50 protein-coding genes, 1 other RNA gene and 1 pseudogene (2 of these 52 cut by a window edge) are annotated in these 57,671 nt (G+C 49.0%); 17 read left to right on the top strand and 35 right to left on the bottom strand.

Going from position 1 to position 57,671, the window contains the following annotated elements:
• A protein-coding gene (gene rpoD, locus EKK48_22360; protein RTL38150.1) for an RNA polymerase sigma factor RpoD crosses the window boundary here: on the top strand, positions 1-1,185 show its 3' portion. It extends 24 nt beyond the left edge of the window; the window shows 1,185 of its 1,209 coding nt (coding positions 25-1,209); its start codon lies beyond the left edge, outside the window; its stop codon occupies positions 1,183-1,185.
• Between the two features lie 203 nt (positions 1,186-1,388).
• Here rpoD and EKK48_22355 read toward each other — a convergent pair whose 3' ends face one another.
• Genes EKK48_22355 through EKK48_22345 form a run of 3 tightly spaced genes read right to left on the bottom strand, consistent with a single transcriptional unit; the run spans position 1,389 to position 5,648 of the window.
• Entirely contained in the window at positions 1,389-3,263 is a 1,875-nt protein-coding gene (locus tag EKK48_22355; GenBank protein RTL38044.1) for a serine/threonine protein kinase, read from the bottom strand.
• On the bottom strand, positions 3,250-4,707 hold the full coding sequence (locus EKK48_22350) for a serine/threonine protein kinase (protein RTL38043.1): 1,458 nt from the start codon (positions 4,705-4,707) through the stop codon (positions 3,250-3,252). Before EKK48_22350 ends, EKK48_22355 begins: the two co-directional genes overlap by 14 nt.
• The gene (locus EKK48_22345) at positions 4,707-5,648 is read right to left on the bottom strand and encodes an alpha/beta fold hydrolase (protein RTL38042.1); all 942 of its coding nucleotides are present in this window, start codon (positions 5,646-5,648) and stop codon (positions 4,707-4,709) included. The genes EKK48_22350 and EKK48_22345 overlap by 1 nt, the downstream gene beginning before the upstream one ends.
• A gap of 424 nt (positions 5,649-6,072) precedes the next feature.
• Here EKK48_22345 and EKK48_22340 point away from each other — a divergent pair, with 424 nt between their 5' ends.
• Complete coding sequence (locus EKK48_22340) at positions 6,073-7,023, top strand: 50S ribosomal protein L11 methyltransferase (GenBank protein RTL38041.1); 951 nt, start codon at positions 6,073-6,075, stop codon at positions 7,021-7,023.
• A 115-nt stretch (positions 7,024-7,138) separates the two neighbouring features.
• Positions 7,139-7,530: a transfer-messenger RNA gene (gene ssrA / locus EKK48_22335) on the top strand.
• Positions 7,531-7,760: 230 nt separating this feature from the next.
• Here ssrA and EKK48_22330 read toward each other — a convergent pair.
• From EKK48_22330 to EKK48_22320, 3 genes are all read right to left on the bottom strand, one after another.
• Complete coding sequence (locus EKK48_22330) at positions 7,761-8,252, bottom strand: PIN domain-containing protein (GenBank protein RTL38040.1); 492 nt, start codon at positions 8,250-8,252, stop codon at positions 7,761-7,763.
• A 70-nt stretch (positions 8,253-8,322) separates the two neighbouring features.
• Complete coding sequence (locus EKK48_22325; protein ID RTL38039.1) at positions 8,323-8,754, bottom strand: DNA-binding protein; 432 nt, start codon at positions 8,752-8,754, stop codon at positions 8,323-8,325.
• 182 nt (positions 8,755-8,936) lie between these two features.
• Positions 8,937-9,791, bottom strand: coding sequence for a DUF4343 domain-containing protein (locus EKK48_22320; protein RTL38038.1), 855 nt, complete (start codon positions 9,789-9,791; stop codon positions 8,937-8,939).
• 668 nt (positions 9,792-10,459) lie between these two features.
• Between EKK48_22320 and EKK48_22315 the strand changes: the two genes are divergently transcribed.
• Positions 10,460-11,164, top strand: coding sequence for a phytanoyl-CoA dioxygenase (locus tag EKK48_22315; protein ID RTL38037.1), 705 nt, complete (start codon positions 10,460-10,462; stop codon positions 11,162-11,164).
• 88 nt (positions 11,165-11,252) lie between these two features.
• Here EKK48_22315 and EKK48_22310 read toward each other — a convergent pair whose 3' ends face one another.
• The 3 genes from EKK48_22310 to EKK48_22300 all read right to left on the bottom strand — a co-directional run bounded on the left by EKK48_22310 (position 11,253) and on the right by EKK48_22300 (position 14,089).
• Positions 11,253-12,902 (bottom strand): hypothetical protein, encoded by a 1,650-nt coding sequence (locus EKK48_22310; protein ID RTL38036.1) that lies wholly within the window; start codon positions 12,900-12,902, stop codon positions 11,253-11,255.
• Between the two features lie 30 nt (positions 12,903-12,932).
• Positions 12,933-13,514 (bottom strand): rhodanese-like domain-containing protein, encoded by a 582-nt coding sequence (locus EKK48_22305; GenBank protein RTL38035.1) that lies wholly within the window; start codon positions 13,512-13,514, stop codon positions 12,933-12,935.
• A gap of 137 nt (positions 13,515-13,651) precedes the next feature.
• Positions 13,652-14,089 (bottom strand): glyoxalase, encoded by a 438-nt coding sequence (locus EKK48_22300; protein RTL38034.1) that lies wholly within the window; start codon positions 14,087-14,089, stop codon positions 13,652-13,654.
• A gap of 185 nt (positions 14,090-14,274) precedes the next feature.
• Between EKK48_22300 and EKK48_22295 the strand changes: the two genes are divergently transcribed.
• Positions 14,275-14,946, top strand: coding sequence for a hypothetical protein (locus EKK48_22295; protein RTL38033.1), 672 nt, complete (start codon positions 14,275-14,277; stop codon positions 14,944-14,946).
• A gap of 208 nt (positions 14,947-15,154) precedes the next feature.
• Here EKK48_22295 and EKK48_22290 read toward each other — a convergent pair whose 3' ends face one another.
• Entirely contained in the window at positions 15,155-15,391 is a 237-nt protein-coding gene (locus EKK48_22290) for a hypothetical protein (GenBank protein RTL38032.1), read from the bottom strand.
• A 94-nt stretch (positions 15,392-15,485) separates the two neighbouring features.
• Here EKK48_22290 and EKK48_22285 point away from each other — a divergent pair, with 94 nt between their 5' ends.
• Positions 15,486-15,929, top strand: a complete 444-nt coding sequence (locus tag EKK48_22285) for a hypothetical protein (protein RTL38031.1) — start codon at positions 15,486-15,488, stop codon at positions 15,927-15,929.
• A gap of 57 nt (positions 15,930-15,986) precedes the next feature.
• On the opposite strand, the gene EKK48_22280 is transcribed toward EKK48_22285, so the two are convergent.
• Positions 15,987-17,744: a DUF4253 domain-containing protein gene (locus tag EKK48_22280; protein RTL38030.1), complete on the bottom strand. Its 1,758-nt coding sequence runs from the start codon at positions 17,742-17,744 to the stop codon at positions 15,987-15,989.
• Between the two features lie 66 nt (positions 17,745-17,810).
• Positions 17,811-18,308, bottom strand: coding sequence for a GNAT family N-acetyltransferase (locus EKK48_22275; GenBank protein RTL38029.1), 498 nt, complete (start codon positions 18,306-18,308; stop codon positions 17,811-17,813).
• A 109-nt stretch (positions 18,309-18,417) separates the two neighbouring features.
• Between EKK48_22275 and EKK48_22270 the strand changes: the two genes are divergently transcribed.
• Positions 18,418-19,074 carry a hypothetical protein gene (locus EKK48_22270; GenBank protein RTL38028.1) on the top strand — a complete coding sequence of 219 codons (657 nt, stop codon included), beginning with the start codon at positions 18,418-18,420 and terminating at the stop codon, positions 19,072-19,074.
• Between the two features lie 22 nt (positions 19,075-19,096).
• Here EKK48_22270 and EKK48_22265 read toward each other — a convergent pair whose 3' ends face one another.
• On the bottom strand, positions 19,097-19,648 hold the full coding sequence (locus EKK48_22265) for a hypothetical protein (protein RTL38027.1): 552 nt from the start codon (positions 19,646-19,648) through the stop codon (positions 19,097-19,099).
• Positions 19,649-19,736: 88 nt separating this feature from the next.
• On the opposite strand from EKK48_22265, the gene EKK48_22260 reads away from it, so the two are divergent.
• Positions 19,737-20,318, top strand: a complete 582-nt coding sequence (locus EKK48_22260; protein RTL38026.1) for a TlpA family protein disulfide reductase — start codon at positions 19,737-19,739, stop codon at positions 20,316-20,318.
• 78 nt (positions 20,319-20,396) lie between these two features.
• Here the strand turns inward: EKK48_22260 and EKK48_22255 are convergent, their stop codons facing one another.
• Positions 20,397-24,644, bottom strand: coding sequence for a CHAT domain-containing protein (locus EKK48_22255; protein RTL38025.1), 4,248 nt, complete (start codon positions 24,642-24,644; stop codon positions 20,397-20,399).
• 100 nt (positions 24,645-24,744) lie between these two features.
• Between EKK48_22255 and EKK48_22250 the strand changes: the two genes are divergently transcribed.
• Together EKK48_22250 and EKK48_22245 are read left to right on the top strand one after the other, a co-directional pair.
• A complete protein-coding gene (locus EKK48_22250; GenBank protein RTL38024.1) occupies positions 24,745-25,530 on the top strand; it encodes a DUF4343 domain-containing protein in 786 nt (261 codons plus the stop codon).
• A gap of 158 nt (positions 25,531-25,688) precedes the next feature.
• The gene (locus EKK48_22245; GenBank protein ID RTL38023.1) at positions 25,689-25,931 is read left to right on the top strand and encodes a hypothetical protein; all 243 of its coding nucleotides are present in this window, start codon (positions 25,689-25,691) and stop codon (positions 25,929-25,931) included.
• A gap of 74 nt (positions 25,932-26,005) precedes the next feature.
• Here EKK48_22245 and EKK48_22240 read toward each other — a convergent pair whose 3' ends face one another.
• The 6 genes from EKK48_22240 to EKK48_22215 all read right to left on the bottom strand — a co-directional run bounded on the left by EKK48_22240 (position 26,006) and on the right by EKK48_22215 (position 33,772).
• Entirely contained in the window at positions 26,006-27,724 is a 1,719-nt protein-coding gene (locus EKK48_22240; protein ID RTL38022.1) for a glutamine--tRNA ligase/YqeY domain fusion protein, read from the bottom strand.
• A 91-nt stretch (positions 27,725-27,815) separates the two neighbouring features.
• Positions 27,816-28,583: a hypothetical protein gene (locus EKK48_22235; protein ID RTL38021.1), complete on the bottom strand. Its 768-nt coding sequence runs from the start codon at positions 28,581-28,583 to the stop codon at positions 27,816-27,818.
• A gap of 4 nt (positions 28,584-28,587) precedes the next feature.
• Complete coding sequence (locus EKK48_22230) at positions 28,588-29,397, bottom strand: sulfurtransferase (protein RTL38020.1); 810 nt, start codon at positions 29,395-29,397, stop codon at positions 28,588-28,590.
• Positions 29,398-29,432: 35 nt separating this feature from the next.
• A complete protein-coding gene (locus EKK48_22225) occupies positions 29,433-30,584 on the bottom strand; it encodes a hypothetical protein (protein RTL38019.1) in 1,152 nt (383 codons plus the stop codon).
• 110 nt (positions 30,585-30,694) lie between these two features.
• The gene (locus EKK48_22220) at positions 30,695-32,293 is read right to left on the bottom strand and encodes a DHA2 family efflux MFS transporter permease subunit (GenBank protein RTL38018.1); all 1,599 of its coding nucleotides are present in this window, start codon (positions 32,291-32,293) and stop codon (positions 30,695-30,697) included.
• A 12-nt stretch (positions 32,294-32,305) separates the two neighbouring features.
• A complete protein-coding gene (locus EKK48_22215) occupies positions 32,306-33,772 on the bottom strand; it encodes an HlyD family secretion protein (protein ID RTL38017.1) in 1,467 nt (488 codons plus the stop codon).
• A 174-nt stretch (positions 33,773-33,946) separates the two neighbouring features.
• On the opposite strand from EKK48_22215, the gene EKK48_22210 reads away from it, so the two are divergent.
• Entirely contained in the window at positions 33,947-34,597 is a 651-nt protein-coding gene (locus EKK48_22210) for a TetR/AcrR family transcriptional regulator (GenBank protein RTL38016.1), read from the top strand.
• A 72-nt stretch (positions 34,598-34,669) separates the two neighbouring features.
• Here EKK48_22210 and EKK48_22205 read toward each other — a convergent pair whose 3' ends face one another.
• The 4 genes from EKK48_22205 to EKK48_22190 form a co-directional block, all read right to left on the bottom strand.
• Positions 34,670-35,203, bottom strand: a complete 534-nt coding sequence (locus tag EKK48_22205; GenBank protein RTL38015.1) for a thioredoxin — start codon at positions 35,201-35,203, stop codon at positions 34,670-34,672.
• A gap of 168 nt (positions 35,204-35,371) precedes the next feature.
• Positions 35,372-36,349, bottom strand: coding sequence for a phosphate acetyltransferase (gene pta, locus EKK48_22200; protein ID RTL38014.1), 978 nt, complete (start codon positions 36,347-36,349; stop codon positions 35,372-35,374).
• Positions 36,350-36,352: 3 nt separating this feature from the next.
• Entirely contained in the window at positions 36,353-37,069 is a 717-nt protein-coding gene (locus EKK48_22195; protein RTL38013.1) for a tetratricopeptide repeat protein, read from the bottom strand.
• A gap of 19 nt (positions 37,070-37,088) precedes the next feature.
• Entirely contained in the window at positions 37,089-37,730 is a 642-nt protein-coding gene (locus tag EKK48_22190) for a hypothetical protein (GenBank protein RTL38012.1), read from the bottom strand.
• Positions 37,731-37,841: 111 nt separating this feature from the next.
• Between EKK48_22190 and corA the strand changes: the two genes are divergently transcribed.
• Both corA and EKK48_22180 read left to right on the top strand, forming a co-directional pair.
• Complete coding sequence (gene corA / locus EKK48_22185) at positions 37,842-39,062, top strand: magnesium/cobalt transporter CorA (GenBank protein RTL38011.1); 1,221 nt, start codon at positions 37,842-37,844, stop codon at positions 39,060-39,062.
• Positions 39,063-39,073: 11 nt separating this feature from the next.
• Complete coding sequence (locus tag EKK48_22180; GenBank protein ID RTL38149.1) at positions 39,074-39,583, top strand: DUF1643 domain-containing protein; 510 nt, start codon at positions 39,074-39,076, stop codon at positions 39,581-39,583.
• Here the strand turns inward: EKK48_22180 and EKK48_22175 are convergent.
• Entirely contained in the window at positions 39,546-41,231 is a 1,686-nt protein-coding gene (locus EKK48_22175) for a CTP synthase (protein RTL38010.1), read from the bottom strand. The two genes, EKK48_22180 and EKK48_22175, sit on opposite strands and share 38 nt — an antisense overlap.
• Before the next feature lie 177 nt (positions 41,232-41,408).
• Positions 41,409-41,693, bottom strand: coding sequence for an Asp-tRNA(Asn)/Glu-tRNA(Gln) amidotransferase subunit GatC (gene gatC / locus EKK48_22170; GenBank protein RTL38009.1), 285 nt, complete (start codon positions 41,691-41,693; stop codon positions 41,409-41,411).
• 124 nt (positions 41,694-41,817) lie between these two features.
• Here gatC and EKK48_22165 point away from each other — a divergent pair, with 124 nt between their 5' ends.
• Entirely contained in the window at positions 41,818-42,867 is a 1,050-nt protein-coding gene (locus tag EKK48_22165) for a sodium:calcium antiporter (protein RTL38008.1), read from the top strand.
• Between the two features lie 38 nt (positions 42,868-42,905).
• On the opposite strand, the gene EKK48_22160 is transcribed toward EKK48_22165, so the two are convergent.
• On the bottom strand, positions 42,906-44,204 hold the full coding sequence (locus EKK48_22160) for an AI-2E family transporter (protein RTL38007.1): 1,299 nt from the start codon (positions 44,202-44,204) through the stop codon (positions 42,906-42,908).
• 463 nt (positions 44,205-44,667) lie between these two features.
• A pseudogene (locus EKK48_22155) lies at positions 44,668-45,513 on the bottom strand (3-hydroxyacyl-CoA dehydrogenase family protein).
• Between the two features lie 136 nt (positions 45,514-45,649).
• Between EKK48_22155 and EKK48_22150 the strand changes: the two are divergent.
• Entirely contained in the window at positions 45,650-47,059 is a 1,410-nt protein-coding gene (locus tag EKK48_22150; GenBank protein RTL38006.1) for an amino acid permease, read from the top strand.
• Between the two features lie 217 nt (positions 47,060-47,276).
• Here the strand turns inward: EKK48_22150 and EKK48_22145 are convergent, their stop codons facing one another.
• Positions 47,277-47,966: a response regulator transcription factor gene (locus EKK48_22145; protein ID RTL38005.1), complete on the bottom strand. Its 690-nt coding sequence runs from the start codon at positions 47,964-47,966 to the stop codon at positions 47,277-47,279.
• Positions 47,967-48,054: 88 nt separating this feature from the next.
• Entirely contained in the window at positions 48,055-50,352 is a 2,298-nt protein-coding gene (locus EKK48_22140; GenBank protein RTL38004.1) for a hypothetical protein, read from the bottom strand.
• A gap of 346 nt (positions 50,353-50,698) precedes the next feature.
• Here EKK48_22140 and EKK48_22135 point away from each other — a divergent pair, with 346 nt between their 5' ends.
• The gene (locus EKK48_22135) at positions 50,699-52,441 is read left to right on the top strand and encodes a CocE/NonD family hydrolase (protein ID RTL38003.1); all 1,743 of its coding nucleotides are present in this window, start codon (positions 50,699-50,701) and stop codon (positions 52,439-52,441) included.
• Between the two features lie 76 nt (positions 52,442-52,517).
• Here EKK48_22135 and EKK48_22130 read toward each other — a convergent pair whose 3' ends face one another.
• The 5 genes from EKK48_22130 to EKK48_22110 all read right to left on the bottom strand — a co-directional run bounded on the left by EKK48_22130 (position 52,518) and on the right by EKK48_22110 (position 56,813).
• Complete coding sequence (locus EKK48_22130) at positions 52,518-53,201, bottom strand: hypothetical protein (protein ID RTL38002.1); 684 nt, start codon at positions 53,199-53,201, stop codon at positions 52,518-52,520.
• 73 nt (positions 53,202-53,274) lie between these two features.
• Positions 53,275-53,862: a hypothetical protein gene (locus tag EKK48_22125; protein RTL38001.1), complete on the bottom strand. Its 588-nt coding sequence runs from the start codon at positions 53,860-53,862 to the stop codon at positions 53,275-53,277.
• Between the two features lie 115 nt (positions 53,863-53,977).
• Complete coding sequence (locus EKK48_22120) at positions 53,978-54,385, bottom strand: hypothetical protein (protein RTL38000.1); 408 nt, start codon at positions 54,383-54,385, stop codon at positions 53,978-53,980.
• A 119-nt stretch (positions 54,386-54,504) separates the two neighbouring features.
• The gene (locus EKK48_22115; protein RTL37999.1) at positions 54,505-56,364 is read right to left on the bottom strand and encodes a PAS domain S-box protein; all 1,860 of its coding nucleotides are present in this window, start codon (positions 56,362-56,364) and stop codon (positions 54,505-54,507) included.
• 110 nt (positions 56,365-56,474) lie between these two features.
• Complete coding sequence (locus EKK48_22110; protein ID RTL37998.1) at positions 56,475-56,813, bottom strand: hypothetical protein; 339 nt, start codon at positions 56,811-56,813, stop codon at positions 56,475-56,477.
• Positions 56,814-57,016: 203 nt separating this feature from the next.
• On the opposite strand from EKK48_22110, the gene EKK48_22105 reads away from it, so the two are divergent.
• On the top strand, positions 57,017-57,671 hold the beginning of the coding sequence (locus EKK48_22105; protein ID RTL37997.1) for an ATP-binding cassette domain-containing protein. The gene runs 953 nt beyond the window's last position; 655 of the gene's 1,608 nt are visible here — the first part of the coding sequence; the start codon lies at positions 57,017-57,019; the stop codon falls past the right edge of the window.

The raw sequence follows: 57,671 nt of genomic DNA, 5'->3' as shown, positions 1-57,671 counted from the left end.
CCTCAGCCTGAATCGACCTCAGCCGTTTGCCAACACCTGGATGAGTGCCCTAAGTGTCAGTCGACCTGGAGCAATGATCCAGAGTTTGGTCAGAGCGTTCAAAACTTAAAGGGTAAAGATGAAATCCCCGGAGCCGTAATTATCCGACTGAAACAGCTTCTCGCTAAAGTGGATGATAAAAAGGGCGGAAAGAAGGCGACTGCATCGCCCGCGGTGTCTAAAGAGTCCGTCAAAGAGAAAGATGAAGACGAAGACGAACCAGAAGCCGACGATATCTTTCGTGGCGCTATTGAAGACGATGAGGAAGTAGAACTTCCCACCAAACTTGAAGACGTCGTCAAGGGCGCAGGTGATGACGACCCGATTCGCCTGTACTTGCGCGAAATTGGCTCTATTCCGCTGCTCAAAGCCGACCAGGAAATTGAGCTGGCGCGCCGTATCGAGGCTGGGGGTTCAGAGGGTGCTATTGCAAAGCGTCAGTTGGTGCGGGCCAACTTGAGGTTGGTTGTTTCGATCGCCAAGAAATACGCGAATCGAGGTATGGCTTTCCTTGATTTGATTCAGGAAGGAAATTTGGGATTGATTCGAGCGGCTGAGAAGTTTGACCATCAACGTGGATACAAATTCAGTACGTACGCAACATGGTGGATTCGACAGGCAATCACCAGATCTATTGCTGACCAGGCGCGAACAATTCGCATTCCTGTGCACGTTGTTGAGACGATTAACAAGCTCAAGAAAGTGACACGGCAACTGCAGCAGACTTACGGTCGTAAGCCTACCGAAGAGGAAATTGCCAACGCAATGGAAATCACCGTTGCGAAACTGCGTGACATTATGAAGGTTGCGCAGGAGCCTGTATCGCTCGAAACGCCAGTGGGCAAAGAAGACGACAGCAGGTTGGGCGATTTTATCGAAGACCAGGATTCAGAAACGCCGGCGACTTCGATTACGCACCAGCTTTTGCGTGAGGACATCATTCAGGTAATGGCTGCGCTAGGGCACAGAGAGCGCGATGTGCTTCGACTGCGCTTCGGTCTGGATGACGGACGCCAGCGCACGCTGGAAGAAGTCGGACAGCTGTTCGGTGTGACCAGAGAGCGTATTCGTCAGATTGAAGCGAAGGCACTGCGTAAACTGCGTCACCCGCAGCGTTCACGCCGCCTGCGCGACTACATCGACTAACATGGACCGCACGCGTCCCGCGTGCTTGATTGTCCGCTGTCACATGGACCGCACGCGTCCCGCGTGCTCGATGTCTGCTGTCACATGGACCGCACGCGTCCCGCGTGCTCGATGTCTGCTGTCACATGGAACGCACGCGTCCCGCGTGCTTGATTGTCCGCTGTCACATGGATCGCACTCGTCCCGCGTGCTCTATTCCTGCTCTATTCCGATGTCTGCGCTGCGTTCTCTTGCCATTTCGTCAACTCTGTTTTGAGTTCGAACGCCGACTTGTATCTATCATCGCATTCTAACTCAGTTGCTTTCGCCACGATCGAATCGAGTGCACCGCTTATGGTGTCATTAATAAGTATGGGGTGCGATGTCGATAGCGGTTCTGGTTCTTGCCCAGTCAGCAGATAGAAAAGACAGCAGCCAAGCGCATAGATGTCGCTCTGCGTCGTTGCTTTGCCTCGGAATTGCTCAGGTGGAAGGTATGCATGTTTACCGACCACCGTACCGGTAGCGCTTTCTTCATTTTGCTGTGCAACCATAAAATCGATGATCTTTATGGAATCGCCGGATACGATCACATTGTCGGGCGTGAAGTCTCGATGCACTATGGGCGGTTTTTTTGCGTGCAGTTCGATAAGAGCATCGCAGAGCATAATTCCGTAGCGAACTGTTTCTGTTTCCGTAACTGGTCCCTTCTCTGCAACGTAATCGCGTAGGTTGACTCCACTAATGTGTTCTAGAACGAGATAACCCCGATGATCTTCGACAAAAAATCCAAGCAGTTTGACAATCAGCGGTGAATCCAATTGTTGAAGCATACGAGCTTCATTTTCGAAATTCTCCAGAGACTTTCTTTTGACTTTAGCATCCACATAAATCGGCAAAATGTATTCTTTCAGCACGACCATGACACCATCGTCTCTTTTCGCTAAGTAAGCTGCGCCCTGTCCACCAGCACCCAGCTTTTGTTCAAGAATGTATTTACCGCCCTGAAGAGACACTCCTGTTTCCAGCTGTAGTAACTTCTCTCGACGCGCTGGTGCCATCAGCGAATCCAGCCAAATCTGGGTATAGCTGGGATCCTTTTGATCTGGATTTACCTGATCGAAGAGGTTTGAATCTGCATTCTCAACTTGCAGACCAGACATGTGAAATATGCTGGCAAGCAGTTCGCGCCAGTTCTGAGCGGAGCCAATGTTCTCGAGTTTGATTTTGTATGAGCCGCCATTATTCTGGTTGAAGCACAGTTCTCGGTCTAGCAGTCGTTGTCCAGGTTTCTCAGGACCAAGCTGGATACTTCGTATGTCTTTCCAGCGCAACTTACGCTTCACCATTGTGTGTCCGCCAACTATGGCTTCGCAGCGCAGTTCTTCTGGATTACAGCGAATTTGCGAGACCGGCACCATGCGGGCGTAAACAGGTAGGAATAGTAATGGCAGGAACTTGACGAATTGCATGGCGCTGTAGTACAAACCGTTGCTGAAAACTTTTCCGGCTGGGCCCGCTTCGAGCAAAAATTCAATAATCCATGCGACTGCGAATAGTGTAATAACTACGCTCACAACTTTTTGCATTTTGCTCTGATCGCTGACCAGCTGACCGGATGACCAGAGCGGCACCACGACATCGCGGGCATCATTGTAACTTTGCTCAGAGAGATTGATCATCTTCGCTTCGCTGCAGTACTGAATGGTGCCGATCAAATCGAGCCAGCGATTTTTGTTTGCAACGTCAGAAAACGCAATCTTGTGAGTCGTGCCGCTTCGATCTGTGAGATCTATCGTTCGTCCTAGCAATCTAGTTCCGGGATGTGTCTGTGATGCTGAAGCCTGTACAACGTCTTTCCATGCCAGGTGCTTCATGCCTTCTGGTGTTTCGAACTGAATTGCTTCGTCATTCCATCGCAATCTGTAATCATGCGGCGCCACTACAGGTAGTGTGCAATCCCTCACCGCCTCGCTGGGTTGCGGACCCTGTAACGCCTTGCTGAGTTCCGAAAAGAGTTCTTTTGTTTCGTCCTGTTCCATATTGATTTTTACGGTCCGTGCTATTCTCGGAATCGGAGCAGCCTCACTGCTGCCCATCCATCTGTCTTTTCTCTGGCAGTTCGGTTCTCGTCGCGTCTGTGGTTCCAATTGCTGTTCTAGCGGGTTTTCCTTTTAAATCTTCAAGCAGTGTTTTAAGTTCTTTCGCACATCGAACGCGCTGCTTCGAATCTTGTTGCGTTAGTTGTGCAATCAGTTGATCGATTGGATCCGACACTTTGTTATTTAACGCCTGAGGGTGAGAGCATCGAAGTGCTTCGGGATCTTTACCCGTCAACAAGAACGCCGCAGTGCAGCCTAATGCATAGAGATCGCTAGTCGCGTCGTTCTTGCCGCGCACCTGTTCTGGTGGCATGTAGCATTGCTTGCCGATTAAAGTGCCCGTAGCTGTGCCGATATATTCATTTGCAGCACCAAAATCAATTACTACAAGTGAATGATTCGCTCGGATTACAATGTTGTCCGGAGTAAAGTCTCGGTGCAAAATTGGTGGTGTTTTCTCATGCAGATAGTTGAGTACATCTGCCATTTGAATCATCAGGTCAATAACCAGTTCTTCTTTCAGAGAACCACGTTTCCTTACATATTCGCGTAGATTCTCGCCTTGAATATATTCGAGAATAAGATAATTCCGTCCTGATTCAACGAAGTTGTCCAGGACTTTAGCGATCTGCGGGTGGTCCAGACCGCTCAGTAAAGAGGCTTCGCGCCGGAATAATTCCAGCGCTTTGTCGTGTGCAGCATCATTTGTGGTGGCTACAGATTCTTTGATTACGACCTGATTCCGGTTGTTATCTTCGGCCAGGTACACCGCAGAGAATCCGCCAAAAGCCAGTTGCTTATTTACGCTGAACGAATCCGATCGAAGCTTGTGACCTGGTTCTAGTGGTACAAACGTTGTTGAATTGAATCGTCTATTTAGCTCTTCTTCCCACATCTGTGTGTAGGAATGATCTTCTATACCAACTTTATCGTTTTGAATTTTGTCCCGCACTTCCAGCAACGAATTTGCGAGGACCGCTCTATGTCCCCATACCTCTAGAGCAAGCAGGAATTGCTCGGTTTGCTCAGTGTTTAGTTGGGATGTTTCAATCGTGACCTGGTCCAGTCCTTCAAATGTGAGGTATATTCTTCCGTTTGCGATCTCGGCTAGTTTGAGTTGATTCCAGTCTCGCAGTCTCGGATTGCCGAAGAGTGTGCCTGGCATTCCCAATCCGTCCCGATTTGCCGTGATTGTTCCACCCTGCATCGACGTGCTCACTAAGCGAAACGGAATGTAGGCGTAAATCGCGGCGGTGCTTACCGCGAACAGTAAATCGAGAAGGAATGCCGCGAAAGGCGAGAATGACGCTGTCAGAACATGGAGCGATGCAGCTAGAATTGTCGCCATGTAATAGCCTGCAATCCCCCAGATGATGCAGCAAAAAATAGCTGTTTTCTTCGACAGTGTTCTGTACGGAAACGTTAGTTCTAGTTTTGCCATCAGGTATGCGTTGATTGCACTGGTGGTTGCGCTGGATGCGTTTTTTCGTGAGTCGTTTCGTGCGTTATTCCGTGTGTCGTTCCATGCATCGTTCCATGCGTCGTGTGTTCTAAGTTTTCCAGAAAACTTGTTACTGAGCCCACGAACAATTCTCCATCTCTCTTATCGATTTCGTCATGCAAAGTGTGCGGCAAAATAATGAACTCTTTTGATGCGGAAGCTGCCGTGTGCAACTCGTGCGAATGTTGAATGTTTATATCCTCATCTAGAGCGCCATGCAGGATTAGAACCGGCTTCTTGAATCTGCTCAATGTCATCGAGTTGTTTCCGTGGATTGGAAACAGTGATTGCGGAAAATACTTCAACGCCGACATATTTTCGATGCTAATCTTGCGCAGGGATGAGAATGATGACTGCAATATCAAACCGCCGATGTCGGTTTGCTCCGCCAGATGGCATGCAACGATGCCGCCCAGAGATTCTCCATAAGCGACGATGTCTCTGGGTTCTATGCCTTTTTCGTTAACCAGCCACTGATAGGCATTGATGCCATCCTCGCAAATTACTTTCAGTGATGGCGAGCCTTCGCTGCGTCCGAAGCCGCGGTAGTCATAGATGAATACAGATGCGCCTGTATCCAGCAGCATGAACATCAACTGTTCGAGGTCGGTGATGTTTCCTGTTTTGCCGTGATTAACCAGCACCGTCTTATTCTTTGAGCCTTGGAAAAACCAGCCGTGCAATTTCTTGCCATCAATGGCGTCGAAGAAAACATCCTCAAATCGACCGCTGCTGCCCAGGTCTCCATGGTAGTTGCCGACCGGGTACTTCCAGGGGGCGAAGAGGGCGTGGTGATATGCGCGCTCGCCGAAACGTGGTGATGCCACCAAATACAGGGCTATCAACAGAGCAATCGCTGCCGCAACTTCTAAACCGACCATGGTCCTGTCATCCCTGGGAGTACAGTCATAATTATAAGCATATGACCCTTGACTTCGTGTTGAGCGATTGAGTCGCTGCGAGCTCTTGTTACCTTTACAATCTGGCGGCAGTGCCTCCTTAACCCTCGGATGAAACTTAGATGAGCCCAAGCCAACTGGATGTCGCGAATGTCGCAGGTGTCGCGGGTGTCGCGGGTGTCGGCTCTCCGAGGCTGCGAACGGCTGGGAGGGTTGTCAATGAGGACCGGGCCCCTCGGTGAAAAAATTACAGTGACGGAGCGGCGCGGTTGCGCTAACCTTGTCAGAGGCATCCGCTAGGGCATGTACGCCATCGGGCGACTGGTTAAACCGGTTTGACACTCTATATGGTGTCAAATCCAATTCGTAAGCGCTACTCGCAGTATTTAAGTAAAGGAATCCTCAAATGGATCATCGTGCAGAACCAGTTCAACAACTGAAAAGAAAATGGGCAACCGTCGAATTCGAGACTTCGCCTGAGCACGAAGATATGGCTTCCTGGTTAATGATTCAGTGCGGTTCGACCGGGTGCGAAATTATTGAAGTAGATCCTGATGCAGATATCGTTGTAAGAGCTACTTTCGATGAAATCGAATTGTCGGAAGAGTTGCTCGTAAAGATTCAAACCAGTCTCGAAGAGTATGGGCTCGGCGAATCTTTGAAGTCGTTGCGGCATAAATCGGTTGAAGAAGAAGATTGGCTGGTTCGTTGGAAGGAAGGGCTTAAGCCATTCGAGGTCGGCAATCAGTTTATGGTTTGCCCTCCATGGTTGCTCGATAAATTGACGCCTGAAGAAATTGGTGTTCGCAAGGTTCTGGTGTTGGAGCCGGGAATGGCTTTTGGTACTGGTTTGCACACAACTACTCAGTACTGCTTAACCGCTTTTGAAATGCAACCGCATCCGCAGCGCATTTTGGACGTTGGAACCGGAAGCGGCATTCTAGCCATCGCTAGTGCCTTGCAAACCGGCCCGAAGGCGGTGATCATCGGGGTCGACATTGATCCGGTAGCCATCGAAAATGCCGCCAAAAACCTTGAACTCAACAAGGTACAAAAACGTGTCGAGTTAATTACCGGTGGTATAGAAGCCGTCACCCGCAAAGATTTTGATGTCATATTTTCCAATTTGACTTGCGAAGACATAATTTCGCTTTTGCCTGATTATGAGCGGCTTTTGGCGCCAGGCGGTTTCGTTATCTGTGCAGGAATTCTTAAGGAAAAACTGCCTATGTTGGCGAAGGAATTGAAGAAGAGAAAGTGGGTCGTGCGCGACGAGAAGATCCAGGGAATGTGGGCCGGTATTGTGATTGCGCGAAGTGTTCCAGCCAGGAACTTGCTCTCATTTGCGCCGTCTTAACGGGTATATCTTTGGTATAATCAAAGTGTTGATACGAATCGAGCGCCGCACAGCGGCTGCTTTTGAACCCTGAAAATCGCATAAAGAGTGTTTTTTGAGCCTTTACCCCATACATGGGGGCGTTTAGATTCGACAGGGTTGTTGGGTCATGGGCTGCAGGTCGAGGTCGCTTAGTTCCTCGTAAAAAAGCAGAGCAAAATACAGATGCAAATAACATCGTAAAATTCCCAGCCCAGCGCGTTGCGCTGGCTGCCTAACTAATAACTTAGGTTTGCTGGACTCGATAAGAGCTTGACCACCCGCACTTATTGGGTCAACCACGGTGGTTGCCACCAGGCAAAATTAGCGATTGATAGCCTGGTCTAAGACATAATCACAATCCCGGATGGCTGTTTGGGCCTCTACCAGCGGATCGGAAACGGTGACTGGGAAAATATCAAACTAAACTTGTAGATGCTTATGTCACGGCTTCTTTGGACGCGAGTGCGATTCTCGCCGCCTCCACCATTTTATTTTCAAACAGTGCTCAAACTATTGTAGGTTCAGACTTTCGTGCATTCTCAATAAGGAGATTGTGCGTAGGTGCGGCCGCTTTTGTGGATCGTCACGATCATTTCTCAGCGGAAATCTCCAGTTCTCGCTGAGAATTTTGGGTGAGTACGCATGCTCTTTTGGGAACGCTCGTCTTCTTCTCCTGCATCATTATTCATTGCAGCAACGGCGTAGCGGGTCCCGTTTTACTTCAAGAGTTCGCTTATGTATGCTCCGCTGATTGGCAGTAGACCTGACTCTAAATGGTTGGCCACATCTTCTGGCGTCACAGGCGGTTTATGCCTTAGGGCCGCGTTGTCGCAAAAGACCTTAATAAATGCGGCTGGTGCAAGATCCAACACGTGGTGGATAAATTCATCAGGAGTTTGAATCTCGATGGCATGAGGTTCGACGGATGCTTGCGGGAAATCACCAATGTTATACGTAACGATTACATCAGCTTTGCCGACGACAGCGGCAGCCAAAACGTGTTTGTCTTTTTCGTCACAAGTCATGGACGAAATTAAGTGATGATATCCCGTTACCGTCGCGTCTGGGTGAAGTCGTTTCATCGTTGTAACCATGCGTTCCATGTTTTCTTTGGTTGCACGGCCATCCTTTATCAAATTGCGCACGCACTCGTCCAAGATGTCATCGCTCCAGAGCACGCGAAAGACTCTGGTCCGCGCCGCAACCATTAGCACGTCGCGAACTTCGAACGGATCGCATCGTAGAGGGCCGAGAACGGCATCCGTTATATCCGCGCTGCTACCTCGTCTCTCGTTGGTTTTCGTAGCCGCCAATTTCTTCCGTTAATGCGACAAGGTCGGCCATTGTGGCATCCCGTCGTTTGTCGTCTTCTTGAATAAACTGCAGAACATCTTCCAGTTTTATGCGGCGGTGAGTTCCGATTTTCCTTCCAGGCAAAGCTCCAGAATTCATCAATGAAACAACATGCTGTCTGGAGCAGCCAATGAGATCGGCTGCTTCTTGAGTCGTAACCAATTTCGACTGAACCGTGACAGTCACCCCATGTCCGCGCTTCCATGCATCGACGACGAAAGACAAGAGATCGAGTATCTCTGCTGGCAGCTCGGTTTCTCTACCGTCAGCGTCGACCAAAGTAGGTTTCCGGCGCTTTGTTGGCATGAGCGCTAATTTGTAGACTTCATGTTTTGGCGGTAATAGAGTTAGTGACATAGCAAGGCTCTTGCGGTACTTGTTGTCATGATAGCATGTAAACGCTAAAAACGCTATAAGCGCTAAAAACGCTCCAGGTGCTAAAAACGGTAAGCGGCATGGTTACTACCCCGGAATTCAGTCGAAATCTGGAGTTTGTTTGATGCCAGTAATCGTTGACGGATTCACGCAGGAATGACCAGTTAGTCAAGCTGCCGGAGTGCCTTGTAGAAATTCGTGGTATCCATGTTGTCTGGTAAGCCCGCAACTTGCCCATCGCCCAATTCAATAATCATCCATTCACCAGTTTCAAGCCGAGCAAAATCTACAGTAAAAAAGTTGCTAGGTACTGATGCCACCGAATTTAGTAGCGAGTTGAAACTTACTGCTTCAGCCGGATATTGCACTTCATCCCAGTATTTCATGACTGACATAAGACGTCCTTCCAACACAAAAGCACGGAACTCTTCAGTCAATGGCATTTTGCTTTTGGGATGGATTCCGAGCTTTTTGAAGTTCATGAATTTGCGAAATACTAGACCGCCTTCGAGGTCCGTTCCGCGCAGTTCAAGAAATCGCCGACATACTTTCATTGCGTGCTCTAGATCTGATGCATTTTGGATGAAGCATGCATCTTCCCAGTGGTGCTTTTCTGACTTCACGAAATCTTTGACGATAATTGGGTTGGAGCCAAAGCTGGCAAGACAATCTTTGAGCAGTTCAGAAGAAAGTTGCTCCGCCGAATCAAGCGCTAGCACTGACGATCGTGGTGTTTGGTCGCCAATCTCTGAAATCCACTCAGGTAAGTAATGGCAATGCTTGTACTGTTCGGGATTGTTTATAAGCGTTATGCCTTTCGCTGCGAGCCCATTGAACAGTTTCTCGTATTTGGAGGGTGACATCATCCAGCCGCGATAAACTCCGAAGAGTTTCACTGCCGAGTGAGGTATTAACCGCAAACATTTTTCGATGTTCTCTTCGTTGGCCAGCGCCTCAAAATCTATCAGCCGTCTTGCAAAACCAATTGATGCAGATGCCTCGGCTTCAGCTCGATACATTTCATCAGGCTGCTTTTTATCTAATGGAGATTGGCAATAAACGATAATCATTTGAAAGCAAGAGCGGCGTGTTCGCCAAGGATACTGGATTATAAGCCCGGTTTTGTGTCCTGTGAAGTGGATTCATGACGCAATCGACAGAAGCATCAGAATACCTTTTTCCAAGTACCGTCAAGAATCCACGGATAGGTCCATGAGAGACACTTGTGATTGCATCTCGGGCAAACATAGCCGTCGCAGTACGCTACCAACGCGTGGCCCAGGGCACAAATGAATGGCAGCGATTTGGCGGACCGCTGATATTCGTTTGCATGTGCAACGTCTGCGTCGGACCATGGTGCGAAGACCCGGTTTTCAATTTCAGATTCTAAGATAGGCATCCACTTTCCGGAACGTTCGCAATTCCAACAAACATACGCAGCCATACAAGGCAGAACTGGTTTCGCGCGTGCCACCCGGCGCCTACAGGAACTACATACGTATTTCTCAGAATCGCCTCCAGTACCAACGCGTGTGGGCGGACGGCGGGCGATACCACCTTGATCAGTTTCAGTTTGCGTTTCGGGATTTTTGTCAGACATAAACTTTTGGAAGCGCTCTCAGCTCTATTATCTCCTGCTCGCTTTCTTCGTGACTATTTCCGAGCGTACTGTGCGAAGTGATAGAATTTGACAGTTATGCAACAGGTCTTAGAAAAGCTTTCCGACTTTGAAAGAGACGGCTTTGCGGTCTTTAATGCTGTTGTGCCCTCTCCTCAAATTGAGCAGCTCATCGATATTGTAGAAGAGGCGCGCAAAGAAAAGTCCGTACCTGGTCTTCGAAATCTACTCAAGCGTTGTTCAGCACTCAGGACCTTCGCAAATTCGGGCGTTGTATTCAAAATTGCTCAGCAGATTCTTGGAGGTTCGCCACTGCCGGTGAGGGCTATTTTGTTCGACAAAACACCTGCGTCGAATTGGTACGTAACCTGGCATCAAGACTTGAGTATTCCAGTTCAGAATAAAGTTGATTTAGAAGGATATGGTCCCTGGTCGACAAAGGATGAAATATTACACGTTCAGCCGCCAGCCTCGATCCTGGAGAAAATGGTTTCTTTGCGGATACATCTTGATGCATGCTCAGAAGCTAACGGTGCTATCAAATTCATTGCCGGTTCACATCTCGGAGGAATTCTAGAGCCGGATCAAGTCGGAAGTTTTCGCGACAGCCATGCTGCATTCGTGTGTCCGGCGGATCCTGGTGACATCATCGCGATGCGTCCGCTGATTTTACATAGCTCTTCGATAGCGGAGGTGCCGGACCATCGACGAGTGTTGCATCTGGAGTATGCCGGCACTGCTCTCCCTTCAGGCATTGAATGGGCGGAGGCGTAGGAATGGGACTTGAGACAGTTGAGCTTGTGATCGCTATCGAGGAAGAGTTCGGTGTAGATATTCCGTATCGACTGACGCAGATCAAATATCACAATGCACGCAGTCTTGCGATTGTCCGTTCGATAATGGCTCTTGCCTCCGGAAGATGCCCTGTCTTTGCCAGTGGTGTGCATTCTTTGTTGAAGGAATCGATTAACGCCTGCACTTGACGCGGATCACATCCGCGCGCTACCGCATCAGCTGCCACCTTCTGCAGTGCCTTAAATTCAGCTTGCATCGATTCTTTCGTTTCCTCGGCAGCTTTCGAGCGGTGCCAGGTGGGCGGCAGGTTCGCGCCTGCCAGCCACTTTTTTACGACGGGCACTGCTGCCGATCCTCTAACGGCGAATGGTTCCCCTGATGGAATATTCCAGCCCAGGACGTTTACCAGCTTGGCTCCATGAGAAAACAATCCACCAAGGTATTCTTCGTATTGCTGCTGTGTCTGCGGTAACCCCGGCTGCCCAGTGGATATGTAGCTTTCAACGACAGCCCATGACCTGCCGTCTTCGGGAGCATGAGCATTTTTGAGTTGTGCTTCCAGTGCATCGAGGTCAACACCATCATGCACGACCGTGAAGCCGGGTCGGCTGTATGCATTTATCGCACTAGATATAGGAGGCGCCAGGTTGTTCGAACCTGGTCTACCTGCCGATGGCGGAGCGTTGGCGGACTCGTTCACGCTGTGATTTGCACTTGTGAAATGCGTGTAAATCAAACTCTTCGGCAGACCAGCTGCGTTGAGAGTTTGCGCCTGGAACTCGGCATAATCATGCGCCACTTTGTCGAACAGTTGCTTCACTGTTTGATCCAGGCTCTTGTTCTGCGCGCGAGCGAGTCGCTGCAGGGAGTCCCAGTTGTATCCCATTGCGTAAAGCGAGTGATAGCCGATGGGTACCATTTCGCCTGGCGACATGCGCACAACCGGAGGCGGGTTCTGTGCTTTATTAACACCAACCGCCTCTCCAACGCCTGTGTAGCCCGGATATCCGTGACTGAAGTCCGGAACCTGGGTCTCATTTCCGGCTACCACACCCGCCAGCAGATACTCCTTCCCTTGCTTTCTCCAAGCGCTAAGCCTTGGCACGGTGAGCGAAGCAACGATTTCAAGCCGCTTACTAAGCGCCTCTCGGAAGGCGCCGCAGGCGAAGCACGGTGGAGGCGCAGGGTAGACCGCTACTGGTGTGCCCCAATTAAGCCAGTAATTGGGGACAACAGGTCCGTGCGTCTGCCCTTTCTTCGGGAAATCGGACCATTCAACCATATCCGCACTTCGGCTAAGTTCGGGGCTTTGCCACCAAAAATGCTGATCGTCCAGATGGAAAAGTACAGGTATGTTGTTAAGCTCGGCGAGATCAAGAGCTAGCTTAACTTCCGTCTTGAGTTGCTCTGGACTCACGTTCAAGGTCGGTGTGAGATCAACTGAAAAACCGATATGTTGCTGATGACCAGGGCGCTGTTCCCCGAACTCTTGCCGCAGCTGCTCAACAAGACGGCGCTCCTCGGCGTCCCAGACATCCTCAGTGGGCTCACCGATGTTTTTACCCGGCGGGGCAAACCCACCTGATGTCTGAAAAGAAAAGATGACGTAATTAGGCTCTCTTGCCGCTGCCGAAATTGCACTGCCCAATAAGCTAACAGTGACAAGAGCGACAATCGTCTCGATTTTCAATTTGCTGATGTGGCTCGGTGCTGTCACTGTAGCTCTCTGAAAAGTGTGCTCTGTCCACTACTTCGCTTCCGCGATGGTACCTTCAAAAGCGACCCGCCGATCGTTGACCTTAACGAGTTCATTCAATTCGTACACATTGTGGTAGCCATAGCCGTATAGATTTATGTAAGTGGGAACATTTAGAGCCATCATTCTCGGTTTGTCTTGCGATGCGATCTGAGACGCAATTGCATTATTTGCTTTTGGGCGTGGTGCCGCCACTTTTGAAGCGAAGTCTGTTTGGTTGCCGTCGAAGTTGTTGTTGCAGTAAATAAGTATCTTCGTGTCGAAGGACGGAATTACTTTTGCCAGGTTGTTCTGCGTGAAGTCTGTAAAACTAAGGTGTTTAGCGCCTTTAAGGTGAATTCGATCAAATCGAAATGTTGAGCGGCTGTCCAAGATTATGACTCCCGGTTCCTGGCTCATTTTTAGAAACTGATCCAGATCGACCAGCCGACTTGCTCTGTGAGGTTCAACCTCTGTCACTAGAGCTTTGTAATCTTCGAAACTCACTTTCGCTTTCGGATATTTTTTGTTTTCTGCCATTCCCGGAACAGTCAGGGTTACTAAAAGTACTGCCACCGCAATTAGTGCTCTCATCTTGTTCCTCCTCGAATGGTTTTATATTGCTGTCCTAAAGAAAGCTGTGAAATTTTTCGCTAGTAAACTGCTGGTAGTGCATTCCTTATCTGATAAGCTTTTGCATCAGCTTCTGCTACCAGTAAGATCGGTGATTATTAATTCGGCGAAGGCGGGTAGTACACGATTTCGTACTTGATACCGTCCGGATCTTTGAAATAAACGGCGTAATAACCTGCAGGCGTATATTCAGGATAGTCTCGCGGAGGGCTTACTATTGTGGCACCAATCTTCGTCAGTTCATCGTAGAGCTCGTTTACTTCTTCCCTTGATGCGGCCTTAAAAGCAAGATGGTGCAATGCTCCTGGCTTTCTGCGATTGACAGTATCGTGTGCAAAAGCCTTTCTGGGCGACGTAATGGCAAAACATAATCGCGGATGCTTCCACTCCACGACATGAAATTCATGTTCGTCAATTACAGCACTGCCCTTGCTGTTGGCTTGGAATCCGAGCAGAGGCAGAAGTTTTTCATAGAATCCCTCGGCAGCGGTGATATCTTTGACGGTTATCTGGATGTGGTCGATGAGCGGTTCCACGAATCACCTCAACAAAGTTCAGAATGGAAGCTATTATTTTACCCGTTTTGAATATTTACCGCTGTTTGAGTCCTCCTTGGCAGAGTCTTTAGCGTTCAAACGTTCCGTCCTCAAGCTCGCAATGTTTTTTACTGTGGTACTTTTAACGTTAATGACGTCTTTTGAAACAGTTTTTTGATAACAGAATGAAGTATTTCAACAAACGAACACTTGCACCTCTTCTGACGCTCATGTGCCTTCTCCTTGGGGCGTGTGAGACTCTGGCAGAAAGTCAACAACGCGATTTGCTCATGTCCATGAACCAAGCACTTGCCAGCGGAAAGCCAATCTTTGATTGCGCCTGTCTGGATAGTCTAGATCGAAAGATTGTTCGCTCCTGGTATCCACCGAAAGACGGAAGTAATCGAATCCAAATAGCGTTTAAGACGACGCGAAACGGTGAGGCTTCCGTTGTGCGCATTGTGAAGAGCTCCGGTTTTAGCATGTGTGATAGTGCGGCCATCCGAGCAATAGATAAGAGGCCGCTTTTATACGTGCCCACCGGGGACGCTTATCTCGTTTTTGATTTTGACTTCAGTCAGGGACATCCGCGTGGCACTTCGATTGTTTTGGCGCCGGACAAGCAGGCACCGCCAGTTGTTTTCGTCAAAAGCGAAACCGAATTTAACAGCGGAACAAAACGTGCTTACTCTTTTCCACATACAGCACTCAATAACGACGGCGTGTTACACGTGCTCGACGGTAAGTTCGCTGCAGCGGAAAAATGCTTTGAAGATGCTAGCAAATTGGATCCCTCCTATGAGCCGGCAGCTCACAATCTCAAGTGGGTCCGGTCGCATAAGAAGATCGATCAGTAAACAAAGATTTGGAAAATTTCTGTGTTCGCTGTTGCCACTGTACTTGGTGCAAGACAGCGTTAACTCTCACCAGAAATGATTGCAACAGGTATGTTAGTTCTCTGACCCTTACTTGAATGTAGTTAAATACATGCGGGCCGAGTGCCAACTGGTGAGCGGTCATTGTCATGGAATTAATTACATTCAAGTAAGGGACCGTAAGGACATATCAGCCCGAGTTGAAGTAATAGTGAGTGTTTCCAGGTAAGGGATGTCTGATATTGCCAAAGCGGATCTCGTTGTGCCACAGAGCGCCTTGATTTTGCTGTTTTTCGTGCGGTTTTTTCGACTGAAAGCCGATTCGATTGAGTTCTACCGGGCATAACAATGTCATCCACGTTGAGTTGAGTTTGCGTATGCGAAGAATTACTTTTGCTATTTTTGCGGCATTTTTAAGCTGCTCCACGGCGTCTGCTCAAAATTGGCGACAGCCCAATCCAGATCAGCCAAATGGCTATCGTGCCAGCGAGGCTGCTAGCCACTACCATGGCGACTTGCACATGCCCGCGCAACCCCAAAATGGTTACCACGCGTCCGAGGCTCGCAGTCACTATGGTGGTAGCCGTATGGAGCCTTCAAGCGGCTGGGGCTCGTCTGAGTCAAGTGGCGGCGGCAGGTGGGGCGAATCGAGTTCATCAGGTAGATGGGGCGGCTCCGAACAGTCTTCATCCGGCTTGGGGAGTCGCTGGGGCGGTTCCGAGCAATCTTCTGGGTGGGGGCAAACCACGCCAGCTGAACAAACTTTCGCCCGAGGAGTTTTGCGCCGAACGATGATGGAGCGGTATGCCGCTTCTCAGGGTCAAGCAAACGTTGGGCAACCAGACCCCGGTATCCGTTATTCCGCTACGAATGGTTTGTTAGGCGGGCGAATGGCGAATGTAGAAAATTCCGCTAGTCAGATGATTCGCAATGGTGGCGGATTTAATACCATCTACGCGCCGTAAAGACGCCGTAAAAACGCCGTAAACAGCGGTGCACAGAATAGTTCGAAGGTTTGGTTGTCAACCCCACCACAAGTAAAATCTCTGGTTCTTTTCAAGCTCCTTTGCAATATCATCTTCATCGCACACGATTTCACCGTCTGCGAGATCAGGGCAGAATGAGTACAAAAAGCTGGCGAGTTGATGTGGCTCGGCGATGGCTTTCGTAAAGCGTCCACCAACCGCATTATGCATGCAGTCTGATAGGATGAATGGATGTTCTTCTTCCATTTCTGTTAGCAGCTGAATGATCTCCGCGTTGCCGTGACCATAATTGATTCCATCCGTACCGCAAGCCGCTATTACCTCATACTTATTCAAAGTCGGGAACAGCAGAAACATTGCGGAGCCTTCTTCATCTTTGTGTGAAATGAGTAGGAAACCTCTTGAGCGTACTTGCTCTTGCATTGCATCTGCAAGTTCTCTTTTGCGTTGGTCTTTCTCATCCTTTGGGGCGCCTTTGACATATTCTGCGCCCTTACCAAACGTCTGACCTATGTTGTCCCAGCCTTTTACGTTGACGTAGAACCGATGGACACCCTTCTTTTTTTTCCATGGATATGACTTGGTTTGACAGACATCAGCTAGGTATTCGATAGTGGACTGAAACGCAGGTGTTGCCTCAATCTCTTTGAACTTTTTAAATGCTTCTTTGAAGTCTTGTTTGGCATTGTTCATTCCAAGCTTTTCGCGAATCAGATTTCTGACTGATGTATCATCCGGTCCATGATTGGCTTTGGAAGCCCATTCAAGTATGGTTGCTTGACGTGAGTCTCGATGTGTCAGGTTCGCTCCAGCTTCAATTAAAAATTCGATGAGCTCTTCATTCTGCGAAACTATAGCCAGCATGAGTGGTGAAACACTTCCGATTTTTGTTGTTGCATTTACATCACAACCTGCTTTGATTAGCCGACGAACAACATCTGTTCTGCCTACTTCGCACGCTGCGAATATCGGTGCTTCTCCAAAAAGCAGTCGATTGGAATATATAGTTCGTTCTGCTTTCTTATCAAAATATTCTTTTGCAGTAATGTGACACAACTCGTCATCTTTGTAGGACAAGACCGTTAGTGGCTGTTGCTTACCGTTAGCGCCTATATTCAAGTCGGCGCCGGACTCGAGCAAAAGCTCCAGAATTTCAAGACTGCCGACTATGCTCGCGTAAAAAAGGGCTGAGTAACCATCAGAATGAAACTCATCGGGAGAGTGTCCAGCGGATAGTAATTTCTTGAGTTGAGCAGTGTCATTGTGGATCACTGCTTGAGCCACTGTCATGCGATCCTTTTGCTTATTGAGATGTGCTTCGATAGCTTGTTTAGCCTCGGTAGGATCTTTTAAATATTTGGTCAATTTAAGTGCCGTGTTGCCGACTATGTCTGATGCGAGGCAGTCTGCATTCTTTTCCAGCAGCAGATGCATAACTGAGATTTGTCCGTATTCGACGGCAATCATCAGCGGTGTTCGCATCGCATTTTGGGGCTCCTGAATGTTTATACTCGCACCCGCATCTAGCAAAATTTTGCAAATCTCTGTCTGCCCAAGACATGCAGCAGATGACAGTGCTGACAACCCTACACATCTATGTGACATTTTCTCTCGCCGCTTAAAGCTTGGATCTCCGGGCGCGAGCTTGTTCATCGCATCGCGCGTGTCTGGTGACAGCCCGGTGGCAAGGAAATTTTTCACTTCGTCCACTTTTCCAGCCTGCACTGCGGATATGAAATCGACTGCTTGGCGGGCATCCGCTACATTTAAGTTTAATTCTTTCGACTTTGGCATGAAGAGACGAGCACTAGTTGGGGGGTCTTCGACATTATTCCAAGAACTCTCAATTAGTATGTATGCTCAAGCTGTCTTTTGCGAATGTGAGTCGAGCAATTGTGCCATCGAATCTGCATTCATCCTGTATCGTGTCCAGTCGCTCATTGGTTCGGCACCCAGCGTCTCGTAGAAATTTATCGCCGGCTCGTTCCAGTTTAGTACTGACCATTCAAACCGATGACACTTTTCAGCCTCTGCATGGCGAGCTAGCCTGCGCATCAATTCTAGCCCGATCCCCCGACCTCGATAGTTTGGATTGACGTACAAGTCTTCCAGATAAAGCGTTCGCGTGCCCTCCCAGGTCGAATAACCATAAAAGTAGAGAGCAAATCCGCATTGCGCACCGTCTAATTCTGCAATTAAGCATCCGAATGGAGGGGACGCTTGTCTCAATTGATGTTCCAGATCCGCTACTGTTACTTTGACGCTCTGCTCTTCTTTTTCGTAGGCAGCAAGTTCATAGATCATTTGATAGAGAGTATGGGCGTCAAACGATGTCGCCTCTCTGATTGAAATCGGCATTGAATTTCTCCTCTGATTTGGAGATTACAATCTATCGTCAACAATGATTGTTGTAAAATTTTTGAGCATTTGAATCAAATACGTGTAATTTGTTATATTTATAACAATTATGCTGAAGGTCACCGACATAGTCCGAAACATCCTTTTTTCGTCAGAGCCAGAGCTGACGATTCTTTCGCGTCGTCTCTTGAATCTTTCTGCCTACGCAAAACGGATTCAACCCGAAGTAGAGAAGCGTGCTCGCAAATCTGTTCAGGTCGGCAGCATTGTCGTTGCGCTATCGAGAATCAGTCAGGAATTGACTGACGAGGATCCGCTTCTGCCGGCTGTGAAATTGGATGGAATAGCTGTTAAGTCCAATCTGGCTGAGGTGGCATTCAATAAGACTCCTTCCAACAAGCTGAAGGCGCAGAAGCTAATAGTCGATAAAGAGCTTTCGCATGCTGATTTCTTCACGGTCACTTACGGTGCAAGCGAGATTTCCGTGTTTGCTCCTATGACGCTAATGCCATCGATAAGTAAATCATTCAGACCCGAGAAACCGAAGTTGTTGCTCGAGAATTTGGCCGCTCTTACTGTGCAGTTTGGTGATGAGTACATAGATACGCCCAATATGTACTTTGCGTTGCTGCGATCAGTTGCAGTGAAGCGAATCAATATCGTCGAGTTGATCTCGACTTTTACTGAGTTGACATTTTTGGTTCGGCAGAGCGATCTTAACGAGCTGTTTCAGATCATGAACGGTCTGATTTCCAAACGGAAATAGGTTTGCAACGTAAGGTCTTAGACTATTTATTGTCGATTTGTTGCTGGTAACTTTCGCTGTTTCTTGGAACAAGTTCCTGTTTCGGATCGAGATTAATAGACGAACCAAAAACTCGTTTCAATGCTGGACTAGAGTGTGCAAGCAGAGGAAATGCGAAGCCGCGCGTCTTGCTAAATGCAATTACAGCGGTACCATCCGTGCCACCATGCAATGCGCTGTTCACTTGTTCAACTGCTGGAAGTCCTGCATATTCTGCGCCGGATAGTAAGCATAGTACAGATAGAACCAGGAAGACTGGTGCCATGACTGCCATCACCCACATGCCTTCAGTAAATTTGATCAGTGAGTTTTTGCTGCCTGGTAAGTGAATTAAAAGTGGCGAAATAATTGTGAGTGGAAGAAATCCAGTCCAATACGGCATTCTGCCGTTAATTATCGCGACTACGGCTTTGTAGAAGAATGAAACTCCCAAAACCATGAGCGCGATTCCGACCGCAAGCGAGGCTTGCGGGCTCATCAGCGTATTCATATTGTTGACCTTCTGGTAAGTGGTAATGGTAAAACAAGTCACCATCTCCAATATACCTCGTGGACGCAAAAAGTAGACAGTTCTCGCTGTTCTGGCGCACTGAGTTGCTAAAATTGCACAGTCGGACAAGGAGATGATTATGAAGGTCCTGAATACAGTCTTTTGCGCGAGTTTGATTCTGTCGAGTTTATGCAACGCTGCTTTAGCGGAGTCTGCCCAGGAAGCCGGCTATCCGCCGTACGTGAAAGATAAGAAATTGCATGCGACACGCGATTTGCGTGGCAAGAAAGCTCCCGCAATTAAGGTGGCGCAATGGGTAAGCGGTTCTCTCCCAGATAGAAAAGGCAAAGTAACACTTATAGAATTCTGGGCGACGTGGTGTCCTGATTGCCACAGAGCGCGCCCCATACTCAACAAGTTTCAAGAGAAATTTGGTGCAGATTTAGTCTCAGTCGGAATTTCGGATGAGCCCGAGGATGTTATCAAAAAATATCTTGAGAAGAATCCGGTCGACTTTAGTGTTGCTTCGGCGCCTGACAAAAAGATGTACAAGACCGTCGGCGTCAAAGGGATTCCACTGGTGCTGGTCGTGTCAGCCGATGGCATTGTGCGTTGGGAAGGCTACATAGACAGCAAAGAAGACCCGTTGACCGAAGACAAACTGGCTCAAATCATCAAAGCCAGTCAGTCCTCCAAATCTCGGAAAGTCCATTGATAGTCCAAATTTGAGCCCAGTCACAGCCCGATTGATGGTGACAGAGCCTTTGAAATCACCGGATTTTTCGCGAGGTCATTACCAGCCCTTTCCCACAAGCGCCCAGGCGGCCCAATAGCATGGTGCTTTCCAATTGGGGTGTTGGGGATTAGTGCGCACTGCTGTTTTGGCAAGTTGCAGTGACAAAGCCTCAGATTTCCCTTCCAACAGGTGTTTGTAGAACTCGGTCATCAAGAAACTCGTGGCTTCATCATCGACTGACCAGAGCGAAAGAAGTAGTGATTTTGCACCTGCAGCCATCAAGACAGACCTGAGACCCAGGACTCCCTGACCGCGCTCCTCCGTGCCGCGACCTGTCTCACAGGCGGATAGCACGATTAACTTACACTTGTTCAAATTAAGCTCTACGAGCTCTTCGGCAGTCAATTCGCCTTCTTCGGCTCTGTCCACGGTTGCATTGCCGGTAGTGGCAGCGTTTGCTTGTGAAGAATCAGAGGTGGCGTTATCTTTTGTTGGCTCGGCTGCCAGCAGTATGCCCGAGGAGACCAGTGGGTTTCGCACAGCAATGGCGTCACCGATTGCCGTGCTGGCAATGCGCATAGCGCGGTGTAATCCCGGTGTATTTGAATCTTTTGACGTTACTGCAAAGAATCCGTGGGTCGCTAAATGTGCAATCGACACTTCAGGCAGAAGCGCTTTTATTTTGTCTGGTGTAGGTTGATTACCTGTGAGAATCACAACTTCTCGCTCTGAGGCGCTGCCACCAGCTTGTGTACCCGGGTTGCTCAGGAGCTTGCTGATAGCTGATATCTCTCTGTCGGTTCCCTCTAACTTCAGACCCTGATTTTTGTAGTTGATCGCACCGACGAGCAAAACTTTTTCCGTTTTAGGCGCTTGCTGAGCTGCAGCCGATGCCTGAGCTAAATACGATGATTGAGCAGGATCCGTCACTTTAGTTTGGAGCTGACCGCGATTGTGAGGCTGAGTCTGAGCAGCAGAAATGCTTGTAGCCTTAGCAATATCCGAACCACTCCTGAGTCCGAGCAGTTCGCGCGGACTGTCGACGCGCTCCGTCAGGAACGTTCTTCCAGACCCTTCGTTGACTAACATTTCCCAGGGCAATCGTGATAATTCACCATCATCACAGAGAATGATACGATCTACGGAACCGGGCAACCATTTAGCTATTGGTTTCCAGAGTTTTGTCTGCAGTGTTGAGAATGAGTTATCGCTCGAACTTTCGGAGAGTTGAGCTGCGTCAAATTTCAGGTCCCGAAAAGTATTCGTATTTAAAGTGATACCCGGCCCGTACTGTTTGTACATTCCTATCTGCCGCCACTGTCGAAGTGCGTTGTTGATTGATTCAGCATCGGGAATGTCAATAAATCTTAGAGTCGATGGTGTTGCAACTATTGCGTAGTAATGGGCGGAATTTGAATTGAGTGGTTGATAGCTGCTCAGTTCAATGTAGGCTTCAGTTGCTTGCAACTTTTGCATAAACAAATCGGCAGTCATGCCTTTGAGGTCATCGGTGCCACTATGAGCGGTGCCTGAAAGAAGTTGGCGTTCCAGGTCTTCCTTTTGCTCGGAATATTCCGCAATCTTAGATTTCAGCGCTTCGTCGGAAGCGCCACTGGAACTTGCCAGTTTTGATATTTCGCGCTTGAGTTCTCTCCACTTTTCCACCAGGGGTTCACGTTGATTGTCATGCGACTGATCCGCCATCACCGATTGTCTGCGCAAAGCACTGACTAGAAGTCCTCGCCATTGGAGTAAATAGCCGAAAGTACTTTTGATATCCGAATCTGAATGTCGTAAAGAAGTGAGGAGGCTGGAATAATAGCTCAATTGCTGGACAAAATTCCTTTGTTCCGCAAATGAGAGGTCCGGAAAGACTTCAAGGCTGTAAGTCATTAGTCGCGCTGCGGCCATATCGCATAAACTTGCGGCAGAAATTGGATCGCCCAGGTTCGCATTGCAAATCGCGATGTTAAACATATCGTCTATTTGCTGCATAGTCGAATATTTGGTTCGGCTCTGGCGATGCACGTCGAGCGCTTTTGCGTAATTTATTTTTGCAGTAGGAAAATCACGCTTCGTCATTTGGGCGTCCCCAAGGGTGGCACAAACTTCTGCTACATCTAGCCATTTTTCCATTGAGGCACGATCATCGTCTGTCTCAGTGCCCGAAGGAAAAATATGCTGCAACTCGGTAATGGCCGCGTCTGGTTGGCCAGTCGCTATCAAGCTCTTCGCGAAAATGAGTCTTGCTTTGAATGTGTTGGGATCTATGGAAGCGGCAGCCGGGAGATCTTCAATACCTTGTAAGGTGGTAGATTTTAGTACCTTGATTGCTTCGCCTGCATAGTCAACCGCTTTCTCTGACTGCATCATTACTGCAGCCTGCGCCATGTCTTCGAGTACGGACGCTCTTTGTACGGACATCTGTGGCTCTTTCATAATAGCTAGATTGATTGCTTCTTGCCCTGTATCTATTACGGAGCGATAGTCACATTCCTGCAGGTTGACATCCGCTAGAGAGATTAATGCATTGGCACGAATTCGTTGAGTTGCAGCGCTTCGATGTGACTGTTCAAGTGAGATCAGTCTAGAGAGAACAAGTTTGGTTTGCGCGTAATCGCCTTCCATTTTGCAGCTTTCCGCTATCTCTAGCAGCAAGTCGCAGCACTTTTGTGCATCCATTTGGAGCGAGAATCGCTCTAAGACGCGCACTGCAAGAGCATTCAGTTGTCTGGATTTGATGCGTCCGTCTGGATCGCCCGCTTCTTCAAGATCGCTAGAGAGGTATGCCATGGTTAGAATTGAGCGCGTCAAAAATTCTACTGCGACCGGCTCGGAGTTCCAAACTTGTTGACTTAAATGATGTTCTTCTGCTTTTCCTGCCGCATCTTTAACGACCATGTTTTTAAGCGAGATTTTCTGATCGATGTTTTTCTTCGATATAATGCTCTCGACAAATTCAATATATTGCCGAGAGCATTGTTTGCACATTTCGAAGGAACGACGGTTCATTGATGCAAACCGAAGAATTGTAAAAAGAAATGCTTGCGAAGTCACCAGAGAGTCTGAGTCAAAGCTATTTTTGTCGACCATGTCGATGCATTTGAGCATCGCCCTGACCGTATTTTTATCTGGATTCTCAACTCCAAATTGGTACAGGGCAAGCAGCAACCTGAATCGGTCTGCCGATGACAGGGCTGCTTCTTGATCGTACTCAGGAGCCTTAGGATCCGCATCGCCAGTGATCTTTTGTTCTAAGGGTTTGAATTCGTCTAGATGAAGATCGGAGCATAGTGCCACAAGCATGGCGGCTTGCTGCGCTGCCCGTTCTTTGAAAACCAAAGTGTTCGGCATGGGTTTGTCGTCCAATTTTTGATAGTCGCGAAACACGGGCTCCGCTTCGGCATAGCGTCCCTTGCTGATCAAGTATTTACCTTTGACATAAAGATCCCGATGACCTGCGGATTTTCCTTTTCTCTTTTCAGAAGCCGCGATGCGGTCCAAGTATTCCTGCACTTCTTTCGATTTGCCTTGAACACGGTAAAGGTCGGCCAGGCCTCTCAAAACGTCTACAGTTTTTGAATCATCTTCCCCATAAAGCTTTTGATATATCGACAGAGCCTCTTTCATTGGAATTTCTGCCTCGGCGTATCGATGTTGCTGTCCGAGCCTGTTACTTATTTGAGCTAGTGATGCGGCAACGGCAGCACTTTCATGCCCGAACAGCTTTGTCCTGATATCCAGCACTTGCTTATTCAAAGTATCTGCTTCTGTAAAACGACGTTGTGTTACATATAACTCTGAGAGATCCGCCATAGCATCAGCGGTTTTGGCGTTGTTTAAGCCGAGATTTTTCTTTCTCAAGCTAATGATCTTTTCGTACAGCGTTTCTGCCTCAGCGTAGTGTAGTCTGTTTGAGTAGAAAGTCGCCAGGTTCCAGAGTGCACTAGCGGTATCTGAGCTATCCTCGCCAGTGGATTTGATTGAAATTTCCAGTGCGTCCATGAATAGAGTCTTGGCTTCACTGTATTTACGTTTAGCCTCTAATACATCGGCCAACATGATTTCAGTTTTGGCGTAATCCTTGTCTCTAGAAGCACACTCTTTCAGAGCGTCTCGAAGAGCTAATTCTGCTTGGTCGTATTTGCCGTGTATGTAGCCTTCGGAGCCCTCTTTGTACAGTTTTTCCCATTTGGCTTGCTCAGCACTTACAGGTACTTGTGCTGTGCAAAGAGCTGCTGAAATCGCGCATGCGAAGAATTTATTTAGAAGTGTTCTTACGTTTGCAAAGTCGCTTTTTTTCATAATTGCTATGGATAAGGATTTGTGGCGCGTAAATCTCTACCGTAATAAGATATTGTACAGCGGCCCATAATTTAATGCGGTTGCTTTATTGGAGAGTCCATTGGATCTGTTTTTGTCACCTCGCCATAATCAGAGTTCTGCGGCGATAGAATCTGCAGCAAAGGAAGTTGGATGGAATGTCCATCGACTCACAAACTGGCGCGTGCCTGAATCCTATCATGCCTCTGCATCTGGTATCACTGCGTATGGGGAACCACTGTTCGTAGCGGCTATCGCGGATGCACTGGACCTTGCTCTTATCGAGCCTACGTTCTCGTGGCTGTCAAATCTTCCTGCGCAATATTTGAAGAGAAAAGTAGAATTGACTACGCTCGGTGAAGCTCGACGTTTGAACATGAAGACCTTTGCTAAGCCCGCTGATGATAAGTGTTTCGCTGCCAAAGTCTATGAGTCTGGTGCTGCGATCGAGGCATCACAACTACTTCCGAAGACCTCACCTGTAATTTTGTCTGATGTGGTTGATTGGGAACTGGAATGTCGGTACTTTGTTCTGGAACGCAAGGTTATGTGTTCATCTCCGTATTCTTTTGATGGTGAGTTGATCGACGACTCGTTTGTTGAATCTGATAATAATGTCAACGAGCGATCCATTTTCATCGAGAGCTTGTTAGAAGATGAAACAGTTCCGTTGCCTCCCGCGTGTGTTGTAGACATTGGATTGATTCGAGGCAAGGGATGGGCTGTCGTCGAGGCGAATCCAGCCTTCGGTGCTGGAATATACCAATGCGAACCTGCCAGGGTTCTGCCAGTGTTAGCTCGTAGCCTTGTTCTCCGCCGGGACCTGTCACCATCCGATCACCCCTGGGTGCTTGAGAGAACCGAATAGACTAAGTCAGCTCGACTTCTTGCATCGATTTAGTCGACAGGCTGAATGGTTTTAGGTGCAATTGAGGCTCTCCTAATAGTTTCTATTCGGCATAAAATGTTGTCTACAAAATGCTGACTCGCGGTATGGTAGTTGTAAGAGCAGGTCGAGGTGGCGTGATGTCGAGATTTTTTGTTGTGCTTATGGGTCTTGTTGTAGGCTATGTTGCCTACAATTTCGGCAGTCGCATACGACAGAGTATGGCTGGCGATGATGCCGCCATCGACACGTCAGACGGCGATGGTGATGAGCCATACGTGCAACCGATGAGTCTTGCTGACTCTATTCGGCAGAAAGTTGCAGAGGCTAAAGCTCAAAAGGCGCAGGAAGAATCTGAAGCGTCCGGCAGTTCGGAATCTTAAGACTGTTTGCCTATGTCCCTTCGCGCACTTTGCTATTCCCTTCGCGCTTTGGCTATGCTCTTCGCGCGGCGGGGCTATTTCTTTTGAGCTTTTGCCCATGAGTCTTTCAGCGTGACGATGCGATTAAACACCGGCGCCTCAGCTTTATGGTCTTTCTCGTCTGCGATAAAGTAGCCCTGCCGCTCGAATTGGAACCGCTCCCCTGCTTTCGCTTCGCCCAGGCTTCTCTCGATTTTGCAACCAGTCAACACCTGCAATGCGTTCGGATTGACTGCATTGAGAAATTCGCTGTCCTTCCCTGCTGGCGGCGCTTCTACTGATAGCAATCTGTCGTACAGTCTCAGCTCTGCATCTACAGCATGGCGAGCGCTAACCCAGTGTATGGTTCCTTTGACCTTGCGTCCCTCTGGGTTTGCGCCCAGTGTTGCCGGGTCATAGGTCGCGTGCAACTCAGTCACGTTTCCGTTCGCATCTTTGACGACGTCAGTGCATGTGATGCAGTATGAATAGCGCAGTCGCACTTCTTTTCCTGGCGCGAGACGATGGAAATCTTTTATCGGTTCGAGCATGAAATCGTCTTGCTCAACGTAAATTTCCTTGCAAAACGGCACTTTACGTGAGCCTTGTTTGCCCATATCGGGCGGGAAGTATGGCGCTTCCAGTTCTTGCACCTGGTCGTCCGGATAGTTTGTTATGACGACCTTCAATGGCTTGAGAACTGCCATTACACGTGGTGCGCTTTGATTCAGATCGTCACGAATGCAAAACTCTAGTTGAGCCATATCGACTACGCTGTTTGCTTTTGCTACTCCAACACTGGAACAGAAATTGCGTATGCTTTCCGGTGTGTATCCGCGGCGGCGTAACCCGGCTATTGTAGGCAATCTCGGGTCATCCCAACCGCTCACATGTTTACCTTCTACCAGCTCGAGCAAACGGCGTTTGCTCAATACTGTGTAGTTCAAATTCAAACGCGCAAATTCGTATTGGTGCGGACGGCTCGGAAATTTTGCGTAGTCTATGAGATTGTCGATCGCCCAGTCGTACAGTTCTCGATTGTTCTCGAACTCTAGAGTGCAGATGCTGTGCGTGATTCCTTCGATTGCATCTGATATCGGATGAGCGTAATCGTACATCGGATAGATGCACCACTTGTCTCCGGTCATATGGTGCGCAGTGTGTCTAATACGATAGAGCATCGGATCGCGCATCTTCATGTTCGGATTTGCCATGTCAATTTTTGCGCGCAGAATATGTTCTCCATCTTTGAACTCACCTTTGCGCATGCGACGGAAGAGATCCAGGTTCTCGTCGACACTGCGATCGCGATAAGGAGAATTTTTTCCTGGCGTAGTGACATTGCCGCGATACTCTTTGATTTCAGCATCGCTCAAACTGCAAACAAACGCTTTTCCTTCTTTGATCAGGTATTCGGCATAGTCATACATCTGCTCGAAATAATCGCTGGCGTGATAAAGCCCATCCCAGTCAAAACCGAGCCAGCGCACGTCGGCCTGGATGCCGTCTTCGAAGAGAGTGTCTTCTTTGGCGGGGTCTGTATCGTCGAAGCGCAGGTGGCAGCGAGTACCGTGTCCCAATTTCTCACGGTATTCAAGCGCCAGTCCAAAATTCAAGCAAATGGACTTGGCGTGACCGATATGGAGGAAGCCGTTTGGCTCCGGGGGAAATCTCGTGAGTACTTTAGTGTGACGTCCAGCCTTCAAATCTTCATCGATAATGTCTCTGATGAAGTCGCCTGTCTTGATTGGTGCGGGTGCTGACGATGTCACGATGAGCCCTCTCTGGTCGCGCTGGATTTATCCGAGTTAATCATTTTATCGCAAAGCCCCGAAGCGCATAGCCCTGCGTGCCAAATTGTTGCAACTATGAAGTCCAAACCAGGAGTCGCAGCCAATCATCGGTGAGTTGCTTAAATTCCTCGATCTTCTTGCTTCCGTATACGGGCTCAAATCTATAGGTGCAGTTAATTGCGGTTCTATTGTCGTTTTGAGCCAATCGGATTTCGATTTTTGCTTTGCATGTGACTTGCTTGTTTTGCACTGAAATCGTTTCTACTGTGGCGCAAAGAGTCGATGGCGGCTGCCTCTCCAAAATTGTCCATTTTGTTAGCAAGTCCGAGCCTGTTGAAATTCTATTCAAGAGTGTTTCATATGCTTTCTCTGCGGAAAGTTTCGTCAAGAATTCAGTGTTTAGTTCGGTCTTTATCGGCAGTTCTTGCTTCGCCAACGCCGCGCGCATCCACGATTCTGTTTGATTCTCCACTTTTTTTGCAAGTTTGTCGTCGCTGAACTCTTCCCATTTGTAGAACACGTCAATCGATGTTCGATTTGCAGCAATTTTTGTGAAAGTGAATGTGAGCGCACCTTTAGCTTGCAGTAATTGAGCTGGTTCACGGTACGTTACTTCTACGAGAATGGCCTTATTCTCACTTCTCTTATAGATGTTCCATTCGTAGTGGCCGACGGACTGATTCGATAGAAGTTGGACAATGCGTGTATATGCTTCGGTCAGCTCGATATCGAAGACAGTTGGCTGAGTGGCTTTATATCTTGCTTTCAGATTGATGCGATAAGCGATTGCAAGAATCGTTGTTGCGACGCTTCCCAGAACGACTATGGATGCAAGTTCCATCGGACTATTTGTCGACGGCTGGACTGCGATAGATCTTTTCTGCTTGCTTGCCGTAGTCGTGCTTGGTCGGTTTCAATTGTGGATCAACGGCGACGCGCTCATCGAAAACGAAACATTCGCCATTCCAATGGTCACCGCCTACTTGCTCGAAATAATTGAGTATGCCGCCATGCAATTGATATACATTGGGAAGGTTCAACTCGTTCATGTAGAGAGCCGCTTTTTCGCAGCGAATGCCTCCAGTGCAAAACGTGACGATCGTTTTTTCTTTGAGCGGATTTTCCTCTTTGGCAAGCGACTCTTGCACGCACTCTGGAAATTGGCTGAAGTTGACGATATCAAAATCGATTGCGCCTTCGAACGTTCCGACTTTGACTTCGTAATTATTGCGCGTGTCTAGAAGCACGACTTCGCGACCGCCGTCGTCGTGCCCCTGTGCAAGCCATTTTTTCAGAGTTTTGGGTTCGATAGTCGCAGCTCGTCCTGATTCAGGGCGAATCATCGGATGTCGCATAGTGATTATCTCTTTCGGCATTCTCACTACCATTTTGCCGAAAGGTTGATGCTCTGAAAAGCTTTCTTTTATTTCCAGATCATTGAAGCGATGCGCAAAAATCTCGTCCGTTGCCAGATAAGAAAGGAAAGCTCGCACCGGTGCTTCGCCACCCGCCAGGGTCAGATTGATTCCTTCGTCCGCCAGCAGAATGGTGCCTTTCAGCTTTAGTTGCTCGCACTTTTCCTGGAGGATCGGCTGCAACTTTTCTCTGTCGGGAATACCAATGAATTTATACGCTGCGACGTTCAGAATATTCATAACTGATCAGAACGAAGCACCATTAGCGGTGCTCTCTACTCCTTGTCTACCAGTGCAGATGTCGCTTCTAGCTTTTTCTTGATTTCCGGAAGAGCTTCGCGAGCGGCCTTTTGACCTTCTTCAAAGGCTCTTTTGGCTAGTTTTTTGCTGGTTGTAATCAACGAGACACCTTCAGTGTTCGGGTGAATTACAACGTCGGCGATGTCTTCCTGCGCCTGGTCGATTGTGTACAAATCCCACTTTAGCATTCGCTTTGAAACACTGCCCGGACGTCTGAATGTTTCGAGCTTATCTTCGTAGAAAGGCTCATCGATATTCACTGCGATAACGATGTCTGCGCCCATTTCTCGACACTGTTTAACCGGCAAGTTACAAACAACACCGCCGTCCACCAAAAGCTTTCCACCAATTTCAACTGGTTTACGAAGCCCCGGCACGGCAGAGCTCGCCTGCATTGCATAACCGAGGTCGCCACCTTGAATCATGTACGGTTTGCCGTCCAGAAGGTTCAAGGAAATTGCGGAGTATGGAATTTTCAGATTCTGAATCAACTGTTGTTTGTCAGGGAAATTTTTGTCCATGTAGTTGCGGAAGAGATTGCCTCTGTACAGCCCGTCATATGGCTTGGCGCCTAGCAAGCGTGGTGTAAAGAGTACAGGTGCAAGAATGATTCGAACCGGCAATGAAACCGGCATAAAGTGTTTCATCAGACTGCCTGATTCGAAGTCTTTCTGTATTTTTTCGTTCGAAACACCGGCAGCATATAATCCACCGACGATCGAACCGATACTGGTGCCGGTGACATAGTCGAATTTGATGCCTTCTTTCGTCAAGACGTCAAGCACACCGACATGGGCTGCACCGCGAGCGCCGCCTCCGCCAAGGGCAAGACCGATTTTCGGTGCGACTGCCTTCGGTTTTTCTTTCCACTTCAAATAGTCAGCATATGTGGCACGCGAGGTCGGCACCAACTTGGGGCTGTCTTTTTCCGGCTCCGCGGCAGCGAACGCCCCAACAGTTGAGATAGTTGTGATGCTTAAGGCGATGCTCAGCGCTGCCAAACCTTTGGCCTGGCTGTGGATTAACGATGACAAATGTGACACTGAAATCTTCAAAATAAGATTCGCAACCTCGATTGAGTGACTGTGAGCGACTCGGGCAAGTCGGAAAGTACCTGGGGTACAGATGTTGAGCTTAACATTTTACGGGCAAAAATATGTGTCTAACAGCCGCCCGTAAAGCAATCCGTTGCTTGTTTTAGCTAAGAATTCACCCATGAATTAGACGGAATCAATGTTTAGTGAACGCCCGCCGCCGCAGGACCTCGCGGTTTTTTGAGAAATGCGATAGCGATGATGCTCAGCAAGAGTGTTGCGCCCATGATTAAGAATGAGTCGTTGTAAGCCATTACGAAGCTTTCCCGGCGAACAGTGTTATCGATGATTTTGATTGCTTGATCATGAGCAGTGACGGCGTCGACACCCCTGGCTACCAGTTGTTGTGTCAAACCGTTGAGGTGCTCTTGCATAGTCAGGCTTGCCTGGTGAATGGATTCACCAATCCGGCTGGAATGGAATTGCTCACGTCGCGTTACGAAAGTGGAAATCAAGGCGACGCCTATTGAGCCGCCGAGGTTACGCATCATGTTGAACAGAGCAGAAGCGGAACTCGCCTGGCTGCCTTCGATTCCGGAAGTTGCCAGTGTTGAGAGCGGTACCATGATCAGTGGTTGCCCGAGGGCGCGCACCAGCAGCGACGGAATCAGCTGATCGCCTGCATTCAGGAATGTCATATTTGTATTCATCAGACAGCTGGTCGCAAAGAGCGAAATTCCTATACTCAGCAAGAGACGCGGGTCTACCCTGGTCATCAGTTTTGGTACCAGCGGAATAATCAGCAGTTGCGGTAAACCAAGCCACATCATTGTCGTTCCGATTTGCAGCGCACTGTAGCCTTGTATTTGGGCCAGATACACAGGGACTATGTATACCGATCCGTACAACCCAAATCCAAGTGTCGTATTGGCGACACTTGCCAGGCTGAAGTTTCGCTCAGCGAGTAACTTCAGATTGATCAGCGGCTTCTTCGCCGTCAATTCACGCCAGAAGAAAATGATTAGCGATAGAGCGGAGATGATGGCGAGCGTGACAATCATGTTGTTGCCGAACCAATCTTTTCTGTTGCCTTCTTCTAAAACGACTTCAAGGCAACCGAGACCACTCGCCATTGAGATGATGCCTAGCCAGTCTCCGTCTTTTAGCAACTTGAGATTGAGCGGTTCTTTGGGCAGTGTCAGCCACAAAGTAGTGACGAAGAGTATGCCGGGAAGTACATTCAGGTAGAAGATGTACTGCCAGCCGTAAGTGTCTGTAAGCCAGCCTCCGATCGCTGGTCCGATCGATGGCGCGAATGTTGCTGTAATGGCGAAAATAGCCATGCCGATGGGGCGCTTGCTTGGCGGCAAGCTTGTCAGAATAATTGTGAACGCCATCGGTATGAGAATACCGCCAGTGAATCCCTGCAAAGCTCGGCAGATAATCATGCCATTTAAGTCTGGAGCCCATGCACAGAGCATCGAGAAGAGGATGAAAAAACAGCCGTTCACTATGACATAGAGCCTTGTGGAAAAAGCTTTTGACAGCCATGGCGTCAGCGGAATGGTGACGATCTCTGCCACTAGATATGATGTGGCAATCCAGGTTCCTTCATCGAGAGTCGCTCCCAGCGCCCCTTGAATGTCTTGTAGCGAGCTGTTTACGATCTGAATATCTAGCACTGCCATGAATGCGCCAAGAGCGGCACCAAGGACCGCCAGCCAGCTCCTCAGCGAGACTGGCGATTCCCTGGTGGCGTTGGCGGTGGCGGAGGCAGAAGAAGACATTGTTGCGGTAGACATGACATTGGCTCGCTATTTCACGGCGATGTTTACGACGGCTGACATTCCCGGCACCAGCAGGTCTTCGAAACCTTTAATGGAAGATTGGTCGAATCTGACTTTTACAGGTACACGTTGAACGATCTTGGTGAAGTTTCCAGTGGCGTTGTCGGGCGGCAAGAGGGCGAAACTGGCGCCGGAACCGGGCGAAACACTATCAACTACGCCTTCAAAATCTTGATGCGGAAATGAATCGATTTTGACGGTTACGTGTTCTCCCTTGCGGATTTTTTCCAGCTGGGTTTCTTTGAAATTTGCTACAACCCACAAATCATCGGCGACTACGCTCATAAGCTGCTGACCTGGCTGTACTCGCTGGCCTGCTTCGACTGATTTCTTTCCGACGCGGCCCGTTACGGGGGATGTGATTTTCGTATAAGACAGTTGCAACTGGGCGTCGCTCAATTGTGCTTGAGCCTGAGCAATGCTGGCTTTTGCGACGTCATACTGGCTTGTATCAACTTGAGTTTGCACATGCAGTGCTTCAGCTTGCTGCGCAATTCCTTGTGACTGCACCAGTTGTGCTCGTGCTGCGCTAACAGATTGTTCGGCCTGCTCCAGTTTTGCTGCTGCTTGTTTTACATCTTCTTGAGCGGCTGCGGTGGCATTCTTCGCTACATTGAAGTCGCGAAGCGCCTGGTCTCGTTGTTGCCACGAAACAGCACCTTGTTGAGCAAGTTTTTCGAAACGAATGTAATCTTTTTCCGATCGGTCTTCTTCAGCCTGTCTTTCAGCAAGCACCGCTTGAGCCTGCGGGATCGCGGACCTGGCTTCCAGCACTGCCGCCTGTGATTTCGAAATCATTGAAACGGCGTTGGAAACATTTCCACTGGCTTCAATGGTTTTTCCACCGGCGTTTGTTGAAGAGAGTTTGATTGACGTTTGTGCTGCTTCCGCCTGATGTTGAGCGACTTTCAGTGCAGCTAAAGCTGACTGCACGCGTACTTCGTAATCGCGGGGGTCCAGCAGAACGAGCACCTGCCCGGCTGTAACGTGTTCGTTGTCGTCTACCAGCACTTTGGCTACGGTGTCGTTGATTCGTGAGCTGATTGCATGCATGTGGGCTGTGGTGTAGGCATCATCGGTCTCTTCATGCGTGCTTGCATAGTTGTACCAGCGCAAACCGCCCACGGTCGCGCCGCCGAGCGCCAAGATTGCTGCGCTGATGAGCAAAGCTTTCTTTATATGATTTGTCGGCTTTTTGTTTGGCTGCCCTGTGCTTACTGTTGATCTAAGAGCATCGTCCTTCGCTTCTGCCGGGGCGGCAGTGGTTTGCTGCCCTACCTTTTGACGCTCTTCTTTTATCTCCGGTTCGGCAACGTCATCTCTAACACCGGGTACGGCTCGCTGCGCGTCACGAATCTTCGACTCCCGCACTTCTGTTGTGATTGTTCTGGGGAGAATGTTCGGTATTCCCGAAATTGCTAACTGTTGAGACATCTGTAGGTTCCCTTTTTGATACCAACCAACCAGTTGGTCTGTTATTATGGTATGCTCGAAGTGAGGCTATGTCAAGCTCAAGAATGTCCATAGAATCCCAAAAACCTGGCGTTGACACTGCTAATTTAGGACTGCTAGACTGACCTGATGGTTGATTAAATTTTGGAGTTTGTAATGAGTCCCACTTCCTCAAAGAAACATGCTCCCCTCGTCCGTGACGCTGAGGCGACGAAAGGTCGCATCCTGGACGCAGCTGAGGAAGAGTTCGCGCGGGGCGGGCTGCTCGGCGCTCGTACTGAGGCTATTGCCGCTAAGACGGGCGTGACGAAGTCAATGATTTTCTATCACTTCGGTGACAAGGAAGGGCTCTACCAGGCAGTGCTGGAGCGTGCGGTCTCGATGCGAGTTGCAACTCTGCAAAAGACCGATTTACACAATTCGGATGCTGAAGTGTCATTGCGAAATTTCGTCGATAGCTTTTTGCGAGATCTCAGCGGCAACCCTAATTTGCCGGCGATTTTTTTCTACGAAGGAATTCAAAATAAGGGCAAGTTCTACAGCCAGATTGCTATTACGTCGCTGTATGCGCCACTTGTTGATATCTTGAAAAGGGGCTCTGAGTCAAAACAATTTCGCGAGTTGGACCCTCTGCACGCAGCTGTAAACATAATAGGAATGTGCGTTTTCTATTTCTGCAGCATCGACAACGTCAAGCATCTATGGCCAACCGGCACGAACCCGCTGTGTCCGGAGATGATTGACATGCACAGGCGCATGGCCGTCGAGCAGACTGTAGCGAGCGTTCTAGCACCCTGTCCGGAATAGTCTGGTGTTCCGCAATACCCTGATGTTCTGGAACAGCGGAAAATTCTGGTGCTGTAACCTCCAGGTTTGAACTTACAAAATCGATTTAAGCCTGGAATTAAGTTCGTCGTCGGGTATACAGCCAACTTCTTGAGCCGTTAGCTGACCCTGCCGGTCGAAAAAGCAAGTAACTGGAATAGCACTTACGCCCAGACCTTGAGCCAGTTCGGCGGTGTTTGCGTTGTCGATGTCATATCTCACAAAATCAATGTCTGGAAATCTGGCTCTTGCTGCTTCAATCGTCGGTCCATAGGCTTTGCAGGCTCCACACCACTCTGCACCGAACTCGAGCACGCGTGGTCTGCGCGAAGAAGTGATCTCTCGTTTGATTTCAGTTAGCGTCGTTTTACGAACTGACTCTGCTTTGCTTCGTTGATGATGGACCACGCCAAACATGATAATTGCCGCTGCACAGACCGCCAGCGTTTTTTCTGTCAGGTAGGTCTTCGGTGGCGGCGGTGGAACCGTCCCGTATTTGTTGCCGCAATACCGGCAAGTACTGAAATCGGTGAAATCGTACTGGTTGCAGTAGGCACAAAGTTTATTGGTTGCTTCAAGTGAATTCATGGTTTACTGCGGGCCTCTCGCGGTTCCTCTTACAGTTGTTTCACACTTTATTCCATCATTTTATTCCACAAATTTATTCCACAAAGTCGTTTCAGAAATCTGTTGAATAAATCTGTCAAAAAATGTTTCCCAATCCCCAAATCCGTGCAGAAAAGCAGCTAAGCCTGCTCACTTTTGCATTCGCGCCAGTGCTGCTGTGAGAATGCCTACGTTGGCAAAATCCTCGTACGAACATCCACGAGATACGTCATTAATCGGATGATTGAGCCCCTGTAAAATCGGTCCGGTGGCTGTGGCGCGACCAAGGCGTTCTGTGATTTTGTAGGCGATATTGCCGCAATCAAGATTTGGGAAGATAAAAACGTTTGCACCTGCTTCTATGAACGGGCTGTCGGGTGCCTTTTTCTTCGCAACTTCGGGCAGGAGCGCCGCGTCAAATTGTACTTCGCCATCCAGCACGGTGCCCGGACAAAGCTGTTTTGCCAGTCGCGTGGCTTCTTTGACTTTGTCTACAAGTGGGCTTTTGGCGCTGTCTCGAGTGGAAAAAGACAGAAAGGCGATGCGCGGTTCGTAGCCAAATGACTGCACTGTTTGTGCGGTGGCGTGAGCAATGTCTGCAAGCGTTTCTGCATCAGGATCGATGTTGACCGAACAATCCGCAAAAAACAACAAGCGTTCCGGCCACTCCAGCACGAAAAGCGAGGATGCTCTTCTGAACCCCTTCTTGAGCTGGATGATTTCAAACGCGGGAATGAACGGTTTGGTTTCGCTGTTAAGACCGGAGACCATTCCGTCAGCCTCGCCTTTACGAACCATCATGGCGCCGTAGTAGTGCGGCAATTTTATTTTGAGCAACGCCTGTTCCGGCGTTACTCCTTTGTGTTTGCGCAGTTCGTAATAAGTCTCAGCAAACTCGCTAAGGTTGTTTTGTGCTTGCGGATCGATAACTTCAATTTCGGTAAGGTCAATATCCAATGATGCCGCTTTTCCTTCGACATCTGCTTTCTTGCCAAGTAGAATTGGAATGGCGAAATTCTCTCTGCGCAAAAGCTCAGCGGCTCTGATCGCGCGTTCTTCTGCGCCTTCTGGATAGACGATTCTTTCGCCCAGCCCGCGCACTAAATTTTTCATCGAGTCGAGAAACATGGACTAGTTTTTGCCGCCATAGACGTAGTCCCAGCCGCTTCCTTTCATTTCCTTTTTGTCAGAGGGCTTACTCTGCGCCCCTTCCTGCGACTGGGGCTGAGACGCGGTCTTTGACAGTGGCTGCGAATGTTGTGCCGATTGTTTGGAAGATTGAGAGCGTGATTGTTCTTGTGCGGGAGCTTGAGATTGTTGCTTGGTTTTCGTTGCCGTGTTTGCTACTTTGGGTGGTGGCGCCTGCATTCTCAATATCTTGTTGATATCTTTGATGTCTTGTTCGATTGCAGCACGGTCTTTGGCGGGCGGATTGCACTTGAGTGCTCGTTGAAAGGTGGCGACTGTCTCTTTCAGCTTGTCTTGCTTCAGGTAGACGTTTGCGAGATCGTTCCAGGGCATCCAGTCTTTGTCGTTTAGCGCCAGTGATTTTTTGTACGCGTCCTCCGCATTGGCGTAGTCACCTACTTTTCTGTAGGCGACACCGAGATTGGTATAGAAGTCCGGGTCGAACGTGTATTTGCCAACCGCCACCTTGAAGTCTTCGAGTGCCTGCTGATATTGCTCTTTCTGCAGGTAGCGATTGCCTCGATTGTAGTATGGAAGCGCATCGCTCCAGGCGTCTTCGTCGCCTTTGCCGGGGAATCCCTCGGCGTGCGATGCTCCGGCAAAAAGGTTAATGCTTATCAGTGCTAGAAGTAATATTTTGCCCAGTGATTTTAGCGCCAAGCTCTTGTCCTCGTGGCGTTCACTTCTTTGTCATGATCAAGTTCTGACCATCTTTGTTGTGAATCAACTTTCCGTCAGCGCCCCCGGCAATGATGGCATAAGAAGCTCCATTCTTGATCGGGCAGTAAACTATTTGCCCCTTCGGTAATGTTTCTTCTTCACCAGCTTCGTCTAGTTTTGTCAGTGGCTTGATGACAAACCATTCCTGTTTCTTTGTAAATGGGTTATAGAAGGGGGCTGTCGAAGTTGATTTGTTGATTGTAATCATTGGGAAGTAGCTCTGGAACTCCGCGTTCAAAGCAACCGGATATTTCCCATTATGCTTTTTTGCAAATTTCTCAACCATTGTTTGCAGCAGCAACATCTGCATGCGGATCGCTTCATTCATGGTGGCGGCGTTGTCGACTTTAGCTCCGCTGGCTGCTGCCTTGCGGCGTTTTATGTCGTTTTGCAATTCTTCGATGGCGCTGACTCGAACGTAATCACTTTTCTCTAAAGCGCTTTGCCGGGCTGCCTCAATTTGTTTTTCGAGACCGGCATATTTACCCGCTGCTATCTGAGCCTGCCACTCCTGGACATCTTCATTCTCAGCCAGCACCAATCGGCAGCTGTAAGTTAATACAGTTGCTGTGCTAATCAGAAGAGTGGCTAAAACCCGCATCTCACGCCCAGCTCAAGGAAATTATCAACAATCTATTATACATTGGGCGGCTTGTCACGCGGAAGTATATGCGAATTTGGTAATGAAGCCGTTGCGCGCCTGCCTTTGACAATGTATCTTACTTGCGGGCACTCGCTAGACAGGTCATCCATGAGCCGTTCTCGAAAAAGTCGTAAAGACAGACTGCATCAGCAGTTAGCCTCTTATGCAATAAATACTCTGCCAGGCAGTGTTGAAGCAAAAAAGGATGCACCGCATCCGGTGATTACGGTGATCGCTTATGGACCAAATGAGCTGGTCGAGAAAGAGATCACCACTGTGGGCGAACTCGAGCCGCTTTTGAACAAATATCCGGTTACCTGGGTCAATGTGGATGGGCTCGGTGATGCCTCTGTGATCAAGGAGTTCGGACACTTTTTCAATATCCATAACCTCGCGCTCGAAGATGTGATGACTTTCCATCAGCGCGCTAAGGTCGAGACATATGACGCTCAGTTTTATATAGTCGCGCATATGTTGAAGTGGGAAGATGATGAAATCAAAGTCGAGCAGCTCAACATTTTCCTGGGAAAAAATTTCGTCGTTACTTTTCAGGACGGGCCGATTGACTGCATGGACCCAGCCCGCGAGCGCATTCGCAAAGGCACCGGTAAATTGCGAGTGTCTGGTCCGGACTATCTCGCCTATTCTCTTCTGGATACAGTTATCGATAACTATTTCCCCATCCTTGAAAATTACGGAGATTCTCTGGAGGATCTGGAAGAGTTGATCATTGAGAAACCTTCGCGTGCAGTAATTGGTAAGATTCACAAGATCAAGCGGGACCTGCTCTTTCTGCGGCGGTCCATATGGCCGCTGCGCGAAGCCGTCAACAGCCTATTGCGAGATACGCCTGACGCATTTCATAAGGAAACATTGATTCATTTGCGCGATTGCTACGATCATGCAGTGCAAATTCTTGATTTCATTGAAACCTATCGTGAACTGAGCGCTGATTTGCAGGACGTTTATCTCTCCAGCATCAGTAATCGTATGAATGAAGTAATGAAGGTTCTGACTATTATCACCACTCTGTGTGTGCCACCGACACTGGTGGCGGGTATCTATGGTATGAATTTTGATAATACTGCTTCGCCATTCAATATGCCTGAATTGCGATGGTATTTTGGTTATCCTTATGCACTATTGCTCATGCTGATAATCGCTCTGATAACACTTTTGATTATGTGGATGAAAGGGTGGCTTGGAGAAACGCCCTTTCAATCGGAGAAAGAATTGCACAGCTTGCTGCGTCAAAATTCACTCGAGCGCCAATCACCCCCGGAGAAATAGCCATGCCTGAGTTGGAGAGCGGGGCTATATTCAATCGAACCAGAAGATATCGCTACAAGTTGTGGCGCAAGTGGGACAAACAAAAACCGCAAGTTGTGTTTTTGATGTTGAATCCCAGTAAAGCTGATGCCGAAAAGAATGATCAGACCATTCGCACTTGTATCGGCATGGCAACAAGGTTTGGATTCGGTTCACTTGAGGTCGTCAACCTTTTTGCCCTTTGCGCCACTTATCCGAAAGAGTTGCGGCAAGCCAGAGATCCTGTTGGTAAATTAAACGACGAGTATATTTTGGAATCCGTATCGTCTGCAGAACAAGTCATTCTTGCCTGGGGCAACCATGGCGAGCTTTTGGGGCGAAGCGCTGAGGTGCTGGATCTGATATCGGGCTACGACCAGAAACTGCTTTGTCTTGGCGCTACTAAAAGGGCTCAACCACGGCATCCGCTCTATACGCCGACTGACCGGATTTTAAGACCCTATTCTAGTTGTGTTGATGAACTGCGGAAGCTTTGCCTTTAACGATTTTATCTTCGCCTTTATCGTTCACCGCAGGCGGTGCATCCAATTCGTGCTTCTTGATCATTGCGTCAACCAATCCGACAAATAGCGGATGAGCTTTGTCCGGTCTTGACTTGAGTTCCGGGTGGAACTGGCAAGCGACAAAGTAGGGGTGATCCGGCAGTTCAATCATCTCGACCAATTTCTCATCGGGAGAGAGACCCGAGAAGATCATTCCTGATTTCGAGAGTTGATCTCGCAGTGAATTGTTGACTTCGTAGCGATGACGATGACGCTCGTGTATGAGTTCTGAACCGTAAACCGCAGCCGCTTTCGTTCCTGACTTGAGGTGGCATGGATATCTGCCCAGGCGCATCGTGCCGCCCTTGAGTGTCACATTGTGCTGGTCCGGCATCAAGTCGATAACCGGATACTTACTGGCTGGATCAAACTCTGTCGAATTTGCGCTAGCCATATTTGCTACGTTGCGAGCAAATTCAATTACTGCCGTTTGCATTCCGAGGCATAGACCAAGATAAGGAATCTTGCGTTCACGCGCGTATTGTCCGGCAAGTATCTTGCCTTCTATGCCTCGGTCGCCGAAGCCACCGGGCACGAGCACACCGTCGACGCCCATCAAATATTCATGGGCTCCGTTTTTTTCGACGTCTTCGGACAGTACCCATTTGATATTCACTGCCGCGCCCAGTTTGGCTCCAGCATGTTTGAGAGATTCGACAACCGAGATGTAGGCGTCAGACAACATAACGTACTTGCCTACGATCGCTACTGTCACAGTCTTAGTCGGACGCTTGACGCGGTCTACTAGCTGCTTCCACTCAACCAGGTCAGGCGGGTTGTTTTGCAGGTGAACACGCTCTAGCACACGCTCTGCCAGTCCCTCCTGTTCCATCAACAGTGGCACTTCATAGAGATGTTGAACATCGCGACACTGAATCACAGCATTCAAGTCGACGTCGGTAAAGAGCGCCAGTTTGTCTTTGATTGCCGGCGGAATGTTTCTTTCAGTTCGACAGACCAGGATGTCTGGCTGAATACCCCGTGCTCTCAATGTTTCCACGCTGTGCTGAGTCGGCTTGGTCTTCAACTCGTCGGTTGTGCGCAAGTTTGGAATCATAGTGACGTGGATATAGCAAACGTTGTCGCGACCTATATCTTTTCGCATCTGGCGAATTGCTTCGAGGAAGATCAGACTTTCGATGTCGCCCACCGTTCCGCCTACTTCGACGATTACAACTTCAGCCAGAGATGTGCTTGCCGCCTTTCGCAAGAAGTTTTTGATTTCGTTGGAGACATGCGGAATCATCTGGACTGTGCCGCCCAGGTAGTCGCCACGGCGTTCTTTCTCAAGAACGCTCTTATAGATGTAGCCGGCTGTGACATTGTTCATGCGACTGAGGTCGACGTCGATGAAGCGCTCGTAATGGCCCAGGTCGAGGTCTGTCTCGGCACCGTCTTCTGTTACGAAGACCTCACCGTGCTGGTATGGGCTCATCGTGCCCGGGTCGACGTTGAGATAAGGGTCCAGCTTGACAATCGTCGTCGAAATGTTCCTGGCTCTGAGCAACCGCCCCAGAGAGGCAGCAATAATGCCCTTCCCCAATGAAGAGACGACCCCACCGGTAACGAATACATACCTGGTGTTCATATTGCCTCCTGTCTTGCAGATCCCAAATGATAGCCGAGCAGCTTTCTTGCTCAGAGCTGTCCTAGGATTACTATAAGCTATTCCCGCGAAGATCGAGCATGGCTCAAGTATCAACAGCGTCTAAGGATCGCCGTTGGCATCGATAAATTTGCGTTAGTCTGAATATCGATCGAGTATTTATTCGCCGATTTTGGGAACGCGGAAGAATCCGTCATCCCTTGCTGGCGCAGTCTTTAGAAGGATTTCGTGCCCTGGAGGAGTCTCCACTTCATCTTCTCTCATTACATTTGTGACGGAGAGCGCATGAGACATGGGTTCCACCCCGGTTGTATCAATTGCATTTAATTCTGCAAAGAAACCGATGATTTTGCCAAGTTGCTCTGTATAAAGCTTCTTCTCATCTTCAGAAAGGCTCAGGCGGGCTAGTTTGGCGACATGCTCGACATTTGCGACGGTTATCATCTGATTCTCTCTTGCTATTGCAGTTCGGCAAGGATTAGTATTGCACGTATGCTTTGTATGTAGCACGGATGTAAAATCTATGAAACTTGCTACAGACGTGCGAACTTCGGAGACCCAATAAAACTTGTTCGCACATTATGCTCTTTTAGCTATAGCGCTGGTGCTGATTGTGGCAGCAGCGGAGTTGTTTACCAACGGTGTCGAGTGGCTCGGACAGCGTCTGGGCCTGAGCGAAGGGGTTGTTGGCAGCCTTCTGGCGGCTGTAGGCACAGCTCTGCCGGAGACGCTCATCCCGATAGTGGCAGTGTTCTGGTTCGGCGGCAAACATGGGGCTGATGTGGGTATAGGCGCCATAGCCGGCGCCCCATTCATGCTGAGCACTCTGACGCTGTCTCTCTGCGGTCTTTCGATGTTCGTCTTCACTCGTACCGGACGACGGAAGGGCGAGATGAAGATAAACAACGGCTTGCTCACCCGCGATCTCTGCTTCTTTATAATCGCCTATAGTCTTGCTCTTGGCGCTTCGTTCATGGGGCCTGATCGAAATTTGCGGCTGCTTGTCGCTGCCGGCATTTTTCTCATCTACCCTGTATATGTGTATATGACGATCAAAGGTGAATCCGAAATGGGGGATGAACCTGAGCCTCTGTATCTTGCAAAGGTTCTCAAGCTGGAATCGAAACGCCTCAGGCTGATCGTTCCGCAGATTTTTATAGCGCTGGCTGGTATCGTCGGCGGTGCTTCCTTGTTCGTCGATCATATTGAAACGATTGCGAAAGGCATTGGATTTTCGGCGCTCTTCCTTTCTCTTATTGTTTCGCCGATTGCCACTGAGTTGCCTGAGAAAATCAATTCGATCATCTGGGCTAGAAGCGGCAAAGACACGCTTGCGCTCGCAAACATCACAGGCGCGCTTGTCTTTCAAGCCTGTTTCCCGGTCGCATTCGGAGTTGCCTTTACGGCGTGGGATCTTGAACCCAAAGCTATTGCTTCGGGAATAGTGGCAATATTTTCCGCGCTAATTTATTTGCGTTTGATTTCAACAAATCAGCTGAAGCCGGTGCACTTGATGTGCGGTGCGGTGGCATACTTCAGTTTGATTGGAGTGATTATCGCTACAGACAATGTAGATCCGATGCCGATTTCGATGAATTCATCGTTGCATCGACTGTGAAGTTCTGAAAGATATCAACCGGGTGAGCACGAGCATAATTAGCTCTGCATCTTGTTCTCTTCTGAGAGCGCGGCTTTACGAGCTTTTTCTTCGGCCGCTTTTTGTTTTCTTTCTTCCAGTTTGATCAGGGCTGCTTCTTTGATTTCATGCGCTTCTGCATCTTGCATACCGATCATTTGCTCTGCCAATTTTTCGTTGGTTACTTCGTTTCGTGTGTGTGCCCAATCAGCAGCAGCCTCTTGCTGAATCTCGTCAGAGCTTGGCGGCTCCGGTTTGCGGTCGAGCGGGTTGCCTTTGTATTTTGCGACGAGCCAGGCCAGTGCGCCGCCGTGTTGTTTTGGTTCTACTTGATCGTCTGGAGCAAGCGGGTAGGAGGAGTCTAGAATCAGTTTTACAGATGCGGCAACAGGAATGGCAATCAGCATGCCCAGCGCTCCTGCCATATGTTCGCCTACCAGCACAGCAAAGATTACTGCCAGCGGGTGCAGTTCGACCGCATGACCGATAACTTTAGGAACGACGATGTAGTCTTCGATCTGGCGAGCGAGAAAGAGAGCCGCTGGTATACCGAGAGCAATAATATCGAAGTGTAGTTGCGTGCACCCGACAATAGTGGCAAAACCGATTCCAAGCAGCGGACCCAGCACAGGTATTATTTCCATGACACCACAGAAGATGCCGATAAATAAGGCGTACTTGATACCGAAGCAGGTGAGGATGAAGTACGAAACACCCGACATGATGACAATTAGAATCAACTGACCGCTGACGTACTTGCTCAACATGAGGTTCATGCGTGACGAAAGATCAACGACAGCGCTGCGGCGCTCGTGCGGGACGAAGCGCAGAAAGAATTTCCCGACTCTGGCTCCATCAATAATCAAATAGATTGAGGATACGAGGCAGACCAAAATGGCAAGCAAGCTTTTGGAGACAACACCGCCGAAATGCATTATCTCCGCCGGCCGTCCAGCGTTCTCAAGACTCGCCATTACATCTGCAGTTACTTTCGGAACGTTGAAATTGAGCGGCGTTTGCGTGGAAATCTGATTGAGCACGCTGCCAATCATCTCTTCGCGCTGGTCGAAGATGTCTTTAAATTCCGAGGCAAGCTGTGGTCCAAAAATTACGAGCAGGGCGATAACCGTAAATAGCGCGCCGAAATAGATGACACCGACGGCAATAGGCGGTTTCATCCAGCCGACTTTCCGGCACAGCCAGGCAACCAGTGGATTGAGAAGATAAGCGACGATTCCCCCGACTATGAAGGGAGGAAATACTTCGCGCACGTGGTAGACGAAGATGAGGAACAGCAGCAGGAAGAACCATTTGATCATTGCAACCCCTTCCTCACAGTCTCACAATCGTTATTTTACCCTCTGGCAATGATATTGCTAACTCTGAGCTCTAATGCACCGCTGCTGGTGTTTTTCCGAGCTGCGAGAAATCATGGATGTTAGCGCGCACCAGCTGTCTCAATAACCACGATGGACGGAATCGTTCGCCGTGCTGCTTTTGATACATTTCCATCTGGCTCAAACACCAGTCCAGCCCTTTCTCTTCGGCTATCGTGAGCAGTCCGCGATTTAGTCCGCAGCCATTTGCCATTGCTATGTCGACATCACCAGCGGTGACAACTTGTTCTTGAATTGCATAAAGGGCTTCGTTCAACATTGGCAGAAGGACGCGATAGACATCGAATTTGCCTGAAGTTTTCGCGGCAGGAGCACCCACTTCTTTTGTCAATTTCTCCAGCTTTGGATTGATTGCCTTGGGCGCATCTTTTTGAGCCGGTTGACCCTTCTCGTGCATGTAGAAGCCAGCGCCGGATTTTTGACCCAACTGACCTTCTTTCATCATCAATGTCAAAAGCGGTGCGGTTTCGAAGCGCGGACCGTATTCACTATAGAGAAATTCGACGACGTGACCGCAAATGTCTATGCCGGTCATGTCGAATAAGGTGAAAGGACCCATTGGCAAACCGAATTCTACAGCTGCCCGGTCTACCTCTTCAGGCGTGGCTGAGCCTTCCTGCAGAACGTAGATGGCCTCATTCATATAAGGGAAGAGAATGCGGTTGACCAGGAAACCCGGGCACTCACGCACACGGACAGGAGTTTTTCCGAGTTGCTTGCACAGGTCAAGAGCTACTTTGACGGTTTCATCTGAAGTTTTGACGCCTGGAATTACTTCCACCAGTTTCATAAATTGAGCTGGGTTGAAGAAGTGCATGCCCACCACCTTCTCAGGGCGTTTAGTGGCGGATGCGATCTCAGAGATAGACAGGGCTGACGTATTAGAAGCGAGGATGGCGCGGGAAGGGCATACCTCGTCAAGAGTCTTGAAGATGTCGAGCTTGACGTCGATCTTTTCTAGAGCGGCTTCGATGACCAGGTCGACGTTGTTGAACCCGTTGAAATCAGTTGAACCCTTGATTAGTCCGAACAGTTCATCGGCTTGCTGCTGGGTGAGAACTTCCTTTTTGACGCGCGAGTCGTACATACGCTTGATGTTGGCAAGTCCCCGTTCGACAAATGACTGCTCGATGTCTTTCAAAATCACTTCGATGCCGGCTTGGCTCAGCACTTGAGCGATTCCGCAGCCCATTGCACCGGCTCCTACAACCGCAGCTTTCTGGATTTTCATTGAAAACGTCTCCTCGCTCATTACGTCTCGAACCCGTCATGCTAGCATTTCCAGGAAATGGCTAAGCTTCACCCCATTATCCAAGGCGTCTATCGGTCAACCGCTTGTCACACCCGTTTGTTTAAGGATTCACAAAATGCCCTTAATGACATCATTGTTTCGCTGTACCCCTGCTGTATTAGCGGACTCGGATGACACCCCGAAACATCTCGGCTGGATAATGCTGACAGCGCTCGGCATTGGCGCCACGATCGGGGCGGGAATTTTTGCCATGCCGGGAATCATCGCCGGTAAAGCGGGTCCGGCAGGCATCCTCTCATTTTTAATCACGGGCTTTGTCATCTCGATGGTGGCGGTCTGCTACGACCAGTTTTCTCGCCGCGTCACCCACGGTGTTTCCGCATACAGTTACGTCTATCATTCGCTCGGTGAGTTGTTTGCCTGGATAGTCGCCTTTGGTCTCTTTCTGGAATACAGCTTTGGTTCGTCGGCTGTGTCGATTGCCTGGGGCGAATATCTGAAGACGTCGCTGGGATACACGCTACCTCAGTTCTGGGCGGGACCAGTGAATGGACCGGACGGATTTCATTTTGGCATCAACATCGTTGCTGTTGCGGTTGTAACTGTCGTCACACTGATTTTGATGTTTGGTGGCGTCAGCAAATCGGCTAAGTTGAACTTTATACTCGTCTGTCTGAAACTGGGTCTGCTAGTCATGTTCCTGGCGGTCGGTGCAAGACACGTAAACCCTGCCAACTGGACTCCATTTATGCCGAAAGGTTGGGATGGCGTTTTGAAAGGCGCAGCTCTTGCGGTTTTCCCTTATGTCGGATTCGATGCGCTATTCACATTTGCGCGTGAATCCAAAAGTTTGAAAGATACGAGATTGGCTACCGTACTGTGTGTGGGCATCGTGGCATTCCTCTATGTCACAGTCATGGCTGTAGCTACGGGACTGGCACCATGTTTCATCAATGGTGTAGGAAATCCGCTCTTCGTCGGCAACGAAGCCGCTGCACCGCTTGCAAAACTGCTCGCTAACGCAGGCGAAGAATGGACCTCGAAATTTATCTCCTTTGGTGCCGTGCTCGGTATCTTCAACGTCCTTCTGGTTCTTTGTATGGGCGGTCCGCGCATCTTCAGAAATATGGCTGAAGACGGATTGCTTCCGCCCATTTTCAAGAAAACAAACAAAGGCAATCCGGTTGTCGGCATCGCTTTGAACGGAACAATCGTTGCCCTTACCGCAGGGCTGGTGCCGTTTGGCGAAATCGCCGACATGATGGTGCTGGGAACGCTGGTAGCCTTCATGTTCGTCGGAATTGGTGCGTGGCGTTTGAAGCTGGTTAATCCGCTCGTTGCGTTACTCGCTACTGTCGGTTGCGTAATCTTGATGGGACATTTGGGTCATCTGGTTCTCCAGGTTTATTGTGTGACCCTGCCAGTGGGCTTGATTATCTACTTCACCTACAGCCGTCATCACAGCAAATTAGCCAAGGCTGATGGAGCTGCAACCAAGCCGGAAGATTTGATTCCCTCCGCCTGACCACTCCCTCATGGTCCCGCCCCATGGAGCGCAGCCGTCCCGGCTGCATGGACCGCATCCGCCATGATGGGCGCAGCCGGGACGGCTGCACTTAACCTGTGCTCGTCAGCATACCAGTACGTGCACTTACTACGACTACTGAGCAAAGCAGTCGATGCAAGCGCACTCTGGTCCTCTGTAAACTCGTGGCGACAGTTGTTGCCTGAACTCGTGGCAATTATTGTTGTCGCGTCTTGCGTAGTCGGTAACCTACGCGTGGAATGTTTTCAATGATCGAACTTCCCTCGTCGGCACTGTCATCTAATTGCTGTCGTATGCGTTTTATTGCGGTACGCACAGCATCACCGGTTGCATAATTGTCTGTTTGCCAGACTCTTTGAACAAGAGCGGTTGCGCTGAAAACCTCATCCTGATGACGCATGAGAAATTCAATAAGAGCAAAGTCACGTGGGCTCAAGTGAATTTCTGTACCGCGCTTCGTGACCCGATGCTTAGCAGAATCGACGATGATATCGTCTACCTGCATGATGTTCGATAGAACCATCGGCGGTCGTCTTAGCAGCGCTCTGATTCGAGCTGTCAACTCCTTCATGTTGAACGGTTTGGTGAGATAATCATCAGCGCCAGAGTCCAGTCCTTCCTCCTTTTCAGCGATGGCACTTCGTCCCGTTAGCATGATGATTGGTGCTATACCTTTTTGTTTTCTATAACGTTTGCACAAGTCTACGCCGCTAACTTGGGGAAGATTCCAATCCAGAATGGCAAGATCGAATCCGCCGAGGCAAAGATGGTCCCAACCACTTTCTCCGTCATACACGACGTCAACCATGTGGTGCTCGCTTACTAACCAACTTTCGATGGTCGCTGCGAGAACTGTATCGTCTTCAACAAGTAGAATCTTTGCCATTTTAGTGTCCGTGTTTGCGAACTAAAACTATAGCAAGAATCGAGCCGTGACCGTGGTAACGGCCCGATACATCTCAGGGTTTTCGCGGTCATTGCAAGAAGGTATCGCGAAGTGTGTCTTGTTCAGCTCCTTTACTGATGTTGTAATCAAAGTAGCCCCAGCCGAAATCTCCAGCCTTCATAAAGGCGGCAACTCCCGTCACATCCAGTCCCGCAGCTTGCCTTCGCTGGAGTGTTTCGAAAGCACTGCGCCACCAATCAGCGGTTTGTTCCTCCGTCATGGCTTCTCGGTTAACGCCGGTTTCTGAGACCATAAATGACTTCCCGATGCGCTGGGCTAAATCCATTGCGGGGTTGAAAATTTGCTCGAAACTTTGGTCTCGATTGCAGTATCCGTCGGGTCCAACTACGTCAACGTATTTAGCTCCGGGCCAGTAATGTTGGAGATCGGGCTCGCTGCCAAGTCCTGACATGTCTAACTTGGAGCCTGGACTCCATACGAATTTGACATTATTGGCTCCTTCCTGCTGAAAGATATCGTGCATGTGCTGGAAAGCAGCAACGTACTGTTCGCTTGTGCCCATGTTTTTCATCCAGCGAAGATTGAACTCCCAACCTGGACGCATCAAAATTTCGGCGGGATTGCCTTTTGCGTCTTTCATGTTTCCGAGCTGAGTCGCGAGGTCGCGAAAGTATTGGTCGTGTTTACCTGATGCAATGTCGGTATAGTTGAAATCATTTTTTCTCGGGTTGAGTGAGACCTCGGGCAAAATGCCTCGGTCAAGATCGCCCTGAATGTAATTTTTCAGGTCTGTAATGGAACCTCCCATCGGTCTATAGAATTGTTCAAGTTCCGCTTTTCCGCCGATTTCGCGATCTAACGCGTCTCGCGCTTCATTACCGCGCCAACTGCCGCTCGTGTAGCCACCGAAAAGAATGTCGGCTGGCGGGTTGCTCCCAGGCGGGGGCGGAGGTGGATCGATTGGGTCGACCACTGGCGGGACGGGGATGTGATCAGGTGGGGGGTGGTAAATTGGGTCGATCACTGGCGGGATGGGGCTGTGATCAGGTGGGAGCGGTCCGTCAATTGGCGGTCTGTGCCCCTGATCTGGTGGGATGGGACCGTCGGTTGGAGGTTTGTGTCCCGGATGGTGGGGGTGACAATGGTGCGGTCTGTCGTGACCGGGCGGCTCATGGTCGGTCGGTGGGTGATGTCCAGGATGATCAGGGGGGTGCCCATGATGATCAGGATCGTGTCCATGATGATCGGAGTGAGGCGGTTCGTGAGGTGGTCTCACAGCATCGCCGCCACTGCCCGTGGTGCCTTCAGCCTTGATGAATGTATGCGAGAGAACTTTGCGCTGGTTGTCGCTCAACGTCTCGTTCGTTTCCGGGTGACGGAAAAATCCGCCTACACCCATTATATCGGTGCCCTTGTCTCGCTCATTTTTTACGTAGTCGAAGGCTTTTTGCCACCAGTCGCTCTTTTGCTTTTCTGTCATACCATCAGTGTGTATGCCGGTTTCCGACGACATAAATGGCTTGCCTGTGCGTTTTGCCAGGTCAACGAACGGTTCGAATATTTTTTGGAAACTTTCTTCTTTGTGTTTTGGGCTGTATCCATCGGGACCAATCACGTCTACGTATTTTGAACCGGGCCAATACTTGTCTGGGTTCGCTTCGTTTGCCAGTTCGCTTGGATCGACTTTTTTCGTCGGGCACCAGACCATTTTTACGTTGTCTGCACCAGCATTTTGGAACACGTCATGTACCCTTTGAAAGGCATTGACATAATCCTGCCCGGTCCCCACAAACTTGTGTTGAAGATCCATTTCTTTGCCAAAGCGCATTAAGATCTCGGCTTTGGTCCCGTCCGGGTTTTTCATTTGGCTCAATTCGTGCGCCATTTGTGTCAGTTGTTTGTCGTATCGTCCGGTGGCAATGGCTTTATCACCGCCACGAAAGAACTCTCCATTTAGTGAAATTTCGGGCGTGACGCCCTTGGCTAAATCGGTTCGGATATGATCCATTTGTTCTCTGTTGCCGGGTTTTACAGGGAACATTTCAAGATTCGCTTTGCCGCCGATTGCTGACTCTAAGGAGTCGAGCGTCCCATGAGCATTGCCGCCAAAAAGAAACTTATGCTGGTGAGCTTCAGTATCGCTAGTCAGTCTATGTGTGGGAGTTTTATGGAAATCGGCCAGAGGATCATCCAACTTGTACAAGTCGCTGCTTTTTCCAAGGTCCAGAAATTTTTCAGGCTCCTTTGTCGTACCAGAACTTTTCACATGTGCTTGTTGAAAGTCGCTGAGAGAGATGAGCGCGCTGTGGTCGATTCGTCGGGCTGAGGATTCTGCCTGTTGTTCACTGGTGGCGTCCATTCGCATAGTAAGAGGTTCCTCGCAGGGGTGGTAAGTGTGCGATTGGAAAAATCACATTTGCAGTGAACCATGACATCTATGATCTTGTTGTGATGAATGTGTGTCGAAACTGTGGCAAGTGAAAAGGAATAGCTGAAAGATTTTCATCGCTGGCTTCATGGAGTTGACATTTTTTCGACACAATCTTGGAGCAAGATTATCGAAGGAGCGGAGATGTTATGTCCCTCTGCTGCAAAATTTAAGGGCAAGCGCTGAGAGGGGAAACCCTCTCTTAGTGCATTTCCAGACTTTTTTGGAGCGAGTGCTGTATTCTGCCTGGTGACAGGTCTGAAACAGTACGAATGGAGTCGGAATGTCTGTTGACATCACCGTGCCGCCGGTGCGGCACAAAAACATAACTGTGCAGAAGGACTTGCCGGTTCGAATGCGCGATGGCGTAACGCTGTTTGCTGACATCTATCGCCCCGATGTAGCTGAGCCGTTGCCAGTGCTGTTGATGCGGACGCCGTATGACAAATCCATGGCACAGAACACTGTGTTTCTGAATCCATCCTGGTATGCCCGCTACGGATACATGGTCGTGATACAAGACTGCCGCGGACGCTATTCCTCGGAAGGCGTCTTTACTCCATATGATTCTGAAGCTGCAGATGGCCACGACACCGTCGAGTGGGCTGCGAATCTGGAAGGGTCCAACGGGAACGTGGCAATGTATGGTTTTTCATATCCTGGCGCAATTCAATTGCAGACGGCTGCAACTAAGCCACGCGGGCTTAAGACAATCATTCCAGCAATGACTGCTTCAGATTTTTTCGACCGTTGGACATACGAGGGCGGCGCCTTTTCGCAAGCGTTTATTCAGTCCTGGGTGCTGTATCTGTGTCAGGACACGGCTCGCCGCGCCGGTAACTTTGACTTACAGAAGAAGCTCTGGTCGACATTCATGTCGCTTCCTGGGCCATATTTTGCAACTCCAGTTGTTGATACCGTATGCGATGCTAGAAAGTACGCACCATATTATGTAGATTGGCTTGACCATGACACCTACGATGACTACTGGAGTGCAAAATCGATCCGCAACTGTTACTCGCAAGTAGCTGTTCCAGTTTTGCACGTAGGTGGCTGGTACGACGTGTTCATTACGGGAACCATTAACAACTTTATTGAGATGGATAAGCTGCAGCAGTCCGATCCCAGCCGAGGCGAACAAAAACTCGTGATTGGACCATGGCACCATTTGCCGTGGCAGCAGCACGTTGGATCGAGTGATTTTGGCAGTCAGGCGCGGAACATAGTCAATCCGCTGCAATTGCACTGGTTGGACAGGCACATGGGCTACTTACCTTTAGACCACAAGGATGGTCCGAAAGTGCAAGTATTTGTTCTAAACGCAAATGAATGGAGCAGCTTTGACTCCTGGCCTCCGACTGGTACCACTGATAGAACTTACTATTTGCATTCTGGTGGTAGAGCAAATTCACTAAGTGGTGATGGAACACTCTCCACTGACCTTCCCGGTGATGAGCCCTGGGATGTATATTTGCATGACCCCTCGGCGCCGGTTTTGAGTCAGGGCGGACATAGCTGTTGCGTCGAGGACCTGGCCCCTATGGGTCCAATGAGTCAGCGCAAGAATGAAATTCGAAATGATGTTCTCGTGTACACGTCAGAAGTTCTCGAAAAAGATCTGACCGTATTGGGGCTAGTGAAAGCGAGATTCTACGCATCATCAACTGCAGATGATACGGACTTCGCTGTAATGTTGTGTGATGTCGCAGAATGCGGATTGTCGATAAATATCGTCAATAGTATTGTCAGGGCAAGTCGTAGAAACTCGCTCAGTGAGCCTGATTTGCTTGAACCGGAAAAGGTTTACGAATTTAATCTTGATATTGGGTGGACTGCTGCACTCTTTAGAAAAGGACATCGAATCAGAGTAACCATAGCCAGCTCAAACTTCCCACATTTTGGACGAACTCCAAATACTTCGGCAATTCAACATGCATATGCCGATCTTAATGACTGGAAAGTGGCAAGGCAAACGATATTCCACGATTCGCAACATCAGTCGTATATCGTGATTCCGACATTGTAGCGAGCATTATTTCCTCTCCTCGTTTAGATTTCAAGCTGTGTTCTTGAAGTTAGGTATGCTTGCAATTAGTTTTAGATCAGAACCCGTCGCTTCTTATGTTCATGTCACCGTGTCCTCTCTCGAGAATGCTGAATGCGCTTCGCCACCAATCGTCGATTTGTTGTGCAGTTACTTCACCGCGATTGATGGACGTTTCCGGCGCTATCAGTGAGTTGCCAACCTGGCGAGCGAAGTCTCCAACCGGTTTCGCTAACTCCTCAATCGATTCGAAATCGTTTCCTTCATTTTCAGAGTGGTCTGGCTCCGGTTCATCGACATAGTCTGCACCCGGCCAGAAGTGTTGAGTGTCCTGGCGCCCACCAACTTGTGACATCTCGATGTTGCGTTCTGCACTCCAGAGCATTTTCGGCTGGTTCGATGCGGCGTTCTGCGGATTAGCCTGCACGTCTTGCATCGCATCGTTATCTACCGGTTGATCAGGAATCACCTTGCTGTTTACTGGACGGTCCCCGAGCAAACTGAGTTTGTACCACGGCGAATCAGGATCGTCCAGTAGTGGACTTTGATTCCCTGCCAATGCACTCGAGTCTGCGACGCGTTGCTGATTGGAATCGTCGAAAACAATAACGGTCGGAAGTTGTTCCGAATTCATTTTGTTTGTGAGGCGTGCATCCTTCATGGTTTCTAGAGATACGAGTGACATTGTCTCTTTGCCAGGTGCGGAGAATTTCGTGAATTGTTCATCGGACTCTAGTCTCATGTTGGAGGTGCTCCTACTTAGCTGCTGCTGCTTTATTGGATGGACTTTCGTGCGAGCTTTGTACGTAGTGACGTCACTTAAGCAGATCGTTTAAATTACAAGCCGACCCGCTCAAGTTCCGTATGATTGCAGTGTGTTTTACATCAGAACCCGGCTCGCTACCGTAGTTTATGATCGCTGCATCGTTTACGTCGCATCCATCGCTTCTTTCGGTAGTGCCATGTTTTCCAGTAGCCCCTGGTTCTCTGCTGCTGTTCGTGATCGAGCCATCATTTAGATCACCCCCTGGTTTGATGTTCTCGGTCACGATTTTTCGATCGATTGCATCAGGACCGTCTCCATTACCATCGAAGATGATTGCACGCGCTAGTACGTCAGATCCCGACACAAGATTGTTTATCGTTACTGTGTGCTCCTTTTCCTGTGAAGCTGTTTGGCTTTTGTTGAGCGGTGTCGCCACTTCATTAGCCCCACGTCCCTCGGCTTGTCCGCGCTCTGTTGAGTCATTCGGGAGCAAATTTTTAAAGACGAGTACTGTCGGTACTGCGTCGTCCTTCAACTTATTTGCTGCTTGTGCATTTTTCATGTCTTCAAGCGACACGAGTGACCCTTGCCCGGCTGGGGAAGATTCTTTAACATGTTCATTGGCTTCTAGTCTCATGGTAAGTTTTCTCCTTTTGTAAGGCGACGACAATTAGAGTTCATAGTGAACTCGGTCGTACGTCTTTGTTGTGTAGTAAATGCTTGAGAGCGTATGCCTGGAAAGGCGCGGATTCTTAGTCGTAAACTCTAGGGCGAGGACATTGAATTTCGTAACTTCGGAGTTTCATCGCCAACTCGAATTCTTGAGCTGTTTTTGTTTCTTCTAGAGGTTCTTTTTTTTCGACGAATACTGCTCTTCCATGTTCGACTCGGATGCAAGCATTTTCAAATTTATGGTGACCATTTTTTTCTTCTTCAGGTGCAGTTTCACTTCGCTTTAGAACGTACTCCGTCAATGCACTGTGCTTCGTGTCTTTATACGGATCGTTCCTGTCGTTAAACGAGATAACTTCAGGTACTGGCTCTGGCTTCGTTGAGTTCTTACGGCTCGCCCCTTTGAAGTCATCGAGGGAGACAAGCGAATGCGTTATGGCAGTTACGGTTGAAGATTCTACTTTCTGTTCACTGGCGTCTAGTTTCATGGCAATGGGCCTCGCAGTCTTCGAATGGAATGTTTTGAAGGGCACATTCGCAGTTAACCACGGGTTCTATGATCTTGTTGTGTTGAACTTGTGTCGGATTTGTGGCAACACAAACTTATTCAGTTTGGAATCCTGAATGAGAAGTTGCTACCCTTGCCGATTGCGCTGGATACAGATATATCGCCGCCGTGCAACTCAACAAGTGCCTTGCAGATTGCCAGGCCTAAACCAGATCCACCTTCTTTTTTAGAATCTGATTCTTGAAGTTGCTTGAATCGTTCAAAAATATGACTCAGTGAGGAATCCGGTATACCACGACCTTCATCAATGACGCTGAATTCAGTTGATTGATTGTCGGTTTTCACTTGTATCTTTACAGTTGAATTTGGTGGCGAAAATTTGATGGCGTTACCTATCAGGTTGACCAACACTTGAATGATTCTGTCGCCATCGACAAAGATTTCTGATGGATTTGAATCGCCAACAAGGTTGACCTTTCTCTCGACCGCGATTGGTTGCACTGTAGCAATTGATTGTTCGATTAAAGAGTTAATAGGAACTCTCATTCGGTTCAGCTCAAGCATGCCTGCTTCCATCTTCTCGATCTCCAATAGATCTCGAATTAAGGACAGCATTCTCAAACTACTCTGATTGGCTAGACCTACCATCTTTTTGCCCCGGTCATTTAGATTTCCAAATGCATCATTCTCCAGCATTTCAAGTATGCCCCTGATCGAAGTCAGTGGTGTACGCAGGTCATGGCTTACCATCTGGACTATTTCCTGGCGGAGTCGTTCAACTCGTTTGCGCTCGGTATTGTCATGTACAACACAAAATAGAGATTCCTCTGTTGGTGACCAGCTTGCCGACCATAATCCATCGACGATTGCACCATCCTTGCGCACCAGGCGTGTTTCGAATGGAGCTAGCTGCTCACCATCCATCATCAGTTTCAGATTATTTTGAGTCGCATCCCTGTCAGAGGAATGAATCAAATTGCTGATTTTGCCACCGATCAATTCATCAGGACTATAACCCAACAAAATAGCCGATGCGGGGGAAACAGTCAGAAAAGCGCCTTTCGCATCGAGCGAACAAATTAAATCGCGAGCATTCTCGACAACCAGGCGTTCTTTTTGCGCTGCCTGTTCCAGTGCTGCAGCCATTTTATGAAAGACATTGTCTAGTTTTGTAATTTCGTCGTTTCCCGAGACCGGCGGAAGGAGTGGCAGGCCGCTTGCCAGGCGCAGGTTGTTATCAAAAATTGTAGTCAGTCGTTTGACGATATCGCGGTTATAGTAGACGGCCACAACAATGGCAAACAAAATATCTAGAAGAACTGTGGCAAGTAAGACTACGCGCACACGGTTGCGGTTTTCAGCTTGCAATTCAGGACTGATCGCAACTACCCTTTTCGCTTCACTGCAAAGTGGAATTAGCTGTTGTGACAACAGTTCGTTAAGCCGCTCCTTGCAGGCTCTAAACTTGCGTTTCTGCAACTTCGGAGAATCATCCCCGAGACTAGTGCGACTATTTGCTTTGTGTGCTTCCAGGATATTTGTTGCACTGATCGCCGTGCGCTCGATTTCTTCGACTGTTTCCTTTTTTTGCGGTTCGTTTTTGAGTAGTTCTTTCAGGCGCGCCAGTGTTTGACTTATTTCGGACTTGAACGTTTGATATTCGGTATCATCGATCTGGTTGTTGTTAGAGTCGTCGCGATTCTTACTATTGTTTGAGTCGGCACGATTCTTACCGTTGTTTGGTTCCCATTCCAGCGCCGTGGTGTTGTCGAGGAAATTTTTAACGAGCTGGTTGATGGCACTGTCGACTTCGCTTGCGTGAGCTGCTTTGACGGTGATTTGTTCTTCTTCTAATTGCAAGTATGTGAGATAACCGAGCACACCCAATTGAATGATAAGTGGCACCACTACTAGAAGAAGACCTTTCTGTGGCAGTGTCATGTTGAGCTTCATGACCATATGATATCAACATCACAACCCAATAGTGGCGCCGTAGGGTTTTAAAGAATTGTTGGATGCCGGAGCCTTTTCAAACCTTCGAGCCTGGTTTTCGTAAGCACTCGCCTCGTTTAAAGTCCATAATTCAGCGGTGCGACTGCCATTGTCAGTTGCAGTACTGCAATCTTGACCGCTATCGGAACGATGATTGCCGCTACCAGATCGATTCCGCTGCGCATCCAGCGTGAACGATTTCTTACCGGTAATGGTATGAACGTTAGCGCTACCAGTATTAGTATCGAGATGATTGGCGAGATGTTGTCGTCCATATAGGTGGGACTGGGTTCATATGGCGTCCTGCCATAACCTGGACAGTCGGGAGCTCCAATCAGACCCTGGGCTCGTGCAATTTCTGCTGAAAGTAGGCAGGCGGCGAGCACGAGCGCCGTCCTGTAGAATCGATTTTTCATAAAATCACCTGTTCTTGGCTATTGCAAACATGGTTTGTTACAGCAGTCTAAGAACGTCAAGAACCTTGGTAAATCGGGAAATCCACACTGATTGCATTGCTGTCGAGGCTTGTGCCACTGCCCAAAGTGAGGATTTTCCCAGTATAATCGCCCGGATAAGTGGCGCGCTCACGCGTCTTTCTGCGTAAGGGAATCAAAAGGTCATGATTGTAGTTGACAAAGTATCCAAAGGATTCGGCACAAGAACTCTATTTGACAATGTTTCGGTCAAATTCAGCCCCGGTAATAGATATGGGTTGACCGGTCCAAATGGTGCCGGTAAGTCTACATTCATGAAGATCCTCACTGGTCAGGTCGATCCGACAAATCGCGGAACGGTTACGCGCCCCAAGAAAGTAGGCGTCCTTAAACAGAACCAGTTCGCTTACGATGATGAGCGCATCATCGACACCGTTGTGATGGGTAACGAAGTGCTCTGGTCGGCATTCAAAGAGCGTGATGCGTTATGCGAAATTACCGATTTGACCGAAGAGCAAATGACCAGGCTTGGCGATCTCGAGTCGATTATTGCTGACGAGAATGGCTATACAGCCGAATTTGAAGCAGGCGAAATATTGCGTGGTATCGGTATCCCCGACGACGAACATGAAAACTTGATGAGCACTTTGCCGACTGACTATAAGTTCAGAGTGCTGTTGGCGCAGGCACTGTTCGCTGGACCGGAAGCACTTCTGCTGGACGAACCGACGAACCACCTCGATCTCGAATCCATTCATTGGTTAGAAGAATTCTTGCATACCTATGAAGGAATTCTGGTTGTAATCTCTCACGACCGGCACTTCCTCAACTCTGTCTGTA

The sequence above is a fragment of the Candidatus Melainabacteria bacterium genome (assembly GCA_003963305.1).
Taxonomy (GTDB): Bacteria; Cyanobacteriota; Vampirovibrionia; order Obscuribacterales; family Obscuribacteraceae; genus PALSA-1081.
This window is presented reverse-complemented; position numbering and strand designations above follow the sequence as displayed.

Bases quoted from the DNA above. Each gene is read 5' to 3' on its own strand.
- EKK48_22355 (RTL38044.1), bottom strand. From the start codon at position 3,263: ATGGGCAGCAGTGAGGCTGCTCCGATTCCGAGAATAGCACGGACCGTA.
- EKK48_22205 (RTL38015.1), bottom strand. From the start codon at position 35,203: ATGAATTCACTTGAAGCAACCAATAAACTTTGTGCCTACTGCAACCAG.
- EKK48_22230 (RTL38020.1), bottom strand. From the start codon at position 29,397: ATGAATATTCTGAACGTCGCAGCGTATAAATTCATTGGTATTCCCGAC.
- EKK48_22120 (RTL38000.1), bottom strand. From the start codon at position 54,385: ATGAAACTAGACGCCAGTGAACAGAAAGTAGAATCTTCAACCGTAACT.
- EKK48_22140 (RTL38004.1), bottom strand. From the start codon at position 50,352: ATGCGAATGGACGCCACCAGTGAACAACAGGCAGAATCCTCAGCCCGA.
- EKK48_22110 (RTL37998.1), bottom strand. From the start codon at position 56,813: ATGAAAAATCGATTCTACAGGACGGCGCTCGTGCTCGCCGCCTGCCTA.
- EKK48_22260 (RTL38026.1), top strand. From the start codon at position 19,737: ATGATTATGAAGGTCCTGAATACAGTCTTTTGCGCGAGTTTGATTCTG.
- EKK48_22330 (RTL38040.1), bottom strand. From the start codon at position 8,252: ATGGTTGCGGCGCGGACCAGAGTCTTTCGCGTGCTCTGGAGCGATGAC.
- EKK48_22160 (RTL38007.1), bottom strand. From the start codon at position 44,204: ATGATCAAATGGTTCTTCCTGCTGCTGTTCCTCATCTTCGTCTACCAC.
- EKK48_22245 (RTL38023.1), top strand. From the start codon at position 25,689: ATGTCGAGATTTTTTGTTGTGCTTATGGGTCTTGTTGTAGGCTATGTT.
- pta (RTL38014.1), bottom strand. From the start codon at position 36,349: ATGTTTCTCGACTCGATGAAAAATTTAGTGCGCGGGCTGGGCGAAAGA.
- EKK48_22130 (RTL38002.1), bottom strand. From the start codon at position 53,201: ATGAGACTAGAGTCCGATGAACAATTCACGAAATTCTCCGCACCTGGC.
- EKK48_22150 (RTL38006.1), top strand. From the start codon at position 45,650: ATGCCCTTAATGACATCATTGTTTCGCTGTACCCCTGCTGTATTAGCG.
- EKK48_22215 (RTL38017.1), bottom strand. From the start codon at position 33,772: ATGTCTCAACAGTTAGCAATTTCGGGAATACCGAACATTCTCCCCAGA.
- EKK48_22175 (RTL38010.1), bottom strand. From the start codon at position 41,231: ATGAACACCAGGTATGTATTCGTTACCGGTGGGGTCGTCTCTTCATTG.
- EKK48_22295 (RTL38033.1), top strand. From the start codon at position 14,275: ATGAAGTATTTCAACAAACGAACACTTGCACCTCTTCTGACGCTCATG.
- EKK48_22255 (RTL38025.1), bottom strand. From the start codon at position 24,644: ATGAAAAAAAGCGACTTTGCAAACGTAAGAACACTTCTAAATAAATTC.
- EKK48_22280 (RTL38030.1), bottom strand. From the start codon at position 17,744: ATGCCAAAGTCGAAAGAATTAAACTTAAATGTAGCGGATGCCCGCCAA.
- EKK48_22235 (RTL38021.1), bottom strand. From the start codon at position 28,583: ATGGAACTTGCATCCATAGTCGTTCTGGGAAGCGTCGCAACAACGATT.
- EKK48_22190 (RTL38012.1), bottom strand. From the start codon at position 37,730: ATGCGGGTTTTAGCCACTCTTCTGATTAGCACAGCAACTGTATTAACT.
- EKK48_22350 (RTL38043.1), bottom strand. From the start codon at position 4,707: ATGGCAAAACTAGAACTAACGTTTCCGTACAGAACACTGTCGAAGAAA.
- EKK48_22320 (RTL38038.1), bottom strand. From the start codon at position 9,791: ATGTATCGAGCTGAAGCCGAGGCATCTGCATCAATTGGTTTTGCAAGA.
- gatC (RTL38009.1), bottom strand. From the start codon at position 41,693: ATGATAACCGTCGCAAATGTCGAGCATGTCGCCAAACTAGCCCGCCTG.
- EKK48_22115 (RTL37999.1), bottom strand. From the start codon at position 56,364: ATGGTCATGAAGCTCAACATGACACTGCCACAGAAAGGTCTTCTTCTA.
- EKK48_22285 (RTL38031.1), top strand. From the start codon at position 15,486: ATGCCCGCGCAACCCCAAAATGGTTACCACGCGTCCGAGGCTCGCAGT.
- EKK48_22145 (RTL38005.1), bottom strand. From the start codon at position 47,966: ATGGCAAAGATTCTACTTGTTGAAGACGATACAGTTCTCGCAGCGACC.
- EKK48_22210 (RTL38016.1), top strand. From the start codon at position 33,947: ATGAGTCCCACTTCCTCAAAGAAACATGCTCCCCTCGTCCGTGACGCT.
- EKK48_22325 (RTL38039.1), bottom strand. From the start codon at position 8,754: ATGTCACTAACTCTATTACCGCCAAAACATGAAGTCTACAAATTAGCG.
- EKK48_22270 (RTL38028.1), top strand. From the start codon at position 18,418: ATGCTGAAGGTCACCGACATAGTCCGAAACATCCTTTTTTCGTCAGAG.
- EKK48_22345 (RTL38042.1), bottom strand. From the start codon at position 5,648: ATGGTCGGTTTAGAAGTTGCGGCAGCGATTGCTCTGTTGATAGCCCTG.
- EKK48_22220 (RTL38018.1), bottom strand. From the start codon at position 32,293: ATGTCTACCGCAACAATGTCTTCTTCTGCCTCCGCCACCGCCAACGCC.
- EKK48_22305 (RTL38035.1), bottom strand. From the start codon at position 13,514: ATGAGAGCACTAATTGCGGTGGCAGTACTTTTAGTAACCCTGACTGTT.
- EKK48_22265 (RTL38027.1), bottom strand. From the start codon at position 19,648: ATGGTGACTTGTTTTACCATTACCACTTACCAGAAGGTCAACAATATG.
- EKK48_22340 (RTL38041.1), top strand. From the start codon at position 6,073: ATGGATCATCGTGCAGAACCAGTTCAACAACTGAAAAGAAAATGGGCA.
- EKK48_22275 (RTL38029.1), bottom strand. From the start codon at position 18,308: ATGCCGATTTCAATCAGAGAGGCGACATCGTTTGACGCCCATACTCTC.
- EKK48_22135 (RTL38003.1), top strand. From the start codon at position 50,699: ATGTCTGTTGACATCACCGTGCCGCCGGTGCGGCACAAAAACATAACT.
- EKK48_22125 (RTL38001.1), bottom strand. From the start codon at position 53,862: ATGAGACTAGAAGCCAATGAACATGTTAAAGAATCTTCCCCAGCCGGG.
- corA (RTL38011.1), top strand. From the start codon at position 37,842: ATGTATCTTACTTGCGGGCACTCGCTAGACAGGTCATCCATGAGCCGT.